A 55,879-nucleotide genomic window follows, 5' to 3' on the forward strand; every position below is an offset into this window, starting at 1 on the left:
GATAACGTAATCGGATGCTCCGCACCATTGATCTGCGCGGCCGCGCGCTTTCGGCGGCCGAACTGCTGGCGACCGTTCCGCGCGCCGCCGCCGCCCGCGAGGAAGCGCTGACCACCGCGGCTCGCCTCGTCGCCGACGTCGCCCGGGAGGGCGAGACGGCGCTGCGCGACCAGGCCGAGCGCTTCGATGGAGCCGTCGGACACGACCTCCGCGTGCCCGCGGCGCATCTTGACGAAGCGCTCGCCGGGCTGGACCCGGCCGTGCGGGCGGCCCTCGAAGAGGCCATTCACCGCGTGCGCGCGGCTTCCGCCGCCCAGGTGCCCGCGCCCGCGCTGACCGAACTCGGTCCGGGCGCGCGCGTCTGGCAGCGGTGGCAGCCGGTGCGCCGGGTCGGCGTGTATGTCCCGGGCGGCAAGGCGGTGTACCCGTCGAGCGTCATCATGAACGTCGTGCCCGCGCAGGTCGCGGGTGTCGTCGAAGTGGCGCTCGCCTCGCCGCCGCAGCGTGAGCACAACGGCCGCGTGCACCCCGTGATCCTGGCCGCGGCGCGGCTCCTCGGCGTTGCCGAGGTGTACGCCATGGGCGGGGCCGGAGCGATCGGCGCCTTCGCGTACGGGGTTCCCGGTATCGGTCTCGAACGGGTGGATGTCGTCAGCGGACCCGGCAACAACTTCGTCGCGGCCGCCAAGCGCGTCGTGGCGGGTGTGGTGGGGACGGATGCCGAGGCCGGCGCCACCGAGATCCTCATCGTCGCTGACGCCGCAGCGGACGCGCGCCTGGTCGCCGCCGATCTGATCAGCCAGGCCGAGCACGACGAGCAGGCCGCGGCGGTGCTCGTCACCGACTCGGAGGAGCTCGCCGAGGCCGTCGCCCGCGAAGTCGCGGTCCGGGCGCCGCGCACGCGGCACGCGGAGCGTGTGGCCATCGCCCTGGCGGGCCCACAGTCGGCGATCGTCCTCGTCGATGACCTGGCCGCGGCGACGGCGTTCAGCAACGCGTACGCGCCCGAGCACCTCGAACTGCAGGTGACGGATCCCCGCCCCGAGGACTTCGTCCACGCCGGCGCCGTGTTCGTCGGTCCGGACTCGCCGGTCAGTCTCGGCGACTACCTGGCGGGCAGCAACCATGTGCTCCCGACCGGCGGTCAGGCGCGCTACTCGCCCGGACTCTCGGCTGCGACGTTCCTGCGGCCCCAGCAGGTCATCGAATACGACCGGGCGGCGCTCGGCAGCGTCCGCGACGCGATCGTCACGCTGGCGGGGGCCGAACAGCTGCCCGCGCACGGCGAAGCGGTCGAGGCGCGCTTCGAGGCGTAGTCTGTCGGTGCCATGTACTGCCCGTTCTGTCGCCACCCCGATTCGCGTGTCATCGACTCCCGGACGAGCGACGATGGGCTCAGCATCCGTCGCCGGCGGCAGTGTCCCGAGTGCGGCGGTCGCTTCTCGACGATCGAGACCGCGAGCCTGAACGTCATCAAGCGCAGCGGCGTGATCGAGCCGTTCAGTCGCGAGAAGGTCATCTCGGGCGTGCGCAAGGCGTGTCAGGGCCGCCCGGTCACGGACGGTGATCTGGCCGTGCTCGCCCAGCGGGTCGAAGAGGTCGTCCGGCAGACGGGTGCGTCTCAGGTCGACACGAACGAGATCGGGCTGGCGATCCTCGGTCCGCTGCGCGAGCTCGACGAGGTCGCCTATCTGCGCTTCGCGAGCGTCTATCAGGCATTCGACTCGCTCGAGGACTTCGAGAGCGCGATCGCGCAGCTGCGCCTGGACCATTCCGCCACCGCCGAACTGCCGTAAGGGTGGATTCGCGCCGGGATGCGCCGGCGACACCGCTGGGCCTGGATAGCCTGGAGGGGATGTATCCCTTCCTCTTTCGCACCATCCTGTCCCGCATGGACCCCGAGACGGCCCATCACGCCGCGATGATCGTGATCCGGCTGCTCGGCGTTCCGCCGTTCTCCTGGGCCGCGCGGGCCCTGGCCGCACCAGACCCGGAGCTGCGCACGTCCGCGCTGGGCCTCGATTTCGATTCGCCGTTCGGCGTCGCCGCGGGCTTCGACAAGGACGTGAAGGCGACCAGGGGCCTCTACGCACTGGGATTCGGGCACATCGAGGTGGGCACGCTGACCGCGATCGCGCAGGAGGGCAACCCCCGCCCGCGGCTGTTCCGCCTCATCCCCGACCGTGCGGTCGTCAACCGGATGGGGTTCAACAACGGTGGTGCCGCGGCAGCCGCCGAGCGGCTGCGCAAGCTCCGTCGCCACGCGAAGCGCGCCGTGATCGGAGTGAACATCGGCAAGAGCCGCGTGGTCGACGTCGCCGACGCCGTCGACGACTACGTGGTGAGCGCTCGGCTGCTCGCCCCGCTCGCCGACTACCTCGTGGTCAACGTGTCATCGCCGAACACTCCTGGCCTCCGCGGCCTGCAGGCGATCGAGACGCTCCGTCCGCTGCTGGAGGCGGTTCGGGATGCCGCGGGCCGGACGCCGCTCCTCGTGAAGATCGCCCCCGACCTCCCGGACGACGAGATCCGCGCGATCGCGTCGCTGGCGGTCGAATCCGGCCTGGCCGGCCTCATCGCGACCAACACGACAATCTCGCGCGACGGACTGTCGACCCAGCCATCGGTCATCGCGGCGGCGGGGGACGGCGGTCTGTCTGGCGCTCCCCTCAAGGCGCGCGCGATCGAGGTGCTCCGGATCGTGCGATCGGTCGTCCCGACGGAGTTCTGCGTGATCTCCGCCGGCGGAGTGGAGACCGCAGCAGACGTGCGTGAGCGCATCGACGCCGGTGCCACCCTGGTGCAGGGCTACACGGCGTTCCTGTACCGCGGGCCGCTCTGGGCACGCCAGATCAACCGCGGACTCGTCCGTCGGGCGAGCAGGGCCTAGGCGGTCTTCCGCCAGCGCCGCGCGACCTGCGGCTTGGGGAGGCGCAGGAACCGCATCTGGATCGACCGCATGGCCGCGTACCAGCCGAGGCCCTTCTCGGTCTTGTCGCCGAACTTCGCGCGCGCCGCTTTCTTGACCCGGAACGACGTCCAGACCATGTCGCCCACGACGAGGAAGATGAACATCCACAGGCCCAGGAACGAGTAGTACTGCACCGCGGAGAGCGGGATGAACGTCGCCAGGATCACGACCACCATCGCCGGCATGACAGCCTCGCCGAGGTGGAAGCCCGAGTCCACGTAGTCACGGGCGAACCTACGCTGCGGGCCCTTGTCTCGGGCAGTGAGGTAGCGCTCGTCGCCGGCCGCCATGCCGACCCGCGCCTTGTCGCGCTGCGCGGCGAGGTCTGCCTTTGCGCGCGCCTTCGCCTCCTTGGTGTCGGGGACGAGCGGTCGCTTGCGGGCCGCCTCCTGCTCGGCGCGCGAAGGGGTCGCGTGACCCTTTCCGGAGGTGAAGTCGACCGACGCGTCGGTCGGAACGTCTTTCGGTGCCGGAGCGGCAGGTGTTTTGGCCACGGGAGATCCTCGATCAAGCAGTAGGGGTGGACTTAAGATTACCCGCATGACCTCCGACCCCACCCGTCAGGATGCTGTGCGTGCCGCCGCGGCATCCGGCATCCCGTCCGCCCTCGCCGATCTGGGCGCACTCGTGCGCATTCCTTCGATCGCGTTCCCCGGGTTCGAACCCGCCGCTGTGGAGCGCAGCGCCGAGGCTGTGGCCGAACTCGTGCGCAGCACCGGCCTCTTCGAGACGGTCGACATCCGTCGTGCTGCCATCCCGGACACCTCCGAGACGGGAATGCCCGCCGTCCTCGCCACCCGGGCGGCCCGCAACGGCCGGCCGACGATCCTGCTCTACGCCCACCATGACGTGCAGCCGGTCGGCGACGAGGCGCTCTGGGAGTCGCCCCCCTTCGAGCCGACGATCCGCGGCGGCCGCTTGTACGGCCGCGGTGCCGCCGACGACAAGGCCGGGGTCATGGCGCACGTCGCCGCGCTCCGTGCACTGACCGAAGCGGTCGGACCGGACTTCGACCTCGGCGTCGTGCTGTTCTTCGAAGGCGAGGAGGAGGCCGGGTCGCGCTCGTTCGCGCAGTTCCTCTCCGACAACGCCGCCGACCTGCGCGCCGATGTGATCGTCGTCGCCGACTCCGGCAACTGGGACGACAAGACCCCCGCCTTGACGGTCTCGCTGCGCGGCAACACCCGCTTCACGCTGCGCGTCCGCACGCTCGAGCACGCCTCGCACTCGGGCATGTTCGGGGGAGCGGTGCCCGACGCGATGATGGCCACCGTCAAGCTGCTCGCCACGCTCTGGGACGAAACCGGCGCGGTGGCCGTCGAAGGACTCACGGAGCGGGATGCCGAGACCCCGCCCTACAGCGAAGAGACACTGCGCGACGAGGCCGGGCTGCCCGTGGAGGTCAGCCCGATCGGATCGGGCACCATCCTCAGCCGCATCTGGAACAAGCCGAGCATCACCGTGACCGGGATCGATGCTCCGAGCGTCGCCAACGCCTCCAACACCCTCAGCCCGGAGGTCACCGTCGTGATCAGCGCGCGGGTGGCGCCTGGACAGGAGGCGAAGGACGCCTACGCGGCGATCGAGGCGCACCTGCGCGCGCATGCGCCGTTCGGCGCTCAGCTCACCTTCACCGATCAGGACTACGGCAACCCGTTCCTCGTAGACACAAGCGGCTGGGCCGTCGCGGAGGCGCGCGACGCCCTGCACGAGGGCTACGGCGTCGAGTCCGTGGACATCGGCGTGGGCGGATCGATTCCGTTCATCGCCGACCTGGTGCGCGAGTTCCCCGGCGCCCAGATCCTGGTCACCGGGGTCGAGGATCCACATGCCCGGGCGCACAGCCCGAACGAGTCGCTGCACCTCGCGACCTTCCGAAACGCGGTTCTCGCGGAGGCGCTGCTGCTCGAGAAGCTCGACGCCCGCACCCTCTGAGCGTTCGACCCACCGGGCTGCAGAGCCCGTTCCACATCCGGGCGCGTAGAATCGAGGCATCCGCTGCCATCGATGCAGCCCGGACCGCGAGGAGAGCCATGACCGACACCGCCCTGTCGACCGACCAGACCACCCGCGCCCACGGGGTGCTGCTCACTGACGCCGCCGCGGCGAAGGTGAAGAACCTCCTCGGCCAGGAGGGGCGCGACGACCTGCGTCTGCGCGTCGCCGTGCAGCCGGGTGGATGCAGCGGCCTGATCTACCAGCTCTACTTCGACGAGCGCTATCTCGACGGTGACAAGACGGTGGACTTCGACGGTGTCGAGGTCATCATCGACGACATGAGCGTGCCGTACCTCGACGGCGCCAGCATCGACTTCAAGGACACGATCTCGGAGCAGGGGTTCACGATCGACAACCCCAACGCCGCCGGCAGCTGCGCCTGCGGCGACAGCTTCCACTGACGCACTTCGCGACGTCCAGCGCCTCGCCCGCCTCGTGCGGTGCGGGGCGCTGCTGCGTGCCCGGAAAGCGCGGGAAAGCGGGCTGAAACCGACCTCGGAGGCAGAATCGGGCTGGATGGTTGGCCTGAATCCGGTGTGAGGTTGCCCTAGACTTGCGGCAGTCACACTCGCGACCCGAAAGGTGCACCGTGCCCTCGAAACGTCGTCTCCGCTGGGCGCTCGTCCCCGCTGGGATCGCTGCTGCGATCGCCCTGTCGGGATGCACTCCGACCCAGTTGAACGGGTTCCTCCCGGGCTTCGAGGAGAACAAGGCGCCCACGACGAACCACACCGAGATGGTGTCCGGTCTCTGGGTCAACTCGTGGATCGTCCTCCTCGTCGTCGGAGTCATCACCTGGGGCCTGATGGGCTGGGCGGCGATCGTCTATCGCCGGCGCCGCGGGCAGACCGGCCTTCCGGTGCAGCTGCGCTACAACATGCCGATCGAGATCTTCTACACGATCGTGCCGTTCATCCTCGTGGTCGGCTTCTTCGCCTTCACCGCGCGCGACCAGGCGATCCTCGAGACCCAGACCGAGAACCCGGACGTGTCGATCGTCGCGATCGGCAAGCAGTGGGCGTGGGACTTCCAGTACAACGGCGATGAGGAAGACGGCTCGGACGCGGTGTGGACGATGGGTGTGCAGGCCGAGCCGGCGCCCAACGGCGACATCGACCAGGCGAAGCTCCCCACGCTGTATCTCCCGGTCGACAAGACCGTGAAGATCAAGCTCGAGTCGCGGGATGTCATCCACTCGTTCTGGATCATCGACTTCCTCTACAAGAAGGACATGTACATCGGCCGCGACAACTACTGGTCGTTCACGCCGACGCGCGAAGGCACCTATGCCGGCAAGTGCGCCGAGCTGTGCGGCGAGTACCACTCGGCGATGCTCTTCAACGTCAAGGTCGTGAGCGAGTCCGAGTACGAGGACTATCTCGCTTCGCTGCGCGCGAAGGACCAGACCGGTGACATCACCGACGCATACGACCGCCTCGGCAATCTCCCCGGCACGGGGGAGACCACCGAGGGCACTGAGGGAGACGAGTGATCATGGCGACGACGCTTCCGCTTCAGGAGAACCAGGGCCGCCCGACGACCCTCCCACCTCGCCAAGCCGCACTGCTCAGCGCCACGCGCGTCGAGCAGAAGGGCAACATCATCGTCAAGTGGATCACCTCGACTGACCACAAGACGATCGGCTACATGTACCTGATCGCCTCGGTGCTGTTCTTCATGCTCGGCGGTGTGATGGCCCTCATCATCCGCGCTGAGCTGTTCGAGCCGGGGCTGCAGATCGTCCCCACGAAGGATCAGTACAACCAGCTGTTCACGATGCACGGCACGATCATGCTGCTGATGTTCGCGACGCCGCTGTTCGCCGGCTTCGCCAACGCGCTCATGCCCCTTCAGATCGGCGCACCCGACGTCGCCTTCCCGCGTCTGAACGCCTTCGCGTTCTGGCTGTTCCTCTTCGGGTCGACCATCGCGGTCGCCGGCTTCCTCACTCCCGAGGGCGCTGCAGCCTTCGGCTGGTTCGCGTACCAGCCCCTGGCCGGCGCGAGCTTCTCGCCCGGACCAGGCGGCAACCTGTGGATGCTCGGTCTCGGCATGAGCGGTTTCGGCACGATCCTCGGGGCCGTGAACTTCATCACGACGATCATCACGCTGCGCGCTCCCGGCATGACCATGTGGCGGATGCCGATCTTCACGTGGAACACGCTCGTCACCAGCATCCTGATCCTGATGGCGTTCCCGGTGCTCGCGGCCGCGATCCTCGCCGCTGCGGCCGACCGCATCCTGGGCGCCCACATCTACGACCCGGCGAACGGCGGCGTGCTGCTCTGGCAGCACCTGTTCTGGTTCTTCGGGCACCCTGAGGTGTACATCATCGCGCTGCCGTTCTTCGGCATCATCTCCGAGGTCATCCCCGTCTTCAGCCGCAAGCCGATCTTCGGGTACAAGACCCTCGTCTACGCGACGATCGCGATCGCCGCGCTGTCCGTGGCGGTGTGGGCGCACCACATGTACGTCACCGGCGCGGTGCTGTTACCGTTCTTCGCCCTGATGACGATGCTGATCGCGGTGCCCACCGGGGTGAAGATCTTCAACTGGATAGGCACGATGTGGCGAGGGTCGGTGACCTTCGAGACGCCGATGATCTTCGCGCTCGGGTTCCTGGTCTCGTTCGTCTTCGGTGGCCTGACCGGCGTCATCCTCGCTTCGCCGCCGCTCGACTTCCACCTCTCGGACTCCTACTTCATCGTGGCGCACTTCCACTACGTGGTCTTCGGCACCGTCGTGTTCGCGATGTTCGCGGGCTTCTACTTCTGGTGGCCGAAGTGGACCGGACGCATGCTCAACGAGCGGCTCGGTGTGGTGCACTTCTGGCTGCTGTTCATCGGCTTCCACATGACGTTCCTCATCCAGCACTGGCTGGGCGTTGACGGCATGGCGCGTCGCTACGCGGACTACTCGGAAGCCGACGGCTGGACGCTGCAGAACCAGGTGTCGACGGTCGGTGCGATCATCCTCGGCGCATCGATGATCCCGTTCCTCTTCAACGTCTGGATCACCGCGCGCAAGGCGCCGCTGGTGACAGTCAACGACCCGTGGGGCTACGGCTCTTCGCTGGAATGGGCGACCAGCTGCCCGCCGCCCCGCCACAACTTCACGTCGATCCCGCGCATCCGCAGCGAGCGCCCGGCGTTCGATCTCAATCACCCGGAGGCGGGAATTCCCGTCGGAGTCGGGTCAGCGAAGGATGCTCCCGACGCCCCGGTCGTCGACGAGGCTCATGGAGAGGTGAAGTAAGTGCGCACCAACGTCGGCCTCTGGTGGCTGCTGGTCGGGTTCTTCTTCCTGATGGGGACGATCTACACCATCTGGAGCATCATCGCCCATCCCGACCTCGAGTGGTACCACGGGATCGAGTGGGTCGGCACCGTCGCCCTGTTCTTCACGTCGCTGATGTCGGCGCTGATCGCGTTCTACATCGGGCGCGTGCACAAGGCTCAGGGTGGCGATCTGCCGGAAGACACTCTGACGGCCGATATCGACGACGGCGACCCGGAGCTCGGCGAATTCAGCCCCTGGTCGTGGTGGCCCATCGTCCTTGCCTTCTCGGCAGCGCTCGCCATGATCGGCCTCGCCGTCGGAACCTGGATCATGCCGATCGGCATCGCCGTGTTCCTCGTGGCGATCGTCGGCTGGGTCTTCGAGTACTACCGCGGTCACTTCGCACGCTGATCGTCGGCCTTCGGTGACGCTCGCACTGCGGGCCGCGGCCGTCTCGGAACGCGGCGAGTACCGCGCCGTGAACCAGGATGCCGCGTTCACCGCTTCGTGGGGCGCGGGTGTCGCCGACGGGGTAGGCGGGGGACCGGCCGGAGATCTCGCGTCGGCCGCATACGTCCATCGTCTCGCCGCCGGACTGTCCGGCTCGCTCGACCCGGACATGCTCGCCACGCGCCTGCGCATCGCCAACTGGGACCTGCGGGCCCACGTGGAGCGGGACAGAACGCTCGAGGGCATGGCTACGACCTTCACCGGGCTGTTCAGCTCGACCGCGGGCGGGCTCATTCTCGCGCACGCGGGTGACTCGCGCGCCTACCTGCTGCAGGGCGGCGTGCTCACGCGTCAGACGCGCGACGATTCATTCGTGCAGCTCCTCGTCGACAGCGGGATCGTGCGGGCGGCGGATGCGGCATCCCACCCTCATCGCAATCTGATCACCGCGTCGCTCCGCGGTGGTGACGACGATGCTGTCACCATCCTCGAACGTGAGGGCCGCGAGGGCGATCGGTGGCTGCTGTGCAGCGACGGCCTGACGGACTACGTGCCGGAGCCGGAGATCGCGGTCGTGCTGGGCGGTGGCGACGTCGGTGAGGCCGCGCGGGCGCTCGTCGACCTCGCGCTGCAGGCGGGCTCGCGTGACAACGTCAGTGCGGTGGTGTGCGACGTCGTGGTCGCCACGAGAGCGCGCCTGAGCGCCGCTGAGACGGCCTTCGCGGGATCGGCGGCGGAGCGATTCGCAGAGGGCCTCGAGTCCGCCTAGGCCGACTGGGTCTGCCGCACCACCATCACCTGGGCGTCGAACACTCGGGGGAGTGCCCCCTCGTCGTTCTCGGTCGGCTGACCCTCGCGCACCCAGTACTCGTAGCCCCCGATCATCTCCTTGACCGAGTAGCCGAGCTTTGCGAACTCGAGGGCGCCCTTCGCGCCGGCGTTGCAGCCCGGGCTCCAGCAGTACACGACCACCGGGAGTCCGGCGTCGAGCTCGATGGGGGCGCGTGCGGCGATGTCGCGGTACGGCATGTGGATCGCGCCGGCGACGCGTCCCTGGGCCCACGCCTCGTCGCCCCGCACATCGACGAGCACGAACTGCTCGCCGGCCTTCTGGGCGGCGTACACATCGGACGCGTCGGTCTCGTGGCGGAGCTTGGCGGAGAAGTACTCGAGAGCATCGGTCATGCACTCAACCGTACGGTGTGCTGATCGCGGCACACCATCGGCCGGCAGACAGTGGGAGGTGGATTCCTGCCGTAATCCGGAGTCGCCGGGCACAACGGCGGATGCCCCGCAGCTGAGTCCTCGCGGGCTCAGATGCGAGGCATCCGATCGTGTGCTGGCCTACTGGCCGGGTTCTTTCTCGCGGTTGCGCGGCTTCTTCTCGCCATCGTCCGGGACGATGATGTTCGAAGGCCGAACCGGGACCTCGCTGTTGTGACCGTCGTCGATCGGCACGTGCGGAGCGTCCGGGACCCCAGCGCGCTCGTGCGCACCCTGGATCTCAAGGTCTTCCTCCGCCGCTATGTGATCGAGCTCGTGGTGCTGGTGCGACAGCGATCCGTCGAACTCAGCCTGGCTGACCGGGGTGAGCCGGTCTTCGAAGAACCAGCGCGAGATCGCGGCGCGCAGGTTCTCGTGCCACGGAATGCGACCCTTCGCGTTCGGCCGGACGACCAGCGGCTCGTAGCCGCCGATGTCGACGAGCTTGAAGCGGTCGTACTCCTCGACGGGCTGGTGCACCTCGATGTACTCCCCACCTGGGAGGCGGACGATGCGACCGGACTCGTAGCCGTGCAGCAGGATCTCGCGGTCCTTCTTCTGGAGCGCGATCGCCAGGCGCTTCGCCACGAAGTACGCGATCACCGGGCCGACGATCAGCAGCGCCTGCAGGGTGTGGATCACGCCTTCCATCGTCAGCCAGAAGTGCGTGGCGATGATGTCGGAGGCTGCCGCGGCCCACAGCACCGCGTAGAACGTGACACCGGCGGCGCCGATGGCGGTGCGGGTGGCGGCGTTGCGCGGACGCTCGGCGATGTGGTGCTCGCGCTTGTCTCCCGTGACCCACGCCTCGATGAAGGGGTAGAGCAGGACGAGGACGATGAAGATGCCGATGACGGTGAGCGGAATGAGGATGTTGAACGACCACGTGTGATCGAGGAACACGAACTCGAGCCCTGGCGGCACCAGACGCAGCGCGCCATCCGCGAAGCCGATGTACCAGTCCGGCTGCGTGCCCGCCGAGACGGGGGAAGGGTCGTACGGTCCGTAGACCCAGATCGGGTTGATCTGGAAGAGCGAGGCGATCAGCACGATCACGCCGAACGTGATGAAGAAGAAGCCGCCCATCTTGGACATGTAGACCGGCATCATCGGGTAGCCGACCACGTTGCTGTTCGTGCGGGCCGGGCCGGCGAACTGCGTGTGCTTGTTGATGACCATGAGCATCAGGTGCAGCAGCAGCAGGCCGACGAGGATCGCGGGCAGCAGCAGGATGTGCAGCGTGTAGAGCCGGCCGACGATCTGGTCGCCCGGGAACTCCCCGCCGAACAGCAGGAACGAGGTCCAGGTGCCGATGAGCGGGATGCCCTTGACCATGCCGTCGATGATCCGCAGGCCGTTGCCGGAGAGCAGGTCGTCGGGCAGCGAGTAGCCCGTGAAGCCCTCGCCCATAGCGAGGATGAACAGGATGAATCCGATCACCCAGTTGAGCTCGCGCGGCTTGCGGAAGGCGCCCGTGAAGAACACCCGGAGCATGTGCACGCCGATGCCGGCGACGAACACAAGAGCGGCCCAGTGGTGGATCTGGCGAACGAGCAATCCGCCGCGGATGTCGAACGACAGTCGGAGCGTCGAGTCGAGCGCCGCGGACATCTCCACGCCGCGCATCGGAAGGTAGGCGCCCTCGTAGTGGGTCGGCACCATCGATGCCTGGAAGAAGAACGTCAGGAACGTGCCGGAGAGGAGCACAGCGACGAAGCTCCACAGCGCGATCTCACCGAGCATGAACGACCAGTGGTCGGGGAAGATCTTGCGGCCGAGCTCCTTGACGAAGCCGGACAGGCTCGTGCGCTCATCGATGTAGTTCGATGCGGCGCCGACGAAGCGGCCGCCGAGCGGCTTCTCCTTCGTCTCCGCCTGGAACCGGGAGGTGGCGGTTGCGGTACTCAATGGCGCTCCCAGAAACTCGGGCCGACGGGTTCGGTGAAGTCGCTGCGGGCGACCAGGTATCCCTCGGCATCCACCGTGATGGGGAGCTGGGGGAGGGGGCGGGCGGCGGGGCCGAAGATGACCTTCGCGCCGTCCGTGACGTCGAACTGCGACTGATGGCAGGGGCACAGCAGGTGGTGCGTCTGCTGCTCGTACAGGGCGACCGGGCAGCCGACGTGCGTGCACACCTTCGAATAGGCGACGATGCCGTCGTACGACCAGTCCTTGCGATCTGCAGCCTCCTGCAGGTCCTCGGGGAGGAGGCGCATGAGCAGGACGATGGCCTTGGCCTTCTGCTCGAGGTACCCCTCGCTGTGTCCGAGAGCCGCGAGGTCTTCTGGAATGACGTGCATGGCGGATCCGAGCGTGACGTCTGCAACGCGGATCGGCGTGCCCTCGGGGTCGCGCGCGAGACGCGTCCCCTCTTTCCACATCGTGTGGCTCAGCTGTGCGACGGGGTCGCCCGCGATGGGGTCTTCCGCAGAGCTGAACGGCGCGAGGCCGCGGAACAGCACGACTCCCGGTGCGATGGAGGCCACGAGGGCCGCGATCAGCGAGTTGCGGACCATCGCGCGGCGTCCGAAGCCGGACTCCTCGTTGGCATCGGCGAAGGCCTTGATCGACGCCGCACGCGTCGCGTCGCGACCTCGGGTCGCATGACGAGGCTCGATGAACTCCTTGTCCGACATGATCGCCTTCGACCAGTGGATCGCTCCGAGGCCGAGTGCGAGGAGCGCCAGGCCGATGCCGAGGCCGATGAAGAGGTTGTTGTACCGGACGCTGACGAGCTCGCCGTCTTCGATCGGGAACAGGAAGTAGGCGGCGATGGCCCAGATGCTTGCGGCCACCGAGAGGTAGAACAGCGTGTAGACCGTCCGGACGGCGCGCGTCATCGCCGCCGGGTCCTTGTCGGTCATCCGCGCACGGTGCGGCGGAAGCTCGGGGTTGTGCACCGGATCGGGGATCACCACGGCGAGCCCCCGCGAAGGCTTCCACGAAGCCCTCTCGTGCTCGAGCGGGTCGTCCTCGTGTTCCATGCTGCTCCTCTTGCGTGTTCTCGTCGGTGTCAGGTCAGTTGGACTTCGCGGTGATCCACACCGTGATGCCGATCAGCGCGCCGATGCCGAAGATCCAGATGAACAGACCCTCCGACACCGGACCCAGCGAACCGAGCGCGAAGCCACCAGGCGATACTGCCTCCTGCTGGAACAGCAGCGACGAGATGATGTCGCGCTTGTCCTCGGTGGAGAGGTACATGTCGTTGAAGACGGGCATGTTCTGCGGTCCGGTCACCATGGCGGCGTACATGTGCAGCGCGCTGGTCTCGGTGAGCGGCGGCGCGTACTTGCCCTCGGTGAGCGCTCCGCCGGCGGCTGCCACGTTGTGGCACATCGCGCAGTTGATGCGGAACAGCTCGGCGCCTCGTGCGACGTCGCCACCACCGTCGATGGTCTCGTCGGACGGATAGGTCGGACCGGGGGAGGTGGACTGCACGTACGCAGCCATCGCGAGGATCTGCTCATGCGTGAACTGCACCGGCTTCTCCGGAGCCTGCGGGCCGGTCGCCTGCAGCGGCATGCGACCGGTGGAGACCTGGAATTCGACTGCCAGCTCGCCGACGCCGTACAGCGAGGGCGCCGCCTGGGTGCCCTGCAGGTCGAGTCCGTGGCAGGTGGCGCAGTTCGCCTGGAACAGCTTCTTGCCGTCTTCGACCGTCAGTGCGGTGGGGGCCTTGGTGTCTTCGGTGGCGGCCATTGCCGCGGAGGCTCCGGCGTACACACCGCCCGTCAGGAGCAGTCCGATGCCGATGAGTGCTGCCGCTGCCCAGGGGCTGCGGCGTCCGTGTGAGCGGCGCTTCGTCTCTCGTGCCATGTGGGGCTACAGCTCCGCTCTATTTCAGGAAGTAGATGACAAGGAACAGGGCGATCCAGACGACGTCCACGAAGTGCCAGTAGTACGACACGACGATGGAGGTCGTCATCTCCTTGCGCCCGAAGTTCTTGACGGCATACGCGCGCCCGATCACGAGGAGGAAGGCGATGAGCCCGCCGGTGACGTGCAGGGCGTGGAAGCCGGTGGTGAGGTAGAAGGCCGATGCGTAGGAATCCGAGCTGATCGGCATCCCTTCCGTCACCAGCTGGGCGTACTCCCACACCTGACCGGACACGAACACCGCGCCCATGATGAAGGTGAGGTAGAACCACTCGACCATGCCCCAGGTGCGGGGGTTCCAGAGGCTCTTGGTGCGGTACGGCTGGAAGCGCTCGGCCGCGAACACCCCCATCTGGCACGTGACGGACGACAGCACGAGGATGATCGTGTTGACCGTGGCGTAGCCGACGTTCAGCTGTTCGGTTCGAGCCGCCCAGAGTTCCGGGGATGTGCTGCGGAGCGTGAAGTAGATCGCGAAAAGGCCTGCGAAGAACATCACCTCGCTGCCGAGCCATACGATCGTGCCCACGGCAACCGGATCGGGCCGTTTGACCGAACGCATCGCCTGGGAGTAGGTCGCTGGGGTCGTCGTCACGTTCCCCATTATGGCTGAATTCGGCGCGCGAGTTTCGCATCCGGAGGCACGGATTTGCCTGCGCGCGAACTTAGGCCCTCCTAAGAGAACGCCCAGAGTGTGCTCCGAGTCCGCCGTGTCCCGAGGCTAGGCTTCATGGTTATGGCTGACCTCTACACCTGGCCGGGAATCCTCACGACGCTGCTCGAGCGGCGGGATCTCAGTGTGTCCGAGTCGACCTGGGCGATGCGGCGCGTGATGGCGGGCGAGGCGACGCCTTCGCAGCTGGCCGGTTTCCTGGTCGCGCTGCGCGCAAAAGGCGAGACTGTAGACGAGATCGTCGGCTTCCGAGACGCGATCCTCGAGGCCGCGCTCGCGCTGCCGGTGGACGCGGCGGTGCTGGACATCGTCGGCACCGGAGGCGATCGCTTCGGGACGGTGAACGTCTCGACGATGGCCGCAGTGGTGGCCGCGGCATCCGGGGTTCCCGTCGTGAAGCACGGCAACAAGGCGGCCAGCTCGGCCTCCGGCTCGAGCGACGTGCTCGCCGCGCTCGGGATCGACCTGACGCTCAGCCCCGATGCCGTCGCCGAGACGCTCGCACGGACCGGTATCACCTTCGCCTTCGCGACGGCGTTCCACCCGGGCTTCCGTCATGCCGGTCCGACGCGTGCCGAGTTGGGCGTGCCGACGGTCTTCAACTTCCTGGGGCCCCTCTGCAACCCCGCGCGCGCCGAAGCCAACGCCGTCGGCGTCGCGCAGCTCGACCGCGTGCCGCTCATCACCGGCGTGTTCCAGACTCGCGGGGCGACCGCACTGGTGTTCCGCGGCGACGACGGGCTGGACGAGCTGACCACGACCGGCCACAGCAGGCTGTGGGAAGTCAGTCGAGGCGATGTGCACGAGCACGATCTCGACCCCCGCGATATCGGCATCCCACTCGCCGACATCGACGACCTGCTCGGCGGGGATCCCGCGCACAACGCGGCGATCGTCCGCCGCGTGCTCGCGGGCGAGTCGGGAGCGGTGCGGGACATCGTGCTGCTCAACGCGGCCGCCGGCCTCGTCTCGTACCGCCTCTTCCTGGACGCCGCCCAGGTGCAGCGACCCATCCTGGAGCGGCTCGCCGAGGCCCGCGACGACGCCGCCGCGGCGGTCGACACCGGGGCGGCGGCGGCCAAGCTCGATGAGTGGATCGCCGCCACGCAGTCGTTCGCGCACTGACGACGAGCAGTCTTCCGGCCTGAAGGCCGAATATGACCCACCATGAATATTCACGGCGAGTACCTTTCGCGCCGCTGCGGCTCGACGCTAGCGTGTCCCTCACACGGCACCGCTACCTAGGAGGACTTCCATGAGCAACGCAACGCCCTCGACCGCTGACACCATCGAACCGCCCGTCAAGAGCCTCGGACCTGTGAAGTGGGTGGGCATCCTCGGCATCGTCGCGGGCGCACTGCTGATCATCGTGGGAATCGTCGCCTGGATTCTCGTCACCAACCAGCTGACGGCGGAGAACATCACTGTCCCGGACGACGCTGCCGCGTTCCAGGGCCAGCAGGTCACCGGCCCGCTGACCGCCTACGTGCAGGCAGACATCATCAACCACCACGCGCTGGAAGCCTCCGGCGGTAAGACCTACGCCGAGCTCGACCAGGACGACCCGGTGCGTGCGACCGTGATGCAGGCATCCTTCCTGCGCGCGTCGCTCTTCACCTCCGTCGTGGCCTACGGCGTCGCGCTGTTCGCGGCGGCGATCGGCGTGCTCTCGATCCTGTTCGGCTGGGCGTTCGTGCGACTGGCGAATACGCCGGTCGTGGTGAAGCGCTCGAACGTCACCACCGCCTAGAGCCGTTGCCGAGCGTCGCGTGGCGGGTGGAATGAACCCGTACGACGCGCTCACCGAGATCGCGTCCCTGCTGGAGCGAGAACGGTCTTCGAGATACAAGTCGAAGGCCTTCCGCACCGCAGCGGACGCGATCTCGGCGTTGACGGACGAACAGCTGCGGGATGCGGCATCCCTCCGTCGGCGTCCCGGGATCGGCGACTCCACGTTCGCGGTGATCCAGGAGGCGCTGGACGGGCGAGTGCCTACGTACCTCGCCGACCTGCGGGAACGGGCCGGTGTGCAGCAGCAGTCGACCCTCCGCGGACTGCTGCGGGGCGACCTGCACAGCCACAGCGACTGGTCGGATGGACTGACGTCGATCGACCTGATGGCTGAGGCCGGTCGCGCGCTCGGTCACGAATACCTCGCGCTCACCGACCACTCGCCCCGTCTTCGGGTTGCGAACGGACTGTCGCCGGAACGTCTGCGCGCGCAGGAGGAGCTGGTGCGTGGGCAGAGCGGCGGAGCGTTCACGCTGCTGTGGGGGATCGAGGTCGACATCCTCGAAGACGGCGCGCTCGACCAGGAGCCCGATCTGCTCGACCGGCTCGACATCGTGGTGGCCTCGGCGCACTCGAAGCTGCGGATGGAGCGCGGGCCGATGACCCGGAGGCTGGTCGCCGCGGTGTCGGACCCGCGGGTCGACGTGCTCGGGCACGTCACCGGTCGGCTCGTGGAAGGCTCCCGAGGAACCCGGCCGGCATCGACGCTCGACGCGAAGGCGGTCTTCGACGCGTGCGCGGCACATGGCGTCGCGGTCGAGATCAACTCCCGCCCGGAGCGCCAGGATCCGCCGGACGACCTCGTGGCGATCGCCTTGGACGCCGGATGCCTCTTCTCGATCGACTCGGATGCGCATGCTCCGGGGCAGCTGTCGCTGATCGACTACGGCGCGCAGCGCGCCGAACGACTCGGGGTGCCGGCGGAGCGCATCGTGACGACCTGGCCGCTCGAGCGACTGAGGGAGTGGACCGCAACACGGAAGGTGGGAAGCCGATGACGACCGACCAGCGCGACGATCTCGCACGCGGCTGCGACGAGGAGTACGGCCGGCTGAAGGAGCTGGTGAACCGGCTGCGGGAGGAAGGCCGCCTCGACACGGCGTTCACGAACGAGGCACGAGACCGGAGCGTGCGCGACGTGCTCGCCCACCTGCACGCCTGGCACCTGCTGCTCGAGGGATGGTACGAGGACGGCATGATCGGCGGGTCGCCTGCCCTCCCGGCCGACGGCTATACCTGGCGTCAGCTCGACGCGTTGAACGTCACGCTGCGCGACCGCTGGGCGGATGCGTCGCTCGATGAACTCGAGCGGCGCCTGGAGTCCTCGCACGAGGGGCTCCGCCGGCTGGTGCTCGCCCACTCCGACGAGGACCTCTTCGACCGCGGCGCCTACCCGTGGACCCGCGGGACCGCGCTCGGCGAGCTCTGCCTCGAGTGCGGCGGCAACCACTACGCCTGGGCTCGCCGCGCGATTCTCGCGGGCATCGGCGAGGTGACGGCTCCCTAGACGCGGCGGGCGCCGGTCGGTGGTCGACCGGCGCCCCCTCCGTCAGCTCACGGCGTTGGCGCGGATCACCTCGAGGCGGGCGCGGTACTCGACCTCGTCGATGTCGCCCTTCGCGAAGCGCTCGGCGAGGGTGACCTCCGCCTGGCGGGCCGCGTTGAGGCGTCCGTGCGGGCCGTAGCCGTTCTCCGCAGCGTTGCGGCGCCAGCGCCGGCCGAACACGATGAACAGCACCACGAACACGGTGATCCAGAACAGCGGGATCAGCAGGAACCAGGGGCCCCATACCCAGGGGCCGGCGAAGTGGGTGGCCACCATTGCGGTGGCGAGTGCTGCGGACATGGTCATCCTCTCGTCAGGATCAGCGACAGCCGTCGCCGATCGGATGCCTCGAGTCAACGCCGGAGCCGGCTCCGGCGAATCTGCCCGCGGGACGCACTCGGGCTGCTCCCGGGGGAGTAGCGGCGGTGCGGCTACTGCTGCCAGCCGGGGGTGGCGAGACCGGACTCGTAAGCGAGGACGACCAGCTGCACACGATCCCGGGCGTGCAGCTTCTGCATGATGCGCGAGACGTGCGTCTTCGCGGTGAGGGGGGACAGGAACAGCGCTCCGGCGATCTCGTCGTTCGTGAGGCCCTGGGCGACGAGCCGCAGCACCTCGACCTCGCGGTCGGTGAGACCGGCGAGTTCGCTCGGGGCGACGGCATCCTTCATTCCCACCGCGGCGCGCTCCAGCAGCCGACGCGTGATGCCCGGCGAGAGCAGCGCATCGCCCGCGGCGACGACCCGCACCGCGCGGATGAGATCGACCGGCTCGGTGTCCTTCACGAGGAACCCGCTCGCGCCGGCGCGGATCGCGCGCGCCACGTACTCGTCGAGCTCGAACGTCGTGACGATCACGACCTTGACGGAGTGCAGTGCCGGGTCGGCGGCGATCTGCTCCGTCGTCCAGAGCCCGTCGCCATCGGGCATGCGGATGTCGAGAAGGGCCACATCGACGGGGGTTGTGCGGATGGCACGCAGCAGGGCCTCGCCACCGGAAGCCTCGGCCACGACCTGGATGTCGGGCTCGGAGTCGAGCAGGGCACGGAAGCCCGCGCGCACGAGCTGGTGATCATCGGCGAGCGCGACCCGGATCATGCCGTGGCCTTCCAGGGCAGTCGCGCAATGACCTCGGTGCCACCGCTCGCGGCCGGCGCGACCGTGAGGGCGCCATCCACCAGCTCGGCGCGCTCTCGCATCCCGCGGAGGCCACCGCGCTCGATCGAATCAGCGGCGATGCCGCTGCCGTCGTCGAGCACGGTCACGACGAGGTGATCGGCATCCCGATCCAGGACGATCGTGGCGCGGGATGCCGCGGAGTGGCGCACCACGTTGGTGAGGGCCTCCTGCACGATGCGATAGGCGGTCGCCTGCGTCGCGCTCGGCGGCTGGTCGCCGGCGAGGCGATCGTCGAGCTCGATCTCGAGTCCGAGCCCGCTGCGCTGTACGGCCAGGGCGGGAAGCTGCGCGAGCTGCGGCTGCGGGGTCAGCGGGGCGGTGGAGGTCGCGGGCTCATCGCCGCGGAGGAACGACAGCACGCCGCGGACCTCGTCGAGGCCGGTGGCGCTGAGTGCTCGGATGTTCGCGAGGGCCTCGCGGGCGCGCTCCGGCTCCTTGTCGAACAGGTGCAGGCCGACGCCGGACTGCACCGCGATCTGGCTGAGCGAGTGGGCGAGGACGTCGTGAAGCTCCCGGGCGATGCGGGTGCGCTCCTGCTGCTCGCTCGCGGTGCGCCGCTCCGCGAGCTGAGCCCGCCGCGCCTGGCCGTGCTCCAGCCGCGCGCGGATGCCCTCCCCGATGCCGACGCAGATCGCGAGGGCCAGGGTCGTGATGGCGACGCGGAACGGATGCCAGCTCATCCCCATCAGGCCGCTCGCGACGACCGCGGTGAGCCATGCCAGCCCGACCGAGAGGAGCGCCCATACTCGCGCGCCGCGGACGATGCCGCCGACGATCGCGAACGCGAGGGCGATGAACGCCGGCCCCGCGTCCGGCGGGACGAACAGGTCGAGCGTCGTGAGCGCGGCCACGACGGCCACGGTCGGACCGGGCCAGCGCCGCGCGGCGAGGAGGGCGAGAGCGGATGCCGCCGCCAGTGCCACACTCAGGCCCGCCCAAGGCGGGGGGACGTCCTGCCAGAGCGAGACCGCGATGGTCGCGGGGACCTGGATGACGAAGGCGACGACCACCGGCACGAACAGCGTCACCGCGGGCGGCGGACCGAACCGGGGCCCGGACGCATCCCAGGTGTCGCGCGGCATGCGGTCGATCGTACGCCGCGCGGCAGTGGGATTCGTCCGATCCGGGGACGGCAGGCGTGTACTCCCGGGGGAGTACGCCGGGTTGGCGTGCGGGTCAGACGGTGTCGAGGATGTCGACGATCCGGGTCATCGCCGCACCCAGCGCCCAGCGCTCGGCGAGGGATGCGGCATCCTTCTTCGCGGACTCATCGAGCGGGCGCAGCAGGGTGTCGGGGACCGTCAGGTCGAGGTCGCGCACGACGGCGACGACCGTCGGAGCGACGGCGAGGTAGGGGAGCCCTGCCAGGAGCTTGGCGCGGATGCCGGCTGACATCCCTTCGCCGGCCTCGGCCGCGGCGAGGATGCCGGCGAGGTCGCCGTGCGTGGCCAGGAGTCCCGCGGCGGTCTTCTCGCCGATGCCCGCGACACCGGGAAGGCCGTCCGACGAGTCGCCGCGGAGAGTGGCGAAGTCGGCGTACTGGCTCGGCAGCACCCCGTACTTCGAGACCACGACGGCGTCGGTCACGATCTCGAGGTTGCTCATGCCGCGAGCGGTGTAGATCACCCGGACGTCACGGGAGTCGTCGACCAGCTGGAAGAGGTCGCGATCACCGGTGATGATGTCGACGGGGAGCGTCGCGCGTGTCGCGAGCGTGCCGATCACGTCGTCGGCCTCGTGCTCGGCGGCGCCGACGATCGGGATGCCGAGGGTGTCGAGCGCCTCGCGGATCACCGGCACCTGCACCTCGAGGGGGTCGGGCACGACCTCGATGTCGGGGCCGACCTCGATGACCTCGGCCACCCGGTGCGTCTTGTAGGTCGGGATCAGCTCGACGCGCCACTGCGGGCGCCAGTCGTCGTCCCAGCAGGCGACGAGATGCGTCGGGCGATACAGCGTCACGAGCTTCGTGATGATGTCGAGGAACCCGCGGACCGCATTCACCGGCGTGCCGTCCGGCGCGCGCACTGTGTCGGGCACGCCGTAGAAGGCGCGGAAGTAGAGGGATGCCGAATCGAGGAGCATGAGGCGGTCGGTCACGGGATCATCCTGGCACGGGCGACTGACGCGTCGGAGGTGACGGATGCCGCGGCATCCGTCCGTCGACCGACCTCAGGGGGCGTCGGAGCGGCGTCCGAGCAGCTCGTAGAAGCGCCAGAAGCCGAAGTCCTCGATCGGCAGGATACTGAGGTCTGCGAATCCGGCGGCCTGGGCGTAGGAACGCAGCGTGTCGGGGCGCATCACCGTACCGGTGGCGACGCTCGGCTGATGCGACATCCCATCAGGGAGGCACACGAAGAGGCTGAAGGCGTACATCACGGCGTCGAACTCCGCCCCGGGCACCGCGAAGCGATCGCCGACCGCCTCGTCCATGATGATCACGAGGCCATCCGGCGAGACCGCACGGCGCATCGCGCGCAGCACGTCGACCGGCTGCGGCATGTCGTGGATGCACTCGAAGGCGAAGGCCGCGTCGAAGGGTCCCTCCTTCTCGAGGGTGTCCCCGCCGGCCAGATGGAACTGCACGCGATCGGCGACCCCCGCGGACTCCGCATTCGCGCGGGCGAGCTGCACCGACGGCTCGTCGACATCGAAGCCCTCGACGCGGAGATTCGGGTAGCCCTGGGCGAGCGCGATCGAAGACCAGCCGGCGCCCATCCCGACATCGGCGATGCGCGCGTCCGGGGCGCTCAAGACGCGGTGCAGATGGTCGACCTCGGCGAACACGCGGGCGAGCTGGTCGAACCACGGCCGGTTCATGTCGGCCTGGCCGGCGCGCGCGTCTTCGCCCAGCTGCTGCCAGCTCACTCCGCCTCCGCTGCGGTAGGCCTCCAGCAGGGCGGGCAGCTGCGGCCCGACGGCCCCGAACATGCGGGCGAGCGGCGCGATGTACGCGAGGCTCCGCTCGTCGGTGAGAGCCTCGGCCGCGGCATCCGTGATCTCGAAACGGCGCCTCTCGGCGTCGTCGGAGCCGTCGACGAGCAGAAGCCCGGACACGGCCTGCTGCTCGAGCCACTCGCGGGCATACCGTGCGTTCGTACCCGTGCGCGCGGCCAGCTCGCCCGCGGTGGCGGGACCGTCCGCGGCGAGGCTGCGATACCAGCCGAGCCGGTCACCGAGGTAGATCGCCATCGTCTCGGCCGCCCCGACGGCGGACTGCAGCACCCGCATGGCCAGGTCGTCCGCCGTCTGCAGGGTCTCCACCGCGCGGGAGTCGTTTTCGCCGTCGGTCGTAGACATCATCGTTCCCTTCGGGCAGGTAGTCGGAGGATACGCCCGGCTTCGGGTGCCCGTCAGGGGCCTCGCGGCCCGCCCCGCGGTCAGCAGCCGGGACCGCGGGGATCTTCGGCGCAGGTCTTGTCGACGAGGGCCGTGCGGACCTCCACAACGCGCACGTCGTAACCCGCGGTCGTCGCGCTGACATAGCCGTCGACCGGACGGAAGCCCGTGCCGAAGTCGACCGAGGCGGCATAGCGCACCGTGACGACGACCGGATAGCTGCCGCGCGAGCGATACACGTGGCTGGTGGCGGTCGGGGTGAACTGCGCCTGGCGGAGCTCGGGCCAGGTGGCGCCCCCGGTCGTGGTGCGCGCGCTTCCCCCGTCGCCGTAGTCGAACGTGTAGTCCGTCGGCACGAACCGCACGACGACGTCCCAGCCGAGCACGACGCCGGGAATGCGCTGTTCGGATGCCGCGGCCACGATGTTCGCCGGCATTCCGGCGACGCCGAAGCCGAGCGGTTCGCCGGTGAGGGAGGGGACCGCGGGGCGGAACGAGGCGAGGTCGGCGAGGGTGACGTCGGGGATCGACAGGACGCTGTACAGCGGGCGGCAGAACTCGGTCAGGCAGGTCGGGTCATACGCGGGCTGGACCGGGGGAGCCTGGTCGCCGTTGCTGTCATCGCGGTTGCGGTCGGGGGTCGTGGACCCGGGGCGGTCTTCGGTCGCGCCGATATCGACTTGGGAGCCGGAGTTTGACACCGCGCACTGGGCACCCCAGACCCCCGCCGCAACGCAGCGCTCCGAAGACGGGGGACCAACGATGCCGATCGACACCGTTACACCCAGAGCGACGAGTGCAGTCAGGGCGTGCATGGCGGCTCGAGTTCGAAGCCAACGATGTCCTCGATCAGGTATCCGGTCGGTGACTCTTCCGCCTCAACAACTGACACGCGAGTCGCCTGAACATCTGGTCGGGACGGGTCGACCTTCGACACGCCATCACCGTCGACCAACGCCACTGTCGAGACGTCCAAACAGGACCCGAGATCGACGGTCGCAAACCCCGTCGTTGCATCCAGCTTCTCAACTCGGACAACTTCGCTGGTTCCACTTACGCTCCACATGTCCGCATGCAGTTGCGAGAAACTCTTGCGCTCATCGGCGTTGAAGTCGCCGGTGGTCCAGGCGTAGACCTCTTCAAACGTCTCCGGATCGCTCAGATCGACCTGGTTCAGCGCATCGACGTACGCGCGGTAGGTCGCCTCGGCCGCGGCGAACGCCTCTTCCTCAGAAGAGAAGAGCGGAGTGGGTTCGGGATCCGGCTGGGCGAAGCATCCGGTGGCCGTTGTGATGACGCACGCCAGCACCGCGGCGGCGGCCAACACACGAGCTTTCACGCGGCCAGGCTACCTACGGGTCGCAGGCGCCGCGCCGAGTTATCCACACCCGTCAGGGCGCGGCATCCGGTTCCGTGAGGGTCTCGTGGATGCGGCGGAGGTCTTCCAGGAGCGACCCGATCAGGATCCAGTGGGTGGAAGGGGGCCGGGCGATCTGCAGCTGCGCGGTGAGGGCGGGCGGCTCGTCGATCGGCACGACGTCGCCTTCTTCGTCGATGAGATCCGCGCGAGTGACCCCAGGCGTAGCGGGCGCCTCGGTCGTGCGCACCCGCAGCCGCACGTCGTGCGACGCGCGGTGCAGCTGCTCGGCGATCGCTCGGACGGCGGGGTCGTCGACGATGTCGACCTCATAGCGCTCGCTGTAGCCCCGCGTCATGCCGATCATCTGGGTGACGATCGGCCGGAACCGCTCCACGGCGGCCTCGAGTGCGACCAGCTCGGCGCGGTGCCGGCGGCTGCGCGGATTCAGCATCAGGGAGTCGGCGCCCGCGGCGAGGGCCCGGTCCGCCTCCTCGAGCGCCGGGCGCACCGCGCGGGCGTCGAGCAGCAGCTGTGCGAGCTCGGACGGGGTGCGGGGATGCTCCAGCGCGTCCGCGAGACGTTCGAGGGCGCTCGCGAGGCTCTCGCCCAGCGCTTCGACGGCACGGTGCGCGGGTGTGACCGCCACGGGGGGAACCAGCGCCACGTTGACGACGACGCCGATCGCTGCGCCGATCAGGGTCTCCAGAATGCGGTCGAACGCGTACTGCGGCGTCGCCGAGCTCAGCGCCAGCACGAGCAAAGCGCTGATCGCGACCTGGTTCGCGGTGCCCGCGGTCATGCGCAGCGCCCAGCCGATCAGCAGGGCGACGGTGACGGTGAGGATGACGACCCAGGTGGCATCGCCGAGCCAGATGCCGAACACCGAGGCGACGACGACTCCGGCGATCACGCCGATGCTGCGCTCGATCGCCTTCGCGAACGACTGGTTGACGCTCGGCTGCACCACCAGGAGCGCGGCGATCGCGGCGAACACCGGCGGTCCGGGGGTCATGAGGTCGGCGACGATCCAGGCCGCCGCGGTCGCGACGGCGGACTTCGCGACGTGCAGCAGTGGAGCGCGCTGCGGCGCTCGGACGATGGCGGACATGCGCATGGTCCCACGCTAGGGCGCGCGGGTCGCGCCTGCGCGGACGACGGCCGTCCGCCGGCGCGGCCATAGGCTCGATCTCGCCATGACCGCTTCGTTCGCCACCGTCCGAGATGGCGACCCGTGCCCGTGCGGCAGCGGCGTTCGCTTCGACGGATGCTGCGCCCCGGCGTTGCGCGGCACCCCGGCGCCGACCGCCGAGGCGCTGATGCGCTCGCGGTACACCGCCTTCGTCGTGGGCGATGCCGCCTACCTCGCGGCGACCTGGCACCCCGGAACCCGGCCCGAGACGCTCGATCTGGAGCCGGATCTGCGCTGGACCGGCCTGGAGGTGATCGACCGCGAGTCAGGGCTCGCCGGCGACAAGCGGGGGACTGTCGAGTTCCGCGCGCACTGGCGGCAGGCGCGCGAGAGCGGGGTGCTGCGCGAGCGCAGCCGCTTCGTGTTCCAGAGCGCGCGGTGGTGGTATCTCGACGGCGTCGTCGGATGACAGCTCCCGCGCTCGCCGGTTCGGCCGAGCGGGGCCTCACGAACGAGGCAGCCGCCTGGACAGGCAGGGGCCCCGCGGCGATACGCTGACGAGCAAACTGAGGAAGGGGCATCCGTGAGCCTTCGTGAGCAGCTCGCAAGACGCAAGCCGATCGTGCCACCCACACCCCATCCCGGTGGGCTCGAACGTCGCATCGGCACCTTCCAGCTCTCGATGATCGGCGTGGGCGCCACGGTCGGCACCGGCATCTTCTTCGTGATGCACGAAGCGGTGCCGCTCGCCGGACCCGCCGTCATCATCTCGTTCATCCTGGCCGGCCTCGCAGCCGGGCTCTCCGCGCTCTGCTACGCCGAGATGGCTTCGGCGGTGCCGGTCTCGGGATCGTCCTACTCCTACGCGTACGCCACGCTCGGCGAGGGGGTCGCGATGCTCGTCGCGGCCTGTCTGGTGCTCGAATACGGGGTGTCCACCGCAGCGGTCGCCTCCGGATGGAGCGGCTACCTCAACCTCCTTCTCGAGGACCTGTTCGACTGGCGCATCCCGCCCGAGCTCAGCGCGGCACCGGCTGAGGGGGGAATCATCAACCTGCCCGCGATCGTGCTCGTCGGCATGTGCATGCTGCTGCTCCTCCGCGGCACGCGCGAATCCACCACGGTGAACGCGATCATGGTGCTGATCAAGCTCAGCGTGCTGGTCATGTTCGTCCTGGTCGCGCTGACCGCGTTCAATGCCGATCACTTCGCCGACTTCGCCCCGATGGGGGTTCCCGGCATCACCGCGGCAGCCGGCACGATCTTCTTCACCTTCATCGGATTGGATGCCGTATCCACCGCCGGAGACGAGGTCAAGGATCCGCAGAAGACGCTGCCGAAGGCCATCCTGATCGCCCTCGTGGTCGTCGTGACGATCTACATCGGGGTCGCGGTCGCCGCCCTGGGCGCCCAGCCCTGGCAGGACTTCTCCGACCCCTCGCAGCAGGAGGCGGGACTCGCGGTCATCCTCTCGAACATCGTGGCGTCGGATTGGCCCGTCACCGTCTTCTCGGCCGGCGCCGTGATCTCGATCTTCTCGGTCACCCTCGTGACGCTCTTCGCGCAGAGCCGGATCCTGTTCACCGTCGGCCGCGACGGCCTGCTGCCGCGGGCGTTCAAGCAGGTGAACCCGCGCACGCACACGCCCGAGTTCGCGACCATCGTCGTCGCGTGCATCGTCGCGGTGCTCACCGGCTTCATCCCGCTGTCGAGCCTGTGGGACCTCGTGTCGCTCGGCACGCTGGTGGCGTTCATCGTGGTGGCGATCGGCGTGATGGTGCTGCGGCGCACCCGGCCGGATCTGCCGCGCGGGTTCAAGGTGCCCTGGTTCCCGGTGGTCCCGATCCTGTCGATCATCGCCTGCGGGTACCTCATGACCGGGCTGCCGGGCACCGCGTACTTCTGGTTCTTCGTCTGGCTGGCGGTCGTCGTCACCTTCTACCTCCTGTGGGGCCGCCGGCACAGCGTGCTGGGCGACCCGGTCGCCGAGGCTCTCGAAGAGGCAGGGGAGTAGCGACCCACCCGGCATCCGTCGTCTCGCCGGATCCCGCGGCGCATAGGCTCGGATCATGCTTGCCACCGTCATCCACGCTGCCCGTGACATCCGCGTCGAAGAGGTCGCCGACCCCGTCCTGTCCACCGGCGGTGACGCGATCGTCCGCGTCGTCGCAGCCTGCGTCTGCGGCTCCGACCTCTGGCCCTATCGCGGAGTCACGGCGACGCACCAGCCGCACCGCATCGGCCACGAATTCGTCGGAGTCGTCGAAGCGGTCGGGCCCGAGGTGCGGGCCGTCGCGGTGGGGGATTTCGTCATCGCGCCGTTCTATGTCTGCGATGGAACGTGCGCGAACTGCCGCAACGGCGTGAGCACCTCGTGCCTCACCGGCGGGTGGTGGGGGAGCGACGACCGGTTGGGTGGCTTCGCCGACGGCGGTCAGGGCGAGCGGGTGCGGGTTCCGCTCGCCGACGGCACCCTCGCGGTCGTACCAGGACCGGTCTCGGACGATGAGATCGCCGGCCTCCTCACCCTGAGCGACGTCATGGGCACCGGGCATCATGCCGCCCTGTCCGCCGGCGTCGGTCCCGGCGACTCGGTCGCGGTCGTCGGCGACGGGGCGGTCGGACTGTGCGCGATCATCGCGGCCAAGCGACTCGGTGCGACGACGATCATCGCGATGTCGCGGCATCCGCAGCGTCAGGCGCTGGCGCGCGACTTCGGCGCGACCCACATCGTGCAGGAGCGGGGGGATGCCGGCGTGGCCGCGGTGCAGGAGCTCACCGGCGGGATCGGCGCCGACCGCGTGCTGGAGTGCGTCGGCACCAAGGAGTCGATGGATCAGGCGCTGCGTTCCACCCGCCCAGGCGGCATGGTCGGGTACGTCGGCGTTCCGAACGGCGGACCCGAGCTGCCGATCAAGGCGATGTTCGGCCGCAACGTCGGCGTCAACGGGGGAGTTGCGCCGGTGCGCGGCTACATCGAGGAGCTGCTTCCCGATGTGCGGTCCGGTGCGATCCAGCCGGGCCGTGTGTTCGACCTGGTGCTTCCGCTCGCCGAGGCGGCCGCGGCCTACGCCGCGATGGACGAGCGACGCGCCACCAAGGTCATGCTCCGGCCGTAGCGGCCGAGTCGCACACGGGGGACCCCGGCCCCCGGCGATCGAACTCCCACGACATCAGTGTCGTGGGAGACGAAAACCAGGGGCCGGGGCTGGTACTGAGCATCCCCATGTGCTCGGGAGCCACATTAGTAAAGGGTCCTGACATTTACCTGGGGCGAGTCTGGGCAGGAGCCCGATGGTTGCTGGGATCAGCCTGGGCGGAGTCAGACTTTCAGGCTGCCGCGCTGCGCACGGCCGCGACGAGGTCGCGGGGCGCGCCGTGCCATGGCGCGCCGTGGCCAGGCAGCACCCACGCCGCTTCGAGACCCTCGATGCGGTTCAGTGACTGGAGCGCCTGCTGGGGGTCGTCGGTGAAGGGTGCCGGCTGTCCGCCGGTCCGGCCGGTCAGAACGTGCCGCGTGGTGAGGGCGTCTCCTACGAACACCGCGTCGGCGACGGGGATGTGGATGGCGATGCTCCCGGGCGAGTGTCCCGGCAGCCCGATGACCACTGGGGAGCCGGGCAGCGGAAGGACGTCGCCGTCCGCGACCTCGACGACCTCGCTGAGATGCGCCGTGCGCATCGCGTCCTTGCGCAGCCCATAGGCGAAGAAGCCCAGCGTCGCGCCGAGCCGCATCGGCCCGATCGGGTTCTTCGGCCCGTCGTCCTTCGGCTTCTTGACTCCCTTGGCGCGCTCGGCGTCCTCCGCGTGCACGTACACCGGCACGCCGTGATCCCGGTGCAGTCGCTCCGCGAATCCCACGTGATCGCTGTCTCCGTGGGTGAGGATCAGGCCGCGCACATCGTCGACGGCACGTCCCATGTCCAAGAGTTCGGCCTGGAAGTCCTTCCAGTGGCCGGGCATGCCGGCGTCGATCACCGTGATGCCGTCGGGGGTCTCGACGAGATAGGCGGCGACGATGTCGTTGCCGATGCGACGAAGGTTCGGTCCGAGCTTCATGAGATCTCCTCTGTTCCACCCGACACGGGATCGAATATCTATGGCTACGATACATAGCCATGATAGCTTAGGTCAATAGCCATCGGAAGGAACATCGTCATGCCGACTCCGGACCGCACGTCGCTGCAGGACATCGTCGAGGCCGGTCGCGATCTCGTCGAGACCGGCGGCGCGGCGAAGCTCACGATGCAGGCCGTCGCCGAGCGCGTCGGGGTGCGCGCGCCGTCGCTCTACAAGCGCGTCCGCGACCGCGACGCCCTGCTCGTGCTCGTCGCCGAGGCGACGGTGGACGACCTGGCGCGGCGACTCGCGGCATCCGACGGCACCCTTGCAGGGGTCGCGCACGTGTATCGCGGCTTCGCTCATGAGCGCCCGGAGGGATTCCGGCTCATGTTCACCGTCGATGGGGCCGCCTCCTCGCTGGGTCGGGTGAGCGCACCGATCCTGCGGGTCGCCGAAGAGCTGGTGGGGACGGATGCCGCGCTCGAGGCGGCACGCCTGGTCACGGCATGGGCGACCGGCTTCATCCAGATGGAACTGGCCGGCGCCTTCCGCCTGGGCGGGGACATCGACCACGCCTACGAGTACGGCCTCGAACGACTCGAGCACGGACTCCGCGCGTAACGGGTAGGCGACTCGCCCGCGCGCCTGCGAATCGCGGTCGGGCGATGCGATAGAAAAGCTCAGGTTGTGCTCCCGGGGGGATCACTGGCCGACCTCGACTCGAAGGGACCCCTCCCACGCCATGAAGCTCCTCAAGCGCACCGCACTGGTGCTCGTCGCCGCATTCGCCGTCTTCTACCTCGTCACCAGGCCGCAGGACGCGGCCGACGCCGTGCAGGGCGCGGTCGGCGCGGTGTGGGGCGCTGGTGCGGCCATCACCGACTTCTTCGCGGCGCTCGCCGGCTGATGGGCCTTTTCGATCCTCGGATCGAGAAGCACCTCATCGCCGACCAGGGCGAAGTCGTCATCGACGAGGTGCGCAAGCACTGGGCGGCGACCGTGGGCGCGATGCTCGAGCTCTTCGCCGGCGCGATCGTGCTGCTGCTGTCGCTGTTCGTCCCGCCCGCCGCCTGGTGGCTGCCGGCCGCCCTCGGCGCAGCGATCCTGCTGCACGCGAGCTGGCGCATCCTCGAGCAGAAGACGGATCGGTTCGTCATCACGAACATGCGGGTGTTCCGGGTGCACGGCATCCTGTCGCAGAACATCGCGACGATGCCGCTTTCGCGCATTCTGGACATCTCGGTGCACACGCCGATCATCGGCCGGGTCTTCGGGTTCGGGCACTTCGTCTTCGAGTCTGCGGCGCAGGAGCAGGGCCTCCACGCGATCCGCTTCGTGGGTGATCCGGACGTGCGCGGACTGACCATCCAGCGGGTGATCCAGCAGGCCGGGCTGCGCGGATTCGTGCCCGGCCAGCAGCAAGCCGTCGTCGAGCTCGAGCCCGACTACCCGCCTGCGCCGATCCCGCCGGTCCCGCCGCTCCCGCCGCGGCCCCCGCAGGACGCCACCAGAGTCGACGCCGGGTGGGGGTGGCTCGCCGATGCCCAGCGCCGCGAAGCGGAGCGTCTGGCCGAACTGCGGGGGGAGCCGACGACCGGGTCGCCGCCGGCTTTCGATCCGGATCGGACGACCACCGCCCCGATCGATCTGCCGCGCTGAGCGGCGGGCTGGGCGGGGTCGGCGCCGGCTCGGCCGCGGCGCAGGGAACATCCCGGCGGGGGCCCGCGTTCTGCTACCCTGGAGTGTCACGAGTGTGCTTTCTACAAGCACGTCTTCGTGGCATCGCAACAGAAATCCGCTTCGCTTCGGCTCGAGGCATCCCTCTGCGCGTCTGCGCAGATCGAACTTCGAGGCTGACGCCCGACACCCCAACCCAACAAGGACAACCCACTACATGACTACCGCAACGGCCGCCCCGGCCACCAAGCAGGTCGCGATCAATGACATCGGATCTGCTGAAGACATCCTCGCCGCGATCGAACTGACCCTCAAGTCGTTCAACGACGGCGACCTCATCGAAGGCATCGTCGTCAAGATCGACCGCGACGAGGTCCTCCTCGATGTCGGATACAAGACCGAGGGCGTCATCCCCTCGCGCGAGCTCTCCATCAAGCACGACGTCGACCCCAACGAGGTCGTCAAGGTCGGCGATGAGGTCGAAGCCCTCGTTCTCCAGAAGGAGGACAAGGAAGGCCGTCTCATCCTGTCCAAGAAGCGTGCGCAGTACGAGCGTGCGTGGGGCGACGTGGAGAAGATCAAGGAGACCGACGGTGTCGTCACCGGGTCCGTGATCGAGGTCGTCAAGGGTGGCCTCATCGTCGACATCGGCCTGCGCGGCTTCCTGCCGGCATCGCTCATCGAGCTGCGTCGCGTCCGCGACCTCACGCCGTACCTCGGCCAGGAGATCGAGGCCAAGATCCTCGAGCTCGACAAGAACCGCAACAACGTCGTGCTCTCGCGCCGCGCCCTGCTCGAGCAGACGCAGTCCGAGTCGCGCACCACGTTCCTCAACAACCTGCACAAGGGTCAGGTTCGCAAGGGCACGGTCAGCTCGATCGTCAACTTCGGTGCGTTCGTCGACCTGGGCGGCGTGGACGGCCTCGTGCACGTCTCCGAGCTCTCGTGGAAGCACATCGAGCACGCGTCCGAGGTCGTCGAGGTCGGTCAGGAAGTCACCGTCGAGATCCTCGAGGTCGACCTGGACCGCGAGCGCGTCTCGCTGTCGCTGAAGGCGACGCAGGAGGACCCGTGGCAGGTCTTCGCCCGCACCCACGCCATCGGCCAGGTTGCACCGGGTAAGGTCACCAAGCTCGTTCCGTTCGGTGCATTCGTGCGCGTCGCGGACGGCATCGAGGGCCTCGTGCACATCTCGGAGCTCTCCGGCAAGCACGTCGAGCTCGCCGAGCAGGTCGTGTCGGTCAGCGAAGAGGTCTTCGTCAAGATCATCGACATCGACCTCGAGCGTCGCCGCATCTCGCTGTCGCTCAAGCAGGCGAACGAGTCGGTCGACCCGTTCGGCACCGAGTTCGACCCGGCCCTCTACGGCATGGTCACCGAGTACGACGAGCTCGGGGAGTACAAGTACCCCGAGGGCTTCGACCCGGAGACGAACGCCTGGAAGGAAGGCTTCGACGCCGAGCGCGAGAAGTGGGAGCAGGAGTACGCCGCTGCTCAGGGTCGCTGGGAGGCGCACAAGGCTGCCGTCGCCAAGGCCCTCGAGGCCGAGGCTGCTGCCCCGACCGAGTCCAGCTCCAGCTCGAGCTCGTTCTCGTCGGAGTCCGCTTCGGTCGGCACCCTTGCCGACGACGAGGCGCTCGCCGCACTGCGCGAGAAGCTCTCGAACCGCTGAGAAGTTCCACCGGTGATCGCGTAGCGGCATAGCCGCACGTCGAGATCCGTCCTCAGGGCCGTCACCTCCGGGTGGCGGCCCTTTGGCGTGTCCGACGAGGGTTCGGCCCGCATGATTGCGCGCAGTGCCGATCGGGTGTACCCCTTGGCTATGGGGCTGGGGAGGACTGGCGCGCTGTGCGCAGCCGTGCTGGCGGCCGGGCTGATCTTCGCTGCGCCGGTGGCGGCATCCGCCGAGGAGCCTGACGACCCGGGAAAGAGTTCGGTCGTCGCCGCATGCAAGAAGGGCGGCTGGATGGCGCTCGCCGCGGAGGACGACGCGGCAGTGCCTTTCCGCACCCAGGGCGAGTGCGTCCGGTATCTGGCCCAGGGCGGCACGGTTGTCGCCACGACCGGCACTCCCGTCCTGCCGGGACAGGGCAGGGGGTGCAAGGCTTCGAAGCAGAAGACTGCGAAGGACATCTCCGAGCAGCCCCAGACGAAGCACTGCTCGCCGGGAAAGTCCGAGCGCAAGTCCGAGCGCAGGGCCGCCTGATCGGACTGCGCAACGACGGTGTCGGCACCGTCGATTACGCTCCGGACGTGCCCACACCGACGCGCTGCCTAGCCGAAGCTGACGGATGCCGCGGCTCGGTGCCTGCGGACGCGCCCCTCGCGCTCTGCGAAGGGCACCTGGTCGCGGCATCCGAGTGGGCGGACCGAGCCTACGGCGTGACGGATGCGCTGCCGTCGCCGTGCCGGCTGTGCGGATCGCGCCTGGGCGTGCGCTATCCCTCCGGCTGGATCTGCGCCGTGTGCGAGTGGCGCCACGGTGAGGTCGTGGACGCGGAGCTTCCGCCGCCGCGGGTCGACATCGTGTACTACCTCGCCTACGCCGACCGCGTGAAGATCGGCACCACCGCAAATCCTCGGCAGCGCTTCACGGCGATCTGGCACGACGAGGTGCTCGCCTTCGAGCGCGGGGACCGCGCACTGGAGCGGCGACGTCATCGCCAGTTCGCCGAGGACCGACTCGGATCGAGCGAGTGGTTCACGCCCTCGCCGGTGCTTCGGGCGCATATCGACGCGGTGCGAGCGGGCGTCGATGATCCATGGACGCTCTACTCGCGCTGGGTCAGCGAAGCGGTGGCGCTTCAGGGGTGACGGGTGTCTTGCGGTCTTCCTCAGCCCGCTCCAAGCAACGCGATATAGCGTGAGGGATCCCCGCACCCCATGGAGGCAGCAATGGGATTTCTCGATCGGCTCTTCGGCACCCAGCCGCGGCAGGCGCCGCCCGTCCCGCAGAACTCTTACGCGCGGCAGGGCTACCCGACGCCCGCGCAGGCCGCGCAGCCGCCGCGGAGCGAGGATGAGGTCGCGGTGGAGCGCTACCGGTATCTGCTGCGCACCGCCCCGCCGGAGACCATCGAGCAGGTTCACGCCGAGGCGTTCGCGAAGCTGAGCCCCGACCAGCGGCAGACCGTGCTCGCCGAGCTGAAGTCGGGCCTTCCGCCCGCCGAGCAGCCGCAGTCCAGCGATCCCCAGACACTCGCTCGCGCCGCGACTCGAGCCGAGTACATGCAGCCCGGATTCATGGAGCGCACGATGCAGCGCGGCGGCGGCTTCGGCTCGTCGATGGGCGGCTCGATCGTGGGGACCGTGATCGGCTACGTCATCGGGTCGGCGATCGTGAGCTCGTTCATGGGTCCCTCCGGGTACGACCAGGGGTACGCGGACGGATCGACGGATGCCTCGGGCGACACGGGCGCAGACGGCTCCGGTGCCGACGGCTCCGGCGCCGATGCCTCCGGCGCCGATGCCTCCGGCTGGGGCGGGGACGCCTCAGGCTGGGGCGGCGACTCCGGATCCGGCGACTTCGGGGGCGACTTCGGCGGCGATTTCGGATTCTGACCTCGGGCTCGCGACGAGCGGACGGGTCGAACGCGCCCGTGGGAGACTGACGGCATGCCCCTCGTCGCACTCACCGGAGGCATCGCCTCCGGCAAGTCCACGGTCGCCGGTCGTCTCGCGGAGCACGGCGCGATCGTCGTCGATGCCGATCAGATAGTCCGTGACGTGCAGCAGCCGGGGTCGCCCGTCCTCTCGTCGATCGCCGCGGAGTTCGGCGCCGAGATGATCCGCCCCGACGGATCGCTCGATCGCGCGGCCCTCGGCGGTGCGGTCTTCGGCGATGCGGCGGCGGTCCAGCGGCTCAACGCGATCGTCCATCCGGCGGTCCGCGAGGAGTCGGCGCGGCGGTTCGCCGAAGCCTTCGCGGCAGACCCCGACGCCGTCGTCGTCTACGACGTCCCGCTGCTCGTCGAGGCGCGGGTCGACGACCCATGGGATCTCGTCGTCGTCGCGCACGCACCCGCCGAGCTGCGGCGTGGCCGGCTGGTCGACCTGCGCGGCATGACCGAAGCGGATGCCGCGGCCCGGATCGCCTCGCAGGTGCCCGACCAGGCACGCCTCGCCATCGCCGACGCGGTCATCGACACGACGGGATCGCTCGCCGATACGGAGCGACAGGTCGACGCCCTGTGGGAAGGTCTGCGCGAGCTCATCGCCGCTCGCGTCCGCTGACGCTTCGTGTCGCCGTTCCGGGCCTGCCGCTCCCGCCGATCGCGGGCGTACGCTGTGACCACGACAGTGGAGGTAAGGCCATGGCTCTTTTCCGTCGACACAAAGCGCCCGACGCCGCCCTCACCGACGAGGAGCGGATCGCGCGCTACGTCTACCTGCTCAACACACTCCCCGCGGGGGTGATCGAGAGCGCCCACGCGAAGGCCTTCGAGGACGTGCCACCCGAGCGCCGACGTGAGATGTTCGAGCAGCTCCGCCCCTTCATGTCGGAGACCGAACAGGCATCGGCATCCGACGACCCGACGGTTCTGGCGCGACTGATCCGTCGTGCGGAAGAGCACCGCGCCGGGCGCAAGCGCGCTGAATCGGATGCCGCGGCACCTGTCGCGACAGCGACGCGCGAGTCCGACGATCCGCGGGACGCGGTCGACCCGCGGGCGCTGCTGCAGGACACCGGTGTCATGACGATGGTGGCGTACCAATTCCTCCTCTCGAGTTCGATCTCGTCGTACTTCCTCTACGGTGCCGGATCCCTAGACCTGGCAGATCAACCCGACTGGGTCGCTGAGACGTACGATCCCGGGGCCGCTGCGGGAGCGGGTCCCGACGGCGGCATCGACGGCGGGGGCGGCGCGATCGACGGAGCCGGGTTCAACGGCGGCGAGTTCGGCGGAGGCTTCGACGGATCGGGGTTCGGCGGAGGCGGTTTCAACGGGGCCGGCGGCTGACCTAACCCGGCCCACACCCGGGCCTCCGGCATCCGCCCGTCGCGAACGACGGCCCCGGTGTCGGAACCCCCGCCTAACCTGGAGTGGTGCAGACCACACGTTCCGTGCGCCCGTTCGAGGTGGTGAGCGAATACACCCCGAGCGGCGACCAGCCCCAGGCGATCGCCGAGCTCGCCGCCCGCATCACCGCCGGTGAGACCGATGTCGTGCTGCTCGGCGCGACCGGCACGGGAAAGTCCGCGACCACGGCGTGGCTCATCGAGGCGGTGCAGCGTCCTACACTCGTGCTCGCCCACAACAAGACCCTCGCGGCCCAGCTTGCCAACGAGTTCCGCGACCTCATGCCGAACAACGCCGTCGAGTACTTCGTCAGCTACTACGACTACTACCAGCCCGAGGCCTACGTCCCGCAGACGGACACCTTCATCGAGAAGGACTCGTCGGTCAACGCCGAGGTCGAGAGACTGCGCCACTCGACGACCAACTCCCTGCTGAGCCGCCGCGACGTCATCGTGGTCAGCACCGTCTCCTGCATCTACGGTCTCGGCGCGCCGGAGGAGTACCTGCGGGCGATGGTCGCCCTGCAGGTGGGGGAGCGGTACGACCGCGACGCGCTCATCCGCAAGTTCATCTCGATGCAGTACAACCGCAACGACGTCGACTTCTCGCGCGGCAACTTCCGCGTGCGTGGCGACACGATCGAGATCATCCCGGTGTACGAGGAGTTCGCGATCCGCATCGAGCTGTTCGGCGACGAGATCGAAGCGCTGTATATGCTGCATCCGCTCACCGGAGATGTCGTCCAGCGCCTCGACTCCGTGCCGATCTTCCCCGCGTCGCACTACGTCGCCGGCACCGAGACCGTGCAGCGCGCGATCGGCACGATCGAGGCCGAGCTCGAGGTGCGGCTCAAGGAGCTCGAGTCGCAGAACAAGCTGCTCGAGGCGCAGCGCCTGCGCATGCGCACGACGTTCGACCTCGAGATGCTCCAGCAGCTCGGCTTCTGCTCCGGCATCGAGAACTACTCGCGCCATCTCGACGGCCGGGCGCCTGGGGAGCCCCCGCACACGCTCCTGGACTTCTTCCCCGACGACTTCCTCATGGTGATCGACGAGTCGCACGCCACGGTTCCGCAGATCGGAGCGATGTACGAGGGGGATGCCTCGCGCAAGCGCACGCTCGTCGACCACGGCTTCCGCCTGCCGAGCGCGCTGGACAACCGGCCGCTCCGCTGGGACGAGTTCAAGAACCGGATCGGGCAGACCGTCTACCTTTCTGCGACGCCCGGCCGGTACGAGATGGGGATCGCCGACGGGGTGGTCGAGCAGATCATCCGCCCGACCGGTCTCATCGACCCGCAGATCGTCGTGAAGCCCTCCAAGGGCCAGATCGATGACCTTCTCGAAGAGATCCGCGTCCGCGCCGCGCGCGATGAGCGCGTGCTCGTCACCACGTTGACGAAGAAGATGGCCGAGGAGCTCACCGACTTCCTCGGCGAGCACGGCGTGCGCGTGCGCTACCTGCATTCGGATGTCGACACCCTCCGTCGCGTCGAACTGCTCACCGAGCTGCGGGCCGGCGTCTACGACGTGCTGGTCGGGATCAACCTCCTTCGCGAGGGTCTCGACCTGCCGGAGGTGTCTCTGGTGTCGATCCTCGACGCCGACAAGGAGGGGTTCCTGCGCTCCGGCACCTCTCTCATCCAGACGATCGGGCGTGCCGCCCGCAACGTCTCGGGGCAGGTTCACATGTACGCCGACAGGGTGACGGACTCGATGCTGAAGGCGATCGAAGAGACCGATCGCCGCCGCGAGAAGCAGGTCGCGTACAACACGGCGAACGGCATCGACCCGCAGCCGCTGCGCAAGCGGATCGCCGACATCACCGAAGTGCTCGCCCGCGAAGGCGCCGACACCGACGCGATGATGTCGAAGCGCAACGCCGCCAAGCTGAAGTCGGGTCGAGGCAAGGCGCCCACGCCTGGCCTGCGCCGGACGGGCATCGCCGCTGAAGGGGCGGAGCAGCTCGAGGCGACGATCTCGGACCTGTCGACTCAGATGCTCGCGGCGGCCGGCGAGCTGAAGTTCGAACTCGCCGCCCGACTCCGCGACGAGGTGCAGGATCTCAAGAAGGAGCTGCGCGCCATGGAGCGCGCCGGCCACGCCTGAGCCTGCTGCCGGTCCCTGAGCCTGTCGAAGGGTGGTTCCTGAGCCTGTCGAAGGGCTAAGGGCAGTGCATCAGCGGCTTCGGGCCCGATCGGTCGAAGGTGTGCGCCGTCATCGGCTGTCCGCAGAGCGGGCACGCGCGCTCCGCGCGCTCCTGCGCACTGGGCGGGGGAGTCGTCTCGTAGGGACCGACCGAGGCGGGCCCGGCGATGCGGATGAGCTTCGCGTTGAGCCAGGCATACCAGCCGCCCGCCTCGCGCACGCGGTCACGAAGCGGCGGCGGCACGTCGGGAGATGATTGGTTCGTCACATTGCTTAGTGTACTAAAGATTAGTACCCGATAGGATGACGGGTGTGGATCCCCGCGATGACCTCCTGAAGCTCGAGAACCAGTTGTGCTTCGCTCTGGTGACGGCGGCGCGCAACGTCGTCGCTCTCTACCGGCCCGTGCTCGAGCCCCTCGGCCTCACCCATCCGCAGTACCTCGTGATGCTCGCGCTGTGGGAGGAGTCGCCGCGCTCGCTCGGCGAACTCGCCGATGAGCTCGCGATGGAGCCCGCCACGCTGTCGCCGCTGGTCAAGCGCCTCGAGGCGCAGGGCCGCGTGACCCGAGGCCGTCGTCCTGGCGACGAACGTGTGCTCGAGATCCGACTCACTGACGACGGGCGCGCGCTGCGCCGCCAGGCACTCGAGGTTCCGACTCAGATCATGCAGCGGACCGGAATGGATGCCGAGCAGCTCGCGGCGCTCCGCGACGGGCTCACCCCGTTCGCAGGCGGCCGCGCGCGGCGCGAGCCGGTGGCCCCGGCATCCTGAAACCGCAACGTGCGACGGCGTCCCAGTCTGCGTGCGACGCCGTCTCGGGGGCAGAGCTCCGGTATCTGGCCATTGCAACGGCTGGATGAACTTCCTCTCATTCCCTAGGCATCTTCGCCGCGATTTCCTAGGCTCGCTCTCGAGGCCCCGATCTCACGGCAACCGCCGCGCGCCGAGGGCATGTCCCCCCACAGAAGAGGAACGCACATGCGAATGCGGTCACACCCCGACCACAGCTCACCATCCCGACGGAGGATCGCGGCCGGGGCCGGCACGGCGGTCCTGGCGCTCGGCGCAGGCCTGCTCGTCGCGAGCCCGGCGCAGGCAGCCGGCCCGGTCACGATCGACCTCGTGACGGTCAACGACTTCCATGGCCGGATCGAGTCGATTGCTCCAGCAGGCGGAATCGCACGGCTCGCAACAGCGGTGAACAAGATCCGTGCGAGCAACCCCAACACTGTGTTCGCGGCCGCCGGGGATCTGATCGGGGCATCGACGTTCACGTCGTTCATTCAGAACGACGTCCCGACGATCAACACGCTCAACGCGGCGGGTCTCGAGGTGAGCGCGGCGGGAAACCACGAATTCGACCAGGGGTGGACAGACCTTCGCGACCGTGTTCAGGGTCTCGCCAACTGGGAGTACATCTCCGCGAACGTCTGGGACACCGAGACCGACGACTACGCGCTGGCTCCGTATTGGACCAAAGAGTTCCAGGGTGTCACGATCGGCTTCATCGGCGCTGTGACCGAAGAGCTGCCTGCGCTGGTCAGCCCTGCCGGCATCGAGACGCTCGACGTGAACCCCGTGGTGGACAGCGTCAACGCCGTCGCCGCGGAGCTCTCGGATGGCGACGCCGACAATGGTGAGGCGGACGTCCTCGTGCTGCTCGTGCACGAGGGAGCGACCCAGCCCACGATCGAGTCCGCGACGGATCTGACCACACCCTTCGGCCGCATCGTGGAAGGCGTCACCTCCGAGGTCGACGCCATCGTGTCGGGACACACGCACCTCGCGTACAACCTCGTGATCGACGGGCGGCCGGTGATCTCGTCGGGACAGTACGGCGAGCGCTTCAGCGACATGAAGATCACCGTGGACCCCGACAGCGGAGACGTCCTGTCGATGCTGAACACCACTGAGACTCTGTTCAGCGGTGCCGGCACGACCGCCAACCCGTACGTGCCGAACTACGCGGAAGACGCCGCGATCAAGCCGATGGTCGATGACGCGGTCGCCGTCGCGAAGGTGAAGGGCTCGGTGAAGGTTGGCAACATCACCGCGAGCTTGCAGCGCGGCCTTCAGCCGCGCACTCCGACAGCGGACGACCCCGCCACCATCCAGGAGGCCCGCGGCGCCGAATCGACGCTCGGCAACTTCGTCGCCGACGTGCAGCTGGACCAGATGCAGGTGCGCTTCCCCGACACCCAGATCGCGTTCATGAACCCGGGCGGACTGCGGGACGACCTGAAGTATCCGGCGAGTGGCGAGGTGTGGGATTCGAACGGGAATGTGACCTACGCCGAGGCCGCTGCGGTGCAGCCGTTCGCGAACACGCTCGTCACGCTCACACTCACCGGCGCGCAGATCCAGGCCGTTCTCGAGCAGCAGTGGCAGCCCACGACGGCGTCACGCCCGTTCCTGAAGCTCGGTGTATCGAAGGGCTTGACGTACATCACGGACTACGACGCTCCGGCAGGATCGCGCATCACCCACCTCGAGTTTAACGGCGGGCCGGTCGACCCGACCGTCAAGTACAAGGTGGTCACGAACGCCTTCCTCGCGTCCGGCGGCGACAACTTCACTGTGTTCCGCGCCGGCACGAACAAGGCGGACACAGGTCTGGTCGACCTCGAGGCGATGGTGAGCTGGTTCGCCACGAATGGCGAGGCGTCGCCCGACCTGGCACAGCGCTCCATCGGCGTGGAGCTCTCCGGCGGGACCACCGGTGTCTACAGTGCTGGCCAGACGGTCGGCGTCGAACTGTCGTCGCTGGACTTCACCCAGACCCCGACGCCTGCGGGCACGGTCTCGGCGTCCATCGCCGGACAGGTGCTCGACACCGCGACGGTCGACAGTTCGCTGGTTCCGATCACCGATGAGGCCGGCCGGGCATCGCTGGAGATCGTGATCCCCGACGGGCTCCCGGCGGGCGCCGTCGCACTCACGATTACCACTCCGAGGGGCACCTCGTTCGAGGTTCCGTTGGAGATCGTGCAGGGGATCAAGACCACGACGACCGCGAAGGTCTCGGGCGGCAAGAAGGGTGCGCCTCTCGTGCTCGACGCGACGGTCAGATCACGCGGTGCGCTCGCGACCGGGCAGATCGCCGTGTCCGCCGACGGCTACGCGCCGATCCTCGCGACGCTCGCCGATGGCAGCGCCTCGGTGACGCTTCCGGCGTTCCCGGCTGACGTCGCGGTGACGGTCGCCTATCTCGGCGACGGCGCCTTCGCCGCGTCCGAGACGACCGTGATGGTGAAGGTCAAGTAGCGCGACGAGCGACAAAATCGGATGCCGCGGGGCCGCTGTGCCCCGCGGCATCCGTCGTTCCGTCCCATAGCACGGGGGTGCGCCGAGGGCGAACCCGGCGACCGTGTCGGAGGCCCCGCCTAGACTTGACCGGTGCCCATCGTCCCTGTCATCGCGCCCGCAAACGCCCTCGCACACGTCGCCGCGAACTCGAGCGGGAAGCTGAGCGTTCGGGGCGCCCGCGTGCACAACCTCAAGAACGTCGACCTCGACATCCCCCGCGATTCGCTCGTCGTGTTCACCGGTCTGTCGGGATCCGGCAAGTCCAGCCTCGCGTTCGACACCATCTTCGCCGAAGGTCAGCGACGCTATGTCGAGTCGCTCAGCGCCTACGCCCGCCAGTTCCTCGGGCAGGTCGACCGACCGGATGTCGACTTCATCGAGGGGCTGAGCCCCGCCGTCTCGATCGACCAGAAGTCGACCAACCGCAACCCGCGCTCGACGGTCGGCACGATCACCGAGATCCACGACTACATGCGCCTCCTGTGGGCGCGCATCGGCGTGCCGCACTGCCCCGAATGCGGCGAGGTCATCCAGCGCCAGACCGTGCAGCAGATCGCCGATCAGCTCGTGGAGCTGCCCGAGCGCACCCGATACCAGATCGTCGCTCCGGTCGTGACCCAGAAGAAGGGCGAGTTCGTCGACCTCTTCAAGGAGCTCGGCGCGAAGGGCTACGCACGCGCGATCGTCGACGGGGAGCTGATCCAGCTCGCCGAGCCGCCCACGCTGAAGAAGACCTACAAGCACGACATCGGCGTCGTGGTGGATCGCCTCGTCGCCGGCTCCGACATCCTCAGCCGCGTGACCGACTCCGTCGAGACGGCCCTGGGGCTGGCAGGCGGCGTCATGCAGGTCAACTTCGTCGATGAGGAGGGGGATGCCGCGTGGCAGAACTTCTCCGAGAAGCTCGCCTGCCCGAACGGCCACCCGCTGCAGCTCACCGAGATCGAGCCGCGCACCTTCTCGTTCAACGCGCCCTTCGGCGCGTGCCCCACCTGCTCCGGCCTCGGCACGCGCATGTCAGTGGACGTCGACCTCATGCTCGGCGATGAGGAGCAGTCCATCCGGGAGGGCGTGCTCATCCCGTGGACCACCCAGGGCAAGGGGCTCTTCCAGTACTACGAGCGCCTGCTCGAAGGCCTCGCCGCCGACCTGAACTTCTCGCTCGACACCCCGTGGAAAGACCTCCGGGTCGACGTGCAGGACGCCGTGCTCCGCGGCGAGAACTACAAGGTCACGGTGCGCTGGAAGAACCGCTACGGCCGGGAGATGCGCTACGCCTCGGGCTTCGAGGGCGTCGTGCCGTACATCGAGCGCCAGTACGTGCAGGCGGAGTCCGACACCCAGCGGCAGAAGTGGTCGGAGTACCTCCGCGAAGTGCCGTGCCTCGCGTGCAAGGGCGACCGGCTGAAGCCGGAGGTGCTCGCGGTGCTCGTGCACGGGCATTCGATCGCGGATGCCTCGCGCCTGAGTCTCGCCGACGCCCAGCACTACTTCGCCCGGCTCGAACTGACCGATCGCGAGGCGAAGATCGCCGCGCAGGTGCTCCGCGAGATCAGGGCGCGCCTCGACTTCCTCCTCCAGGTCGGACTCAGCTACTTGAGCCTGAGCCGCGCCGCCGGCTCCCTGTCGGGTGGCGAGGCCCAGCGCATCCGCCTCGCGACGCAGATCGGGTCGGGACTGACGGGCGTGCTCTACGTGCTCGACGAGCCGTCGATCGGCCTGCACCAGCGTGACAACCGGCGGCTCATCGAGACGCTCCTCACTCTCCGCGACCTGGGCAACACCCTGATCGTCGTCGAACACGACGAAGAGACGATCCACGCGGCCGACTGGATCGTCGACATCGGCCCCCGGGCCGGTGTGGACGGCGGGCACGTCGTGCACTCCGGGCCCCTCGCAGACCTGCTCACCGAGACCCGCTCCATCACCGGCGACTACCTCGCCGGGCGTCGGGCCATCGCGACCCCCGCGAAGCGGCGCCGGATCGACAAGTCCCGCCAGGTCACCGTCGTCGGTGCGCGCGAGAACAACCTGCGCGACGTGACGGTGTCGTTCCCGCTCGGCGTGATGACGGCGGTCACGGGCGTCAGCGGCTCCGGCAAGTCCTCGCTGGTCAACGGCATCCTGTACGAAGTGCTCGCGAACCGCCTCAACGGGGCGCGCCGCGTGGCGGGCAAGCACACGCGGGTCACCGGCCTCGACAACCTCGACAAGGTCGTGCACGTCGACCAGGCCCCGATCGGGCGCACGCCCCGCTCGAACCCGGCCACCTACACCGGTGTGTTCGACAGGGTGCGGACCCTCTTCAGCGAGACGCCCGAGGCGAAGGTGCGCGGTTACCAGCCGGGGCGCTTCAGCTTCAACGTCAAGGGCGGCCGCTGCGAGGCGTGCTCGGGCGACGGCACGATCAAGATCGAGATGAACTTCCTTCCCGACGTGTACGTCGACTGCGAGGTCTGCCACGGCAAGCGCTACAACCGCGACACCCTCGCCGTGCACTACAAGGGCAAGAACATCGCCGAGGTGCTCGACATGCCGATCGCCGAGGCGGCCGAATTCTTCGAGCCGATCCAGGCGATCCACCGCTATCTGCGGACGCTCGTCGACGTCGGGCTCGGCTACGTCCGGCTCGGCCAGTCGGCCACCACGCTCTCCGGCGGCGAGGCGCAGCGCGTCAAGCTCGCCACCGAGCTGCAGCGTCGGTCCAACGGCCGCAGCATCTACGTGCTCGACGAGCCGACGACGGGTCTGCACTTCGAAGACGTCGCCCGCCTGCTCGAGGTGCTCGGCAGCCTGGTCGACAAGGGCAACACCGTCATCGTCATCGAGCACAACCTCGATGTCATCAAATCGGCCGACTGGGTCATCGACCTGGGCCCCGAGGGCGGCTCGGGCGGCGGTCAGGTGATCGCCACCGGCACGCCGGAGCAGGTCGCGCGTGCGGAGGGCAGCCACACCGGCGCCTTCCTCGCGGACGTGCTCGGCGTCCCGCAGGCGGGACGCAAGGCCGGCTAGCGGATGCCGCCGACTGCTCGCCCCACGGTCGCGTACAAGCCGAAGCCGGGGGAGATCCCCACCAACCCGGGTGTCTATCGCTTCCGCGACGCCGCCGGCCGGGTGCTCTACGTCGGCAAGGCGAAGAACCTGCGCGCCCGGCTGTCGAACTACTTCGCGCCGCTGCAGACGCTCCATGAGCGCACCCGCCGCATGGTCACGACCGCGGCATCCGTCGAGTGGACCGTCGTGGCGACCGACGTGGACTCGCTGCAGCTCGAGTACATGTGGATCAAGGAGTTCGATCCGCCGTTCAACGTGCGCTACAAGGACGACAAGTCGTATCCCTTCATGGCGCTCACCCTCGCCGACGAGGCGCCGCGGGTGATCGTGACGCGCAACCGCCGGATCCCGGGGGCGAAGTACTTCGGCCCGTACCCCAAGGTGTGGGCGGTGCACGACACCATCGACCTGATGATCAAGGTCTTCCCGATCCGCACCTGCAGCGACGCCAGCTACAAGAAGGCGATGGCCACGGGCCGCCCCTGCTTCCCTGGTCAGATCGGCCGCTGCGGCGGACCGTGCTCGATGAAGGTGACGATCGAGGAGCACCGCGCCATCGTCGACGACTTCATCGCGTTCATGTCCGGCGGCGACCAGCGCTTCACGAAGGGCCTTTCGGCCCGCATGCGGGAGGCCTCCGCGGCGATGGACTACGAGGCGGCCGCGGTCTATCGCGACAAGCTCCAGGCGATCGATGCCGTACTCAACCGGAGTGCGCTCGTGCTCGCGGAGGATACGGATGCCGATCTCTTCGGCATCGCCGAGGACGAGCTGTCCGCGACCGTCCAGCACTTCGTGATCCGCGGTGGCCGCGTTCGCGGTGTGCGGGCCACGACGATCGACAAGGAGCTCGACATCTCGGGCGCCGATCTGGTCGATCAGGTGCTGCAGCGGACGTACGGCGATGTTCCGGCATCCGACATCCCGCGCCAGGTGCTCGTTCCTGCGCTGCCGGATGATGCTGCCGAGCTCGAGCAGTGGCTGCGCGACAAGCGCGAGCGGCCCGTAACGATCCAGGTCGCGCAGCGCGGGCGCAAGGCCGAGCTGATGAAGACGGCGAAGCTCAACGCGCAGCAGGCCCTGATCCTGCACAAGACCCGCCGCACCAGCGACTACGTCGCCCGTTCCCAGGCGCTCACCGACCTGCAGGAGGCCCTCGGACTCGCCGAAGCGCCGCTGCGGATCGAGTGCTACGACGTCTCGCATCTCGGCGGCACCAACGTCGTCGCGTCGATGGTCGTCTTCGAGGACGGTCTGCCGCGCAAGGACCAATACCGGTCGTTCGGTGTTCCCGAGACGACCGACGACACCGATTCGCTCTACCAGGTGCTCACGCGCCGACTCGCCTACGTCGACCGCGGTGACGCGGAGGACGCGACGGATGCGGCGCTCGCGGCGGCGTCGGTGCTCGATCCGGACGCCGAGGTCGTCACGACGCGCAAGCGCCCCCGCTTCGCCTATCGGCCGCAGCTGCTCGTCGTCGACGGCGGCAGGCCGCAGGTCGAGGCGGCCGCCCGGGCGCTCGCCGATGCCGGTCATGAGGAGATCGCGCTGTGCGGGATCGCGAAGCGCCTCGAGGAGGTGTGGCTGCCCGGGGAGGAGTACCCGGTGATCCTGCCGCGCACCTCGGAGGCGCTCTACCTCCTGCAGCGCCTGCGCGACGAGGCGCACCGGTTCGCGATCACGCACCAGCGCCGCCGGCGGCGGCGCGACATCCAGTCCGTCCTGTCCGAGGTCCCCGGCCTCGGCGACGCGCGCATCAAGGCCCTGCTGCGGCAGTTCGGATCGGTCGCGGCGCTCAAGAACGCGACCCCCGACGAGATCGCCGAACTCCCCGGAATCGGCCCGAAGCTCGCGGCCGCGGTGCACGGGCACCTGCAGAGCGGCTGACGGTATTCCGCGTCATCGCCGATCGGTAGGGTGAGGGAGACGACGGGGGTGTCATGGCGGACGAAGCACAGTGGGAACCGGGTGAGGTGCTCATCGTCAGCGGCATGTCCGGCGCCGGACGATCGACCGCGGCCGATGCGCTCGAGGACCTCGACTGGTACGTCGTCGACAATCTGCCGCCCCAGATGCTCAAGCCGCTGCTCGATCTCACCGGACTCGCCGGAGGCGCGCTTCCCCGGGTCGCGGTCGTCGTCGACGTCCGCGGTCGCGATCTGTTCACCGCGCTTCCAGAGATCACCCGCGCGCTGCGCGACACGCGCCAGCAGGTGCGCGTGCTGTTCCTGGATGCCTCGGACGAAGTGCTCGTCCGCCGGTTCGAGGCGGTGCGCCGACCGCACCCGCTGCAGGGCGACGGCACGATCCTGGACGGCATCCGGCTGGAGCGCACCCGGCTGGCCGCCGTGCGCGAGAGCGCGGATGTCATCCTCGACACGTCGAACTGGAACATCCACCAGCTCGCCACGCAGGTCGTCGAGCTGTTCGCCCAGGAAGGTGCTGCCAAGCACACCCTGACGATCGTCAGCTTCGGGTTCAAGTACGGGCTGCCGCCGGACGCCGATCTGGTGGCCGACATGCGGTTCCTGCCCAATCCGTTCTGGGACGAGAGCCTGCGGGCCCTCAATGGCGAGAACGAGGCGGTGCGCGACTACGTGCTCGCGCAGACCGGCGCGCGGGAATTCATCGATGCGTACGCCGCGGCATTGGCGCCCGTGCTCGACGGCTATCAGCGCGAGAACAAGCGTCACTCGGTCGTCGCGATCGGCTGCACCGGTGGCAAGCACCGCTCGGTCGTGATGGCAGGCGAGCTCGCCGCCCGGCTTTCCCAGACGCCCGGCGTCGCCGTGCGCGTCAAGCACCGGGATCTGGGCAGAGAGTAGCGACTCGCCCCGAGTAGGCTGGACGTTTCATCTGCCACCCCCCACACCCGCGAGGAGACCTGTGTCGCTGACCGCCGACGTGAAGGCCGAACTCATCGCCGTCCGCGATCCCCGACCCAGCGCCCGCGTGGCCGAGCTCACCTCGCTCCTGCGCTTCTCCGGGGGACTGCACTCGATCGCCAACCGCGTCGCGGTGGAGGCGGAGCTCGACTCCGACGTCCTCGCGCGTCGTGTCGCGCGCGACCTGATGGAGATCTACGGCGTCCGGCCGGAGCTGGTCCACGTGCAGGGCTCCGGGGGCCGCACCGGCAGTCACTACGCCGTGCGGGTGATCGAGGGCGGTGAGACGCTCGCTCGCCAGACGGGTCTGCTCGACCAGCGTCGTCGCCCGGTGCGCGGGCTGCCCAACAAGCTCACCACCGGCGCCCGCGCCGACCTCGCCGCGGTGTGGCGCGGCGCGTTTCTCGCCGCCGGCTCGCTCAGCGAGCCCGGCCGGTCGGCCGCGCTGGAGATCTCCTGCCCCTCCGGCGAGGCCGCGATGGCGCTCGAGGGCGCCGCGCGGCGTCTCGGCATCCCGGCGAAGGCCCGCGAAGTCCGGGGTGTGCCCCGGGTGGTCGTGCGCGAGGGGGAGGCCATCCGGCTCGCCCTCGCGACGATGGGTGCCGAGCGTGCCGCCGCCGAGTGGGACCAGCTCCGCCAGCGCCGCGAGGTGCGCGCGGGCGTCAACCGGCTCGTGAACTTCGACGACGCCAATCTGCGCCGGTCCGCACAGGCCGCCGTCGCCGCCTGCGCGCGCGTCGAGCGCGCGCTCGAGATCCTCGGCGACGACGTTCCCGACCATCTCCGCGAGGCGGGCGACCTGCGTCTCGCGCACCGGGATGCCAGCCTCGATGAGCTCGGCCACCACGCCGACCCCCCGCTCACGAAGGACGCCGTCGCCGGGCGAATCCGACGCCTCCTCGCGATGGCCGACAAGCAGGCCGAGGTGGACGGCATTCCGGGCACGGAATCGGCAGTTCCGCTCGGTGCGATCGACTGAGAGACCACGGATGCCGCTGCCCGCGGCATCCGATTCTCTGCGTTGTCATGCAGGGAAGCAACCCCCCTTCGAGGGCGTTGACGCTCACTAGGATGAGTCCGTCACCCCCGCTGGCGCTGGGCTCCTGGTGCCGCGCAGACAGGAAGAAGAGAACATGGCGAAGTACACGCTGCCCGACCTCCCGTACGACTATGCGGCGCTCGCACCGCACATCAGTGCGACGATCATGGAGCTGCACCACTCCAAGCACCACCAGGCCTATGTGACCGGTGCGAACGCCGCCCTCGACCAGCTCGCCGAAGCGCGCGACAAGGGCGACTTCACCTACGTGAACAAGCTCGAGAAGGACCTCGCGTTCAACCTCGGCGGGCACACCAACCACTCGATCTTCTGGACGAACCTCTCGCCGGACGGCGGCGACAAGCCGGTCGGAGACCTCGAGTCGGCGATCGATGACCACTTCGGGTCGTTCGACAAGTTCAGCGCCCACTTCACCGCCGCCGCTCTCGGCGTGCAGGGTTCGGGCTGGGCCGGACTGTTCTGGGACTCGATCGGCGAGAACCTGATCATCCAGCAGTTCTTCGACCAGCAGTCGCAGTTCGCGGCCGGCACGGTTCCGCTGCTGCTCCTCGACGTCTGGGAGCACGCGTACTACCTCGATTACAAGAACGTCCGCGCCGACTACGTCAAGGCGTTCTGGAATATCGCGAACTGGTCGAATGTGGCGGATCGCTTCGCAACGGCCCGTGAGAAGACCGCCGGTCTGCTGTAGGGTCGAAACCAGGTGAGGATGCCTTGGAGCCCTCCGAATTCGGCGGGCTCCGGCATCCTCTTCTTTCATAGGAGCGCGTAGCTGGGGCGTCGATCTGGCGTCTTCGGCGCGACGAGAAACGGGAGACATCGTGTCTGTCAAGATCGGCATCAACGGCTTCGGCCGCATCGGACGCAACTACCTTCGCGCGGCACTCGCGCAGGGTGCGGACCTCGAGATCGTGGCGGTGAACGACCTCACCGACAACAAGACTCTCGCGCACCTGCTGAAGTACGACTCGGTCGGCGGCCCGCTCGCCGCGGACGTGTCCTACGACGAGAACTCGATCACCGTCAACGGCAAGTCCATCAAGGTCTTCGAAGAGCGCGACCCCGCGAACCTCCCCTGGGGCGACCTGGGCGTCGACATCGTCATCGAGTCGACCGGCCGGTTCACCAAGGCCGAGGACGCCAAGAAGCACATCGCGGGCGGCGCCAAGAAGGTGCTCATCTCCGCTCCCGCTTCGGGCAACGACGCGACCATCGTGATGGGCGTGAACGAGGGCGACTACAACCCCGAGACCGACGTCATCATCTCGAACGCGTCGTGCACGACCAACTGCCTGGCCCCGCTGGCGAAGGTGTTCAACGACGCGTTCGGCATCGAGCGCGGCTTCATGATGACCGCGCACGCCTACACGGCAGACCAGAACCTGCAGGACGGCCCGCACAGCGACCTTCGTCGTGCGCGCGCCGCCGCCGTCAACATCGTCCCCGCGTCGACCGGTGCGGCCAAGGCCATCGGCCTGGTCCTGCCGGAGCTGCAGGGCAAGCTGAGCGGCTCGTCCTACCGCGTTCCGATCCCCACCGGCTCGATCGTCGACCTCACGATCATCACCCCCACCGACGGTCTCACCGTCGAGGTGATCAACGCCGCGTACAAGAAGGCCGCGGCCGAGGGCAGCCTCGTCGGCTACCTGGAGTACACCGAGGACCCGATCGTGTCGAGCGACATCCAGCTCAACCCGCACTCCTCGATCTTCGACGCGGAGCTCACCAACGTCAGCGGAAACCTGGTCAAGGTCTCGGCCTGGTACGACAACGAGTGGGGCTACTCCAACCGCCTCGTCGACCTCACCGAGTACGTGGCCGAGCGCCTCTAGGCGTTCATCATGTCTCTGCGCACCCTCGCATCGCTGGGTCCGCTCGCAGGCAAGCGCGTCGTCGTCCGTTGTGACCTCAACGTCCCCCTCCGGGACGGGGTCATCACGGACGACGGCCGCGTGCGTGCGTCGCTGCCCACGCTCAACGCCCTGATCGATCAAGGCGCCCGGCTCGTGATCTGCTCGCACCTCGGGCGACCCGACGGCGCGCCCGACCCGAAGTACAGCCTCGAACCGGTCGCCCAGCGACTGTCTGAGCTGCTCGGAAAGCCGGTCGCGTTCGCCCGCGACACCGTGGGTGAGTCCGCCCAGGAGGCGGTCGCCGCCCTCGAGGACGGAGATGTCGCCGTCATCGAGAACCTGCGGTTCAACCCGGGTGAGACCGCGAAGGACGAGGGGGAGCGCAAGGCGTTCGCCGGCCAGCTCGCCGATCTCGCCGACGCGCTCGTGTCGGACGGCTTCGGTGTCGTGCACCGCAAGCAGGCGAGCGTCTACGAGCTCGCCGAGATCCTGCCGTCGGCCGCCGGCTACCTGATCGAGAAGGAGGTCGAGGTTCTCGACCGCCTCACCGAGACCCCTGAGCGCCCGTACGCGGTCGTCCTCGGCGGATCGAAGGTCAGTGACAAGCTCGGCGTCATCGAGCACCTGCTTCCGCGCGTCGACAAGCTCCTCGTCGGCGGGGGCATGATGTTCACCTTCCTCGCCGCTGCCGGCTACAAGGTCGGCGCGAGCCTGCTCGAGGCCGATCAGCTCGACACGGTCAAGCGCTACGTCGAGACGGCCAAAGAGCGCGGCGTCGAGCTGGTGCTCCCGGTCGATGCGGTCGTCGCGGAATCGTTCGCGGCGGATGCCGAGCACGTCGTCGCTCCCGCGTCGGCGCTCGAGGACACGGCGTTCGGAGCCTCCGGCCTCGGGCTGGACATCGGCCCTGAGACGGCGAAGCAGTTCGCCGAGGTCATCCGCAGCAGCAAGACGGTGTTCTGGAACGGCCCGATGGGCGTGTTCGAGATGCCGGCCTTCGCGGAGGGCACCAAGGTGGTCGCCGGTGCGCTCACCGATGTCGACGGGCTCAGCGTGGTCGGCGGCGGCGATTCGGCTGCGGCCGTCCGTCAGCTCGGCTTCGCCGATGACGAGTTCGGACACATCTCAACGGGCGGAGGCGCCAGCCTCGAGTTCCTCGAAGGCAAGAAGCTGCCCGGACTGGAGGTCCTCGGATGGTCGCTGTGACTCGTACCCCACTCATCGCAGGCAACTGGAAGATGAATCTCGACCACCTTCAGGCGGTCGCATTCGTCCAGAAGCTGCACTGGACGCTCAAGGATGCCGGTCACGAGACCGGCTCGGTCGAGGTGGCGGTCTTCCCGCCCTTCACCGACCTGCGCACCGTGCAGACGCTGCTGGACGCCGACAAGATCCCGTTCTCTTACGGAGCCCAGGACATCTCGTCCCACGACTCCGGCGCGTACACGGGCGAGATCTCCGGTGCCTTCCTGGCGAAGCTGAACGCCGGCTACGTCATCATCGGGCACTCCGAGCGTCGCCAGTACCACGCCGAAGGCGACGATGTCGTGGCGGCCAAGGTGCAGGCCGCGCTGCGTCACGGGATCGTTCCGGTGATCTGCGTCGGTGAGACCTCCGAAGACCTCGAGAAGTTCGGGGCCAGCGCGGTGCCGGTCGGGCAGCTCAAGGTCGCCCTCGGCGGCCTCGCGGCCGACGCGGACATCGTGGTGGCCTACGAGCCCGTCTGGGCGATCGGTTCGGGCCTGGCGGCCACGCCGGAGCAGGCGCAGGACGTGTGCGCCAAGCTCCGCGACGTGATCGCCGAGAGCCTGGGAGCGGATGCCGCGGCCCGCACGCGCGTGCTCTACGGCGGGTCGGTGAAGTCGTCCAACATCGCGAGCTACATGCGCGAGCCCGACGTCGATGGTGCGCTCGTGGGCGGTGCGAGTCTCGTTGCTGATGAGTTCGCGGCGATCATCCGCTACCAGAAGCACGTCGGCGTCTGATCCCGCTTATACTTTGAGATTGTGTGCCCGACCCGGGGCACGGTGAAAGGCGTTTGTCTGTGGACATCCTCGAGTTCGTCATGCAGGTGGTCCTCGGTATCACGAGCCTCCTGCTGACTCTGCTGATCCTGCTTCACAAGGGGCGTGGTGGCGGTCTGTCCGATATGTTCGGCGGCGGCATGACCTCTGCGCTCGGTTCGTCCGGCCTCGCCGAGCGCAACCTCAACCGATTCACCGTCGTCCTGGCGCTGACGTGGTTCGTCTCCATCGTCGCGCTCGGCCTCATCACGAAGTTCCAGGGGATCTGATGGCTACCGGAGGCAACGCAATCCGCGGCACGCGCGTCGGCGCAGGCCCCATGGGTGAGCAGGACCACGGCTTCCACGCCGATCGCGTCGCGATCTCGTACTGGGACGCGCTCGGCAACGAGACGGTCCGCTACTTCGCGGCCGGCATCCCCGAGGACGAGATCCCGGACACGATCGACTCGCCGCACTCCGGGCTTCCCGCCGGTCGCGACAAGGAGAACCCTCCCGCGCTGGCCAAGACCGAGCCCTACAAGACGCACCTCGCCTACGTGAAGGAGCGTCGCACCGAGGACGAGGCGGTCGCCCTGCTCGATGACGCGCTTCAGCAACTGAAGGAACGGCGCGGGGAAGTCTGACCCGCAACGTCAAAAGCGAAAGGCCGCGCGTTGCGCGGCCTTTCGCTTTTTCAATGTTCTGGATCTAGTAGTCGCCTTCGATGAGCTCAGGCGGCACCTGTGCCGCGGCCGCCTCATCGACGAAGAAGATGGTGCGCTTGCGCCCCTTTGCTCCTGCCGCCGGCACACTGTGATAGCTGGCGCCGGCGAGGGCGAGACCCAGTGCGGCGGCCTTGTCGGCGCCGGCGAGCACCATCCACACGCGCTCGGAGGAGTTGATCACCGGCCGGGTCATCGTGACCCGCTCCGGCGGCGGCTTGGGCGATTCCCGCACCGCGAGCACCGCGCGGTCGGTGACTCGGATCTCAGGCCGGTCGGGGAACAGCGACGCGATGTGCGCGTCCGGACCGACGCCGAGGAAGCAGATGTCGAACGAGGGCCACTCATCGGTGCCGTCGGCGGGGCGGAAACGCGCCAGCTCCGCCGCATAGGCGGCGGCCGCGGCATCCAGATCCACGCCATCGTCGCTCGCGGCGACGGCGTGGATGTTCTCCGCAGGGATCTCGAGGGAGTCGAGCAGCGCCTCGCGCGCCTGCCGGTCGTTGCGATCGGCGTGACCGAGCGGGACGAATCGCTCGTCGCTCCACCAGAAGTGCACGAGCGACCAGTCGATGCGCTCGTGCCGGGGATGACGCGCCGCCGCGGCGAGGACCGCCGCACCCATCGACCCGCCGGTGAGCGCGATGTGCGCGAGCTCTCCGTCTGCGGTCCGCTTGGCGACGCGGCTCAGGAAGCGGGCGGCGACCGACTCCGCGAGCGACGTAGGATCCGAACTGATCACCACGCGCTTCTCGGTCCAGAACTCAGCCATCCGACTCCTCAGAAGTGGGAGGACCCAGAAGCTTCCACCCCTCCGTGATGACTCGACCATACAGGACGTCCGGGTCGAGCCGTCGGAGCTCCTCCGCGAGGCACTCGCGCAGGCTGCGCCGCGGCAGCACGAGGTCGTGCTGCGGCTGATTGGGCTGGCTCAGGCACGCGATCGCAGGTGACGAGCGCTCCAGGAGGATGTCGCCGCTCGCCCGGGTGAGGCGGACCGACTTGATGCCGTCGGTCCACTCGTCCGCGGGCAGGTAGCGCCAGGTCACCGGCACGTCGAGCATGAGCCGGAGCCACGCGGCCAGCAGCGCCGTCGAGGGCGAACTGCTGGCGCCGGCCACGTCGACAGCGGTGACGACGTCGAAGGGCGGCTGGTCGAGGACCGCGGCGAGCTGCTCGCGCCAGTGGGTGAGTCGCGTCCAGGCCAGGTCGGTGTCGCCCGGGGCATGATTCTGGCCGAGCACGGCGAGCCGGTGCGGCTCGTACGGCCGGGTCGAAGCATCCGTGATCCGCCGCTGCGCGATCCGCCCGAGCGGCGACTTCGAGGGCACCGACGGGGGCGAGTCGGGCCACCAGGCGACGACGGGGGCGTCCGGGAGCAGCAGGCCGGTGACGAGGCTCTCGGTGTTGGATGCGGCCGCGCCGTGCGCGCGCACGACGATGACCTCGCTCGCACCGGCGTCGCCGCCCACGCGGATCTCCGCATCGAGGCGGGGCTCGGCGTCGCCGCCGTCGAGCATGAGGACGATGACGCGCATCGGGTGCTCACGGGATGCCGCGTTGGCCGCCTCGATCACCGTCTCCTCGGCGCCGTGCCGTGTCGCGATGATGAGGGTCAGCACCCGGCCGAGGGCGACAGCGCCGCCCTCTTCGCGCACGCTCACGAGTGCGCGCGAGATCTTGCTGACTGTCGTGTCGGGAAGTTCGAGGATCACGGGCGTCTCCACATCCGGCCGTCGCGGGCCAGCAGTTCATCGGCAGACGGGGGACCCCAGGAGCCGGGGGAGTACTGCTCGACCGGGCCTTCCTCGCTTGCCCAGTACTCCTCGATCGGGTCGAGGATCTTCCACGACAGCTCGACCTCTTCGTGTCGCGGGAACAGCGGCGGGTCGCCGAGCAGCACGTCGAGGATCAGGCGTTCATAGGCCTCGGGGCTCGCCTCGGTGAAAGCGTGGCCGTAGCCGAAGTCCATCGTGACGTCGCGCACCTGCGTGCCGGCGCCGGGAACTTTGGAGCCGAACCGGATCGTGACGCCCTCGTCGGGCTGCACGCGGATCACCAGGGCGTTCTGGCCGAGCTCGGAGGTCTGGCTGCGCGAGAACAGGTGCTGCGGCGCGCGCTTGAACACCACGGCGATCTCGGTCACCCTGCGGCCCAGTCGCTTGCCGGTGCGCAGGTAGAAGGGCACGCCCGCCCACCGTCGCGTGTTGATCTCCAGCTTCACGGCGGCGTACGTCTCGGTCGTCGAGTTCTCGGCCATGCCGTCCTCGTCGAGGAAGCCGCGCACCTGCTCGCCGCCCTGCCAGCCGCCCGCATACTGTCCGCGTGCTGCGGCGAGCGAAAGGTCTTCCGGAAGGGTGACCGCGGCGAGCACCTTCTCCTTCTCGGCGCGGAGATCCGCGGCGTTGAAGGTGATGGGCTCTTCCATCGCGGTCAGGGCCATGAGCTGCAGGAGGTGGTTCTGGATGACGTCGCGTGCGGCGCCGATGCCGTCGTAGTACCCGGCGCGGCCGCTCACGCCGATGTCCTCGGCCATCGTGATCTGCACGTGGTCGACGTAGTTGCGGTTCCAGAGCGGCTCGTACAGCTCGTTCGCGAAGCGCAGCGCCAGGATGTTCTGGACCGTCTCCTTGCCGAGGTAGTGGTCGATGCGGAAGATCGAGTCCGTCGGGAACGCCGTGCGCAGCGCGTCGTTCAGCTCGCGTGCCGAGGCGAGGTTGTGCCCGAACGGCTTCTCGATGACGACCCGACGCCAGCGCTCCGGCTGGTCGGCGGTGTCGTCCACGAGGCCGGACGCCTTCAGCTGCGCCGCGACGACGGAGAAGTCCTTCGGCGGGATCGACAGGTAGAACGCGTGGTTGCCCATCGTGCCGCGTTCGGTATCGAGCCGCTCGACGGTCTCGCGCAGGCTCCGGAATGACTCCGGGTTGTCGAACTCGCCCGAGACGAAGCGGATGCCCTGCAGCAGCTGGTTCCAGGTCTCTTCCCGGAACTCGGTGCGGGCGTGCTGCTTCACTGCGTCGTAGACGACCTTGGCGAAGTCCTCGTCCTCCCAGTCGCGACGGGCGAAGCCGACCAGCGCGAAGCCGGGAGGCAGGAGCCCCCGGTTGGCGAGGTCGTAGACCGCCGGCATCAGCTTCTTGCGGGACAGGTCACCGGTCACGCCGAAGATGACGAGGGCACTCGGGCCGGCGATGCGGCTGAGGCGGCGGTCATCGGCGT

57 protein-coding genes (1 of these 57 running past the window's edge) are annotated in these 55,879 nt (G+C 68.7%); 38 read left to right on the plus strand and 19 right to left on the minus strand.

Features of this window, described 5'->3' with window-relative positions; genetic code table 11:
- The first annotated feature begins 14 nt into the window (after positions 1 to 14).
- Genes hisD through ACXJ3V_RS00280 form a run of 3 tightly spaced genes read left to right on the plus strand, consistent with a single transcriptional unit; the run spans position 15 to position 2,890 of the window.
- Complete coding sequence (gene hisD / locus ACXJ3V_RS00270; RefSeq protein WP_457098255.1) at positions 15 to 1,316, plus strand: histidinol dehydrogenase; 1,302 nt, start codon at positions 15 to 17, stop codon at positions 1,314 to 1,316.
- Positions 1,317 to 1,328: 12 nt separating this feature from the next.
- Positions 1,329 to 1,796, plus strand: a complete 468-nt coding sequence (gene nrdR, locus ACXJ3V_RS00275; protein ID WP_457098256.1) for a transcriptional regulator NrdR — start codon at positions 1,329 to 1,331, stop codon at positions 1,794 to 1,796.
- Positions 1,797 to 1,855: 59 nt separating this feature from the next.
- A complete protein-coding gene (locus ACXJ3V_RS00280; protein WP_457098257.1) occupies positions 1,856 to 2,890 on the plus strand; it encodes a quinone-dependent dihydroorotate dehydrogenase in 1,035 nt (344 codons plus the stop codon).
- On the opposite strand, the gene ACXJ3V_RS00285 is transcribed toward ACXJ3V_RS00280, so the two are convergent.
- Complete coding sequence (locus ACXJ3V_RS00285) at positions 2,887 to 3,465, minus strand: DUF3043 domain-containing protein (protein ID WP_457098258.1); 579 nt, start codon at positions 3,463 to 3,465, stop codon at positions 2,887 to 2,889. The genes ACXJ3V_RS00280 and ACXJ3V_RS00285 overlap by 4 nt on opposite strands.
- 46 nt (positions 3,466 to 3,511) lie before the next feature.
- Between ACXJ3V_RS00285 and ACXJ3V_RS00290 the strand changes: the two genes are divergently transcribed.
- The 6 genes from ACXJ3V_RS00290 to ACXJ3V_RS00315 all read left to right on the plus strand — a co-directional run bounded on the left by ACXJ3V_RS00290 (position 3,512) and on the right by ACXJ3V_RS00315 (position 9,467).
- On the plus strand, positions 3,512 to 4,906 hold the full coding sequence (locus tag ACXJ3V_RS00290) for a M20/M25/M40 family metallo-hydrolase (RefSeq protein ID WP_457098259.1): 1,395 nt from the start codon (positions 3,512 to 3,514) through the stop codon (positions 4,904 to 4,906).
- A gap of 98 nt (positions 4,907 to 5,004) precedes the next feature.
- Positions 5,005 to 5,370 carry an iron-sulfur cluster insertion protein ErpA gene (gene erpA, locus ACXJ3V_RS00295; protein WP_457098260.1) on the plus strand — a complete coding sequence of 122 codons (366 nt, stop codon included), beginning with the start codon at positions 5,005 to 5,007 and terminating at the stop codon, positions 5,368 to 5,370.
- Between the two features lie 188 nt (positions 5,371 to 5,558).
- Positions 5,559 to 6,461, plus strand: a complete 903-nt coding sequence (ctaC, locus tag ACXJ3V_RS00300) for an aa3-type cytochrome oxidase subunit II (RefSeq protein ID WP_457098261.1) — start codon at positions 5,559 to 5,561, stop codon at positions 6,459 to 6,461.
- A gap of 2 nt (positions 6,462 to 6,463) precedes the next feature.
- On the plus strand, positions 6,464 to 8,224 hold the full coding sequence (gene ctaD, locus ACXJ3V_RS00305) for an aa3-type cytochrome oxidase subunit I (protein ID WP_457098262.1): 1,761 nt from the start codon (positions 6,464 to 6,466) through the stop codon (positions 8,222 to 8,224).
- On the plus strand, positions 8,225 to 8,659 hold the full coding sequence (locus ACXJ3V_RS00310; protein WP_457098263.1) for a cytochrome c oxidase subunit 4: 435 nt from the start codon (positions 8,225 to 8,227) through the stop codon (positions 8,657 to 8,659).
- 13 nt (positions 8,660 to 8,672) lie between these two features.
- Positions 8,673 to 9,467 (plus strand): PP2C family protein-serine/threonine phosphatase, encoded by a 795-nt coding sequence (locus tag ACXJ3V_RS00315; RefSeq protein WP_457098264.1) that lies wholly within the window; start codon positions 8,673 to 8,675, stop codon positions 9,465 to 9,467.
- On the opposite strand, the gene ACXJ3V_RS00320 is transcribed toward ACXJ3V_RS00315, so the two are convergent.
- From ACXJ3V_RS00320 to ctaE, 5 genes are all read right to left on the minus strand, one after another.
- Complete coding sequence (locus ACXJ3V_RS00320) at positions 9,464 to 9,883, minus strand: rhodanese-like domain-containing protein (RefSeq protein WP_457098265.1); 420 nt, start codon at positions 9,881 to 9,883, stop codon at positions 9,464 to 9,466. The two genes, ACXJ3V_RS00315 and ACXJ3V_RS00320, sit on opposite strands and share 4 nt — an antisense overlap.
- A 159-nt stretch (positions 9,884 to 10,042) precedes the next feature.
- Positions 10,043 to 11,869 (minus strand): cytochrome bc1 complex cytochrome b subunit, encoded by a 1,827-nt coding sequence (qcrB, locus tag ACXJ3V_RS00325; protein ID WP_457098266.1) that lies wholly within the window; start codon positions 11,867 to 11,869, stop codon positions 10,043 to 10,045.
- Complete coding sequence (gene qcrA / locus ACXJ3V_RS00330) at positions 11,866 to 12,945, minus strand: cytochrome bc1 complex Rieske iron-sulfur subunit (RefSeq protein WP_457098267.1); 1,080 nt, start codon at positions 12,943 to 12,945, stop codon at positions 11,866 to 11,868. The genes qcrB and qcrA overlap by 4 nt, the downstream gene beginning before the upstream one ends.
- Before the next feature lie 34 nt (positions 12,946 to 12,979).
- The gene (gene qcrC / locus ACXJ3V_RS00335) at positions 12,980 to 13,780 is read right to left on the minus strand and encodes a cytochrome bc1 complex diheme cytochrome c subunit (protein WP_457098268.1); all 801 of its coding nucleotides are present in this window, start codon (positions 13,778 to 13,780) and stop codon (positions 12,980 to 12,982) included.
- Between the two features lie 19 nt (positions 13,781 to 13,799).
- Positions 13,800 to 14,444, minus strand: a complete 645-nt coding sequence (gene ctaE / locus ACXJ3V_RS00340) for an aa3-type cytochrome oxidase subunit III (protein WP_457098269.1) — start codon at positions 14,442 to 14,444, stop codon at positions 13,800 to 13,802.
- A gap of 132 nt (positions 14,445 to 14,576) precedes the next feature.
- Here ctaE and trpD point away from each other — a divergent pair, with 132 nt between their 5' ends.
- The 4 genes from trpD (at position 14,577) to ACXJ3V_RS00360 (ending at position 17,811) form a co-directional block, all read left to right on the plus strand.
- Positions 14,577 to 15,638 (plus strand): anthranilate phosphoribosyltransferase, encoded by a 1,062-nt coding sequence (gene trpD / locus ACXJ3V_RS00345; protein WP_457098270.1) that lies wholly within the window; start codon positions 14,577 to 14,579, stop codon positions 15,636 to 15,638.
- 130 nt (positions 15,639 to 15,768) lie between these two features.
- Positions 15,769 to 16,263, plus strand: a complete 495-nt coding sequence (locus tag ACXJ3V_RS00350; RefSeq protein ID WP_457098271.1) for an aromatic ring-opening dioxygenase LigA — start codon at positions 15,769 to 15,771, stop codon at positions 16,261 to 16,263.
- A 31-nt stretch (positions 16,264 to 16,294) separates the two neighbouring features.
- Positions 16,295 to 17,302 (plus strand): PHP domain-containing protein, encoded by a 1,008-nt coding sequence (locus tag ACXJ3V_RS00355; protein WP_457098272.1) that lies wholly within the window; start codon positions 16,295 to 16,297, stop codon positions 17,300 to 17,302.
- A complete protein-coding gene (locus ACXJ3V_RS00360; protein WP_457098273.1) occupies positions 17,299 to 17,811 on the plus strand; it encodes a ClbS/DfsB family four-helix bundle protein in 513 nt (170 codons plus the stop codon). The genes ACXJ3V_RS00355 and ACXJ3V_RS00360 overlap by 4 nt, the downstream gene beginning before the upstream one ends.
- A 42-nt stretch (positions 17,812 to 17,853) precedes the next feature.
- Here ACXJ3V_RS00360 and ACXJ3V_RS00365 read toward each other — a convergent pair whose 3' ends face one another.
- The 8 genes from ACXJ3V_RS00365 to ACXJ3V_RS00400 all read right to left on the minus strand — a co-directional run bounded on the left by ACXJ3V_RS00365 (position 17,854) and on the right by ACXJ3V_RS00400 (position 24,841).
- Positions 17,854 to 18,150: an SHOCT domain-containing protein gene (locus tag ACXJ3V_RS00365; RefSeq protein WP_457098274.1), complete on the minus strand. Its 297-nt coding sequence runs from the start codon at positions 18,148 to 18,150 to the stop codon at positions 17,854 to 17,856.
- Positions 18,151 to 18,281: 131 nt separating this feature from the next.
- Positions 18,282 to 18,947, minus strand: a complete 666-nt coding sequence (locus tag ACXJ3V_RS00370) for a response regulator transcription factor (RefSeq protein ID WP_457098275.1) — start codon at positions 18,945 to 18,947, stop codon at positions 18,282 to 18,284.
- The gene (locus ACXJ3V_RS00375; protein WP_457098276.1) at positions 18,944 to 20,110 is read right to left on the minus strand and encodes a sensor histidine kinase; all 1,167 of its coding nucleotides are present in this window, start codon (positions 20,108 to 20,110) and stop codon (positions 18,944 to 18,946) included. The genes ACXJ3V_RS00370 and ACXJ3V_RS00375 overlap by 4 nt, the downstream gene beginning before the upstream one ends.
- A gap of 94 nt (positions 20,111 to 20,204) precedes the next feature.
- Entirely contained in the window at positions 20,205 to 21,128 is a 924-nt protein-coding gene (locus ACXJ3V_RS00380; protein ID WP_457098277.1) for a 5'-3' exonuclease, read from the minus strand.
- Between the two features lie 72 nt (positions 21,129 to 21,200).
- Positions 21,201 to 22,328 (minus strand): class I SAM-dependent methyltransferase, encoded by a 1,128-nt coding sequence (locus ACXJ3V_RS00385; RefSeq protein WP_457098278.1) that lies wholly within the window; start codon positions 22,326 to 22,328, stop codon positions 21,201 to 21,203.
- 80 nt (positions 22,329 to 22,408) lie between these two features.
- A complete protein-coding gene (locus ACXJ3V_RS00390; protein WP_457098279.1) occupies positions 22,409 to 23,068 on the minus strand; it encodes a hypothetical protein in 660 nt (219 codons plus the stop codon).
- Between the two features lie 101 nt (positions 23,069 to 23,169).
- Positions 23,170 to 23,706: a hypothetical protein gene (locus ACXJ3V_RS00395; RefSeq protein ID WP_457098280.1), complete on the minus strand. Its 537-nt coding sequence runs from the start codon at positions 23,704 to 23,706 to the stop codon at positions 23,170 to 23,172.
- A 52-nt stretch (positions 23,707 to 23,758) separates the two neighbouring features.
- Positions 23,759 to 24,841, minus strand: a complete 1,083-nt coding sequence (locus ACXJ3V_RS00400; protein ID WP_457098281.1) for an FUSC family protein — start codon at positions 24,839 to 24,841, stop codon at positions 23,759 to 23,761.
- A 79-nt stretch (positions 24,842 to 24,920) separates the two neighbouring features.
- Here ACXJ3V_RS00400 and ACXJ3V_RS00405 point away from each other — a divergent pair, with 79 nt between their 5' ends.
- The 3 genes from ACXJ3V_RS00405 to ACXJ3V_RS00415 all read left to right on the plus strand — a co-directional run bounded on the left by ACXJ3V_RS00405 (position 24,921) and on the right by ACXJ3V_RS00415 (position 27,975).
- Positions 24,921 to 25,325, plus strand: a complete 405-nt coding sequence (locus ACXJ3V_RS00405; RefSeq protein ID WP_457098282.1) for a YchJ family protein — start codon at positions 24,921 to 24,923, stop codon at positions 25,323 to 25,325.
- A gap of 114 nt (positions 25,326 to 25,439) precedes the next feature.
- On the plus strand, positions 25,440 to 26,870 hold the full coding sequence (locus ACXJ3V_RS00410) for an APC family permease (protein WP_457098283.1): 1,431 nt from the start codon (positions 25,440 to 25,442) through the stop codon (positions 26,868 to 26,870).
- 55 nt (positions 26,871 to 26,925) lie between these two features.
- The gene (locus ACXJ3V_RS00415; RefSeq protein ID WP_457098284.1) at positions 26,926 to 27,975 is read left to right on the plus strand and encodes a zinc-dependent alcohol dehydrogenase family protein; all 1,050 of its coding nucleotides are present in this window, start codon (positions 26,926 to 26,928) and stop codon (positions 27,973 to 27,975) included.
- A gap of 211 nt (positions 27,976 to 28,186) precedes the next feature.
- Here the strand turns inward: ACXJ3V_RS00415 and ACXJ3V_RS00420 are convergent, their stop codons facing one another.
- On the minus strand, positions 28,187 to 28,915 hold the full coding sequence (locus ACXJ3V_RS00420; protein WP_457098285.1) for an MBL fold metallo-hydrolase: 729 nt from the start codon (positions 28,913 to 28,915) through the stop codon (positions 28,187 to 28,189).
- 99 nt (positions 28,916 to 29,014) lie between these two features.
- Between ACXJ3V_RS00420 and ACXJ3V_RS00425 the strand changes: the two genes are divergently transcribed.
- The 10 genes from ACXJ3V_RS00425 to uvrB all read left to right on the plus strand — a co-directional run bounded on the left by ACXJ3V_RS00425 (position 29,015) and on the right by uvrB (position 37,724).
- Positions 29,015 to 29,539, plus strand: coding sequence for a TetR/AcrR family transcriptional regulator (locus ACXJ3V_RS00425; RefSeq protein WP_457098286.1), 525 nt, complete (start codon positions 29,015 to 29,017; stop codon positions 29,537 to 29,539).
- 121 nt (positions 29,540 to 29,660) lie between these two features.
- Complete coding sequence (locus tag ACXJ3V_RS00430) at positions 29,661 to 29,825, plus strand: hypothetical protein (RefSeq protein ID WP_457098287.1); 165 nt, start codon at positions 29,661 to 29,663, stop codon at positions 29,823 to 29,825.
- Positions 29,825 to 30,577: a PH domain-containing protein gene (locus ACXJ3V_RS00435; RefSeq protein ID WP_457098288.1), complete on the plus strand. Its 753-nt coding sequence runs from the start codon at positions 29,825 to 29,827 to the stop codon at positions 30,575 to 30,577. The genes ACXJ3V_RS00430 and ACXJ3V_RS00435 overlap by 1 nt, the downstream gene beginning before the upstream one ends.
- A 235-nt stretch (positions 30,578 to 30,812) precedes the next feature.
- Positions 30,813 to 32,267 (plus strand): 30S ribosomal protein S1, encoded by a 1,455-nt coding sequence (gene rpsA / locus ACXJ3V_RS00440; protein WP_457098289.1) that lies wholly within the window; start codon positions 30,813 to 30,815, stop codon positions 32,265 to 32,267.
- A gap of 111 nt (positions 32,268 to 32,378) precedes the next feature.
- Entirely contained in the window at positions 32,379 to 32,801 is a 423-nt protein-coding gene (locus ACXJ3V_RS00445; protein ID WP_457098290.1) for a hypothetical protein, read from the plus strand.
- A 47-nt stretch (positions 32,802 to 32,848) separates the two neighbouring features.
- Positions 32,849 to 33,409, plus strand: a complete 561-nt coding sequence (locus tag ACXJ3V_RS00450) for a GIY-YIG nuclease family protein (protein WP_457098291.1) — start codon at positions 32,849 to 32,851, stop codon at positions 33,407 to 33,409.
- An 81-nt stretch (positions 33,410 to 33,490) separates the two neighbouring features.
- Positions 33,491 to 34,156: a hypothetical protein gene (locus ACXJ3V_RS00455; protein ID WP_457098292.1), complete on the plus strand. Its 666-nt coding sequence runs from the start codon at positions 33,491 to 33,493 to the stop codon at positions 34,154 to 34,156.
- A gap of 54 nt (positions 34,157 to 34,210) precedes the next feature.
- Complete coding sequence (gene coaE, locus ACXJ3V_RS00460) at positions 34,211 to 34,828, plus strand: dephospho-CoA kinase (protein ID WP_457098293.1); 618 nt, start codon at positions 34,211 to 34,213, stop codon at positions 34,826 to 34,828.
- Between the two features lie 80 nt (positions 34,829 to 34,908).
- Entirely contained in the window at positions 34,909 to 35,556 is a 648-nt protein-coding gene (locus tag ACXJ3V_RS00465) for a hypothetical protein (protein WP_457098294.1), read from the plus strand.
- Between the two features lie 86 nt (positions 35,557 to 35,642).
- Entirely contained in the window at positions 35,643 to 37,724 is a 2,082-nt protein-coding gene (gene uvrB, locus ACXJ3V_RS00470) for an excinuclease ABC subunit UvrB (RefSeq protein WP_457098295.1), read from the plus strand.
- A gap of 55 nt (positions 37,725 to 37,779) precedes the next feature.
- Here the strand turns inward: uvrB and ACXJ3V_RS00475 are convergent, their stop codons facing one another.
- Positions 37,780 to 38,031, minus strand: coding sequence for a hypothetical protein (locus ACXJ3V_RS00475; RefSeq protein WP_457098296.1), 252 nt, complete (start codon positions 38,029 to 38,031; stop codon positions 37,780 to 37,782).
- Positions 38,032 to 38,075: 44 nt separating this feature from the next.
- Here ACXJ3V_RS00475 and ACXJ3V_RS00480 point away from each other — a divergent pair, with 44 nt between their 5' ends.
- From ACXJ3V_RS00480 to ACXJ3V_RS00535, 12 genes are all read left to right on the plus strand, one after another.
- Positions 38,076 to 38,537: a MarR family winged helix-turn-helix transcriptional regulator gene (locus ACXJ3V_RS00480; protein ID WP_457098297.1), complete on the plus strand. Its 462-nt coding sequence runs from the start codon at positions 38,076 to 38,078 to the stop codon at positions 38,535 to 38,537.
- A gap of 207 nt (positions 38,538 to 38,744) precedes the next feature.
- Entirely contained in the window at positions 38,745 to 41,030 is a 2,286-nt protein-coding gene (locus ACXJ3V_RS00485) for a bifunctional metallophosphatase/5'-nucleotidase (RefSeq protein ID WP_457098298.1), read from the plus strand.
- Between the two features lie 132 nt (positions 41,031 to 41,162).
- Positions 41,163 to 44,087, plus strand: coding sequence for an excinuclease ABC subunit UvrA (gene uvrA, locus ACXJ3V_RS00490; protein ID WP_457098299.1), 2,925 nt, complete (start codon positions 41,163 to 41,165; stop codon positions 44,085 to 44,087).
- A gap of 3 nt (positions 44,088 to 44,090) precedes the next feature.
- Entirely contained in the window at positions 44,091 to 46,019 is a 1,929-nt protein-coding gene (uvrC, locus tag ACXJ3V_RS00495; RefSeq protein ID WP_457098300.1) for an excinuclease ABC subunit UvrC, read from the plus strand.
- A gap of 53 nt (positions 46,020 to 46,072) precedes the next feature.
- A complete protein-coding gene (rapZ, locus tag ACXJ3V_RS00500) occupies positions 46,073 to 46,957 on the plus strand; it encodes an RNase adapter RapZ (RefSeq protein ID WP_457098301.1) in 885 nt (294 codons plus the stop codon).
- A 61-nt stretch (positions 46,958 to 47,018) separates the two neighbouring features.
- Positions 47,019 to 47,996 carry a DNA-binding protein WhiA gene (whiA, locus tag ACXJ3V_RS00505; RefSeq protein WP_457098302.1) on the plus strand — a complete coding sequence of 326 codons (978 nt, stop codon included), beginning with the start codon at positions 47,019 to 47,021 and terminating at the stop codon, positions 47,994 to 47,996.
- 154 nt (positions 47,997 to 48,150) lie between these two features.
- Positions 48,151 to 48,768 carry a superoxide dismutase gene (locus ACXJ3V_RS00510; protein ID WP_457098303.1) on the plus strand — a complete coding sequence of 206 codons (618 nt, stop codon included), beginning with the start codon at positions 48,151 to 48,153 and terminating at the stop codon, positions 48,766 to 48,768.
- Positions 48,769 to 48,898: 130 nt separating this feature from the next.
- The gene (gene gap / locus ACXJ3V_RS00515) at positions 48,899 to 49,909 is read left to right on the plus strand and encodes a type I glyceraldehyde-3-phosphate dehydrogenase (RefSeq protein WP_457098304.1); all 1,011 of its coding nucleotides are present in this window, start codon (positions 48,899 to 48,901) and stop codon (positions 49,907 to 49,909) included.
- Positions 49,910 to 49,918: 9 nt separating this feature from the next.
- Entirely contained in the window at positions 49,919 to 51,136 is a 1,218-nt protein-coding gene (locus ACXJ3V_RS00520; RefSeq protein WP_457098305.1) for a phosphoglycerate kinase, read from the plus strand.
- Positions 51,124 to 51,915: a triose-phosphate isomerase gene (tpiA, locus tag ACXJ3V_RS00525; protein WP_457098306.1), complete on the plus strand. Its 792-nt coding sequence runs from the start codon at positions 51,124 to 51,126 to the stop codon at positions 51,913 to 51,915. Before ACXJ3V_RS00520 ends, tpiA begins: the two co-directional genes overlap by 13 nt.
- 59 nt (positions 51,916 to 51,974) lie before the next feature.
- Complete coding sequence (gene secG / locus ACXJ3V_RS00530; protein ID WP_457098307.1) at positions 51,975 to 52,223, plus strand: preprotein translocase subunit SecG; 249 nt, start codon at positions 51,975 to 51,977, stop codon at positions 52,221 to 52,223.
- On the plus strand, positions 52,223 to 52,579 hold the full coding sequence (locus ACXJ3V_RS00535) for an RNA polymerase-binding protein RbpA (protein WP_457098308.1): 357 nt from the start codon (positions 52,223 to 52,225) through the stop codon (positions 52,577 to 52,579). The genes secG and ACXJ3V_RS00535 overlap by 1 nt, the downstream gene beginning before the upstream one ends.
- 64 nt (positions 52,580 to 52,643) lie before the next feature.
- Here the strand turns inward: ACXJ3V_RS00535 and pgl are convergent, their stop codons facing one another.
- The 3 genes in view from pgl to zwf are tightly spaced (each overlapping or abutting the next) and all read right to left on the minus strand, a layout consistent with a single transcriptional unit that may run on beyond the window.
- Positions 52,644 to 53,429, minus strand: a complete 786-nt coding sequence (gene pgl / locus ACXJ3V_RS00540) for a 6-phosphogluconolactonase (RefSeq protein ID WP_457098309.1) — start codon at positions 53,427 to 53,429, stop codon at positions 52,644 to 52,646.
- Positions 53,422 to 54,372: a glucose-6-phosphate dehydrogenase assembly protein OpcA gene (locus ACXJ3V_RS00545; RefSeq protein WP_457098310.1), complete on the minus strand. Its 951-nt coding sequence runs from the start codon at positions 54,370 to 54,372 to the stop codon at positions 53,422 to 53,424. The genes pgl and ACXJ3V_RS00545 overlap by 8 nt, the downstream gene beginning before the upstream one ends.
- Positions 54,369 to 55,879, minus strand: the 3' portion of a protein-coding gene (zwf, locus tag ACXJ3V_RS00550; protein WP_457098311.1) for a glucose-6-phosphate dehydrogenase. 40 nt of this gene lie beyond the right edge of the window; 1,511 of the gene's 1,551 nt are visible here — the last part of the coding sequence; the start codon falls outside the window, past its right edge; its stop codon occupies positions 54,369 to 54,371. The genes ACXJ3V_RS00545 and zwf overlap by 4 nt, the downstream gene beginning before the upstream one ends.

The organism is Microbacterium sp. P5_E9 (genome assembly GCF_054049175.1).

What these genes read in the sequence shown, in the direction of transcription:
- ACXJ3V_RS00405 (WP_457098282.1), top strand. Translation starts at nt 24,921, where the DNA reads ATGACCGCTTCGTTCGCCACCGTCCGAGATGGCGACCCGTGCCCGTGC.
- coaE (WP_457098293.1), top strand. Translation starts at nt 34,211, where the DNA reads ATGCCCCTCGTCGCACTCACCGGAGGCATCGCCTCCGGCAAGTCCACG.
- ACXJ3V_RS00520 (WP_457098305.1), top strand. Translation starts at nt 49,919, where the DNA reads ATGTCTCTGCGCACCCTCGCATCGCTGGGTCCGCTCGCAGGCAAGCGC.
- erpA (WP_457098260.1), top strand. Translation starts at nt 5,005, where the DNA reads ATGACCGACACCGCCCTGTCGACCGACCAGACCACCCGCGCCCACGGG.
- ACXJ3V_RS00375 (WP_457098276.1), bottom strand. Translation starts at nt 20,110, where the DNA reads ATGCCGCGCGACACCTGGGATGCGTCCGGGCCCCGGTTCGGTCCGCCG.
- ACXJ3V_RS00430 (WP_457098287.1), top strand. Translation starts at nt 29,661, where the DNA reads ATGAAGCTCCTCAAGCGCACCGCACTGGTGCTCGTCGCCGCATTCGCC.
- ACXJ3V_RS00400 (WP_457098281.1), bottom strand. Translation starts at nt 24,841, where the DNA reads ATGCGCATGTCCGCCATCGTCCGAGCGCCGCAGCGCGCTCCACTGCTG.
- ACXJ3V_RS00485 (WP_457098298.1), top strand. Translation starts at nt 38,745, where the DNA reads ATGCGAATGCGGTCACACCCCGACCACAGCTCACCATCCCGACGGAGG.
- hisD (WP_457098255.1), top strand. Translation starts at nt 15, where the DNA reads ATGCTCCGCACCATTGATCTGCGCGGCCGCGCGCTTTCGGCGGCCGAA.
- ACXJ3V_RS00435 (WP_457098288.1), top strand. Translation starts at nt 29,825, where the DNA reads ATGGGCCTTTTCGATCCTCGGATCGAGAAGCACCTCATCGCCGACCAG.
- ACXJ3V_RS00420 (WP_457098285.1), bottom strand. Translation starts at nt 28,915, where the DNA reads ATGAAGCTCGGACCGAACCTTCGTCGCATCGGCAACGACATCGTCGCC.
- ACXJ3V_RS00360 (WP_457098273.1), top strand. Translation starts at nt 17,299, where the DNA reads ATGACGACCGACCAGCGCGACGATCTCGCACGCGGCTGCGACGAGGAG.
- ACXJ3V_RS00370 (WP_457098275.1), bottom strand. Translation starts at nt 18,947, where the DNA reads ATGATCCGGGTCGCGCTCGCCGATGATCACCAGCTCGTGCGCGCGGGC.
- ACXJ3V_RS00290 (WP_457098259.1), top strand. Translation starts at nt 3,512, where the DNA reads ATGACCTCCGACCCCACCCGTCAGGATGCTGTGCGTGCCGCCGCGGCA.
- ACXJ3V_RS00465 (WP_457098294.1), top strand. Translation starts at nt 34,909, where the DNA reads ATGGCTCTTTTCCGTCGACACAAAGCGCCCGACGCCGCCCTCACCGAC.
- ACXJ3V_RS00445 (WP_457098290.1), top strand. Translation starts at nt 32,379, where the DNA reads ATGATTGCGCGCAGTGCCGATCGGGTGTACCCCTTGGCTATGGGGCTG.
- ACXJ3V_RS00535 (WP_457098308.1), top strand. Translation starts at nt 52,223, where the DNA reads ATGGCTACCGGAGGCAACGCAATCCGCGGCACGCGCGTCGGCGCAGGC.
- nrdR (WP_457098256.1), top strand. Translation starts at nt 1,329, where the DNA reads ATGTACTGCCCGTTCTGTCGCCACCCCGATTCGCGTGTCATCGACTCC.
- rpsA (WP_457098289.1), top strand. Translation starts at nt 30,813, where the DNA reads ATGACTACCGCAACGGCCGCCCCGGCCACCAAGCAGGTCGCGATCAAT.
- trpD (WP_457098270.1), top strand. Translation starts at nt 14,577, where the DNA reads ATGGCTGACCTCTACACCTGGCCGGGAATCCTCACGACGCTGCTCGAG.
- ACXJ3V_RS00510 (WP_457098303.1), top strand. Translation starts at nt 48,151, where the DNA reads ATGGCGAAGTACACGCTGCCCGACCTCCCGTACGACTATGCGGCGCTC.
- qcrA (WP_457098267.1), bottom strand. Translation starts at nt 12,945, where the DNA reads ATGGAACACGAGGACGACCCGCTCGAGCACGAGAGGGCTTCGTGGAAG.
- qcrC (WP_457098268.1), bottom strand. Translation starts at nt 13,780, where the DNA reads ATGGCACGAGAGACGAAGCGCCGCTCACACGGACGCCGCAGCCCCTGG.
- ACXJ3V_RS00365 (WP_457098274.1), bottom strand. Translation starts at nt 18,150, where the DNA reads ATGTCCGCAGCACTCGCCACCGCAATGGTGGCCACCCACTTCGCCGGC.
- ctaD (WP_457098262.1), top strand. Translation starts at nt 6,464, where the DNA reads ATGGCGACGACGCTTCCGCTTCAGGAGAACCAGGGCCGCCCGACGACC.
- ctaE (WP_457098269.1), bottom strand. Translation starts at nt 14,444, where the DNA reads ATGGGGAACGTGACGACGACCCCAGCGACCTACTCCCAGGCGATGCGT.
- ACXJ3V_RS00280 (WP_457098257.1), top strand. Translation starts at nt 1,856, where the DNA reads ATGTATCCCTTCCTCTTTCGCACCATCCTGTCCCGCATGGACCCCGAG.
- ACXJ3V_RS00425 (WP_457098286.1), top strand. Translation starts at nt 29,015, where the DNA reads ATGCCGACTCCGGACCGCACGTCGCTGCAGGACATCGTCGAGGCCGGT.
- ACXJ3V_RS00455 (WP_457098292.1), top strand. Translation starts at nt 33,491, where the DNA reads ATGGGATTTCTCGATCGGCTCTTCGGCACCCAGCCGCGGCAGGCGCCG.
- rapZ (WP_457098301.1), top strand. Translation starts at nt 46,073, where the DNA reads ATGGCGGACGAAGCACAGTGGGAACCGGGTGAGGTGCTCATCGTCAGC.
- ACXJ3V_RS00385 (WP_457098278.1), bottom strand. Translation starts at nt 22,328, where the DNA reads ATGTCTACGACCGACGGCGAAAACGACTCCCGCGCGGTGGAGACCCTG.
- ACXJ3V_RS00415 (WP_457098284.1), top strand. Translation starts at nt 26,926, where the DNA reads ATGCTTGCCACCGTCATCCACGCTGCCCGTGACATCCGCGTCGAAGAG.
- uvrC (WP_457098300.1), top strand. Translation starts at nt 44,091, where the DNA reads ATGCCGCCGACTGCTCGCCCCACGGTCGCGTACAAGCCGAAGCCGGGG.
- ACXJ3V_RS00350 (WP_457098271.1), top strand. Translation starts at nt 15,769, where the DNA reads ATGAGCAACGCAACGCCCTCGACCGCTGACACCATCGAACCGCCCGTC.
- pgl (WP_457098309.1), bottom strand. Translation starts at nt 53,429, where the DNA reads ATGGCTGAGTTCTGGACCGAGAAGCGCGTGGTGATCAGTTCGGATCCT.
- tpiA (WP_457098306.1), top strand. Translation starts at nt 51,124, where the DNA reads ATGGTCGCTGTGACTCGTACCCCACTCATCGCAGGCAACTGGAAGATG.
- ACXJ3V_RS00355 (WP_457098272.1), top strand. Translation starts at nt 16,295, where the DNA reads ATGAACCCGTACGACGCGCTCACCGAGATCGCGTCCCTGCTGGAGCGA.
- ACXJ3V_RS00320 (WP_457098265.1), bottom strand. Translation starts at nt 9,883, where the DNA reads ATGACCGATGCTCTCGAGTACTTCTCCGCCAAGCTCCGCCACGAGACC.